Raw genomic sequence first — 57,671 nt, forward strand, 5'->3', positions numbered from 1 at the left:
GCTCGGCGACGACCTCGTCGATCCGGATCGCGAGCTCCGCCTCGGCGTCGAGCGAGGCGACGGCCGCGGCCTGCGCCAGATCGGTCACGCCGAACGGCACCGCGACCTTGCGCTGCGCGTCGGCGATCTCGGCCGGGGCGATGGCGTACCCGATACGCAGGCCGGCGAGCCCGTAGGCCTTCGAGAAGGTGTGCAGCACCGCGACGTGCGGGTAGCGCCGGTGCAGTTCGAGGCCGGCGCCGCGGTCGGGTCCGTCGAAGTACTCCGAACGGTCGAAGTGCACGTAGGCCTCGTCGATCACGACGAGCACGTCGCGGGGCACGGCGTCGACGAAGCGCTCGAGCTCCGCGGCCCCGACGACGGTGCCGGTCGGGTTGTTCGGGTTGCAGACGAAGACGAGCCGGGTGCGCGGCGTGATCGCGGCGAGCATGGCGTCGAGGTCGTGCCGGTGGTCGGCGTCGAGCGGCACCTCGACGGGGGTCGCCCCGGCGATCCGGACGAGCGAGGGGTACGCCTCGAACGAGCGCCACGCGAACATCACCTCGTCGCCCGCGCCCGCGACCGCTCCGATGAGCTGGGCGGCGAGCTCGACCGATCCGGCGCCGACGGTCACGAGCGCCGGATCCACTCCGTACCGCTCGGCGAGCCGGCCGATCACCTCGGGGGCGCTCATGCGCGGGTAGCGGTGGATGGATCCGAGCTGCTGCTGCACGGCCGCGACGACGGAGGGCAGCGGCGGGTGCGGGGATTCGTTGGAGGAGAGCTTCGATGCACCGGCCGGAGCCGGTCGGCCCTGCCGGTAGGCGGGGACCGCATCGAGGTCGGATCGGGTGGGAAGAGTCATCGTCTGTGCGTCCTTGCGTGAGGTGTCGTCTTCGACAGTGCCGCAACTGTACTGAGCCGAAGCGCTGCTGGACAAATGGTTCATGGATCGCTGGTCAACACGTCCAACTCTGCGCCCGGGTGCCGCCTCCGGCTGGGCAGGATGATCAGCTGAAACGCACGAGCGCCCGCAACCGATCGGTTGCGGGCGCTCGTGTCGCTGCGGCGCTCGGGATCAGAGCATCCCGGCGACCTTGTTGCTGAACACCGACAGCGCCGAGCCGATGGCCATGTGCATGTCGAGGTACTGGTAGGTGCCGAGGCGTCCGCCGAAGACCACGCCGTTCTGCTGCTCGGCGAGCTCGCGGTACTTGAGCAGGCGCTCGCGGTCGGCGGGCGTGTTCACCGGGTAGTAGGGCTCGTCGTCGCGGTTCGCGAAGCGCGAGTACTCGCGCATGATGACGGTCTTGTCGGTCGGGTAGTCGCGCTCCGGGTGGAAGTGGCGGAACTCGTGGATGCGCGTGTAGGGCACATCGGATCCGGCGTAATTCATGACGCTGGTGCCCTGGAAGTCGCCCACCTCGAGCACCTCCTGCTCGAAGTCGAGCGTGCGCCAGCCGAGCTCGCCCTCTGCGTAGTCGAAGTAGCGGTCGACGGGACCCGTGTAGACGATGGGCACCTGGCCGACCATGGCCTGCTTGTTGAGCGGCTGCGACTCGTCGAAGAAGTCGGTGTTCAGCCGCACCTCGATGTTGGGGTGGTCGGCCATGCGCTCGAGCCACGCGGTGTAGCCGTCGGTCGGCAGGCCCTCGTGGGTGTCGTTGAAGTAGCGGTTGTCGTAGGTGTAGCGCACCGGGAGGCGACTGATCACCTCGGCGGGCAGCTCGGTGGTGGGCGTCTGCCACTGCTTCGCGGTGTAGTCGCGGATGAACGCCTCGTAGAGCGGGCGCCCGATGAGCGAGATGCCCTTCTCCTCGAGGTTCTTGGCGCTCTTGGTATCGAATTCCCCGGCCTGCTCGGCGATGACCTCGCGCGCCTCGCCCGGGCCGTAGGCCGAGCGGAAGAACTGGTTGATGGTGCCGAGGTTGATGGGGAGGGGGTACACCTCGCCCTGATAGTTCGAGTAGACCTTGTGCACGTAGTTCGTGAAGGTCGTGAAGCGGTTCACGTACTCCCACACGGTCTCGTTGGAGGTGTGGAAGAGGTGGGCGCCGTACCGGTGCACCTCGATGCCCGTCTCGGGCTCCGCCTCCGAGTAGGCGTTGCCGCCGATGTGGGAACGCCGGTCGATGACGACGACCTTCTTCCCGAGTTCGTTCGCGGCGCGTTCCGCGATGGTGAGGCCGAAGAAACCGGAACCGACTACCAGGAGATCCATGCAGTCAAGCATATCTGCGGGATCGTGCGGACTCCTTCGCCGGACCGGCTCGGCTCGGACGCAAGCCGACGAAGCGCGTAAACTCATCGGAAGCGCCTGCCGAACGGCGCGGAAACGACTGCTCTCGAGAACATGCCCTTCACTGCGACGCCCCGCGGCCTGACTCTTCCGGATCTGACCGACGACGTGCGATCCGTCGACGTCTGCTTCGGCGAGCAGCGCGTCTGGTCCATCGATCTCCTCGACCGCGAGGAGGCTCCGACGCAGGCCCTGCCTTGGCCCGCCGTGCTGCGCCCGCACCTCGCGGGCCAAACCGAGGTCGTGCTCCGGCGTTCCGGCGACGGCGGCGAACTCGGCCGCGCGACGGTGTCGTTCAGCGAGGACCCGCACGAGACGCGAGTCGTCGACGCCGAAGGCATCCCCCTCGCGATCAACAAGTGGGGCCGGCTGGGCAAGACCCTCGAGGCCGGCAACGTCGGCGTGCAGGAGCGGATCCTCGACCGCACCGAGGAGGTCGTCGCGCACCTCGTCGACATGGGCCTGCGCCCCTTCGTCGTCGGCGGTACGCTGCTCGGCGGCGTCCGCGAGGGCGCGCTGCTCCCGCACGACGACGACGCCGACGTCGCCTACCTCTCGGAGTTCACCAACCCGGCCGACGTCGCCCGCGAGGGCTTCGCCGTCGGGCACCGGCTGCAGCGCCTGGGCTACGAGCTCGTGCGGCACAGCGCCACACACATGCAGCTGTACTTCCGCAGCGACTCGGGTTCCGTCGACCACTACGTCGACGTGTTCACGGCATTCTTCACCGACGACGGCAACATCAACCAGCCGTTCCACGTCCGCGGTCCGCTGCGCGAGGATCAGATGCTGCCGTTCGGAACGGTCTCGATCGCGGGCCGCGACTTCCCGGCCCCGGCCGACCCCGATGCCTGGCTCGTCATCAACTACGACGAGAACTGGCGCACGCCGATCCCCGGCTACCACCTGGGCACCCCGCGCAGCACCTCCCGGCGCTTCCAGAGCTGGTTCGGCTCGTACCACTTCAAGCGCGACTTCTGGAACGAGTTCTACGAGGGCACGGCGGAGGCCGGCGACCCCGACGCCCGCTGGGCCGCCCACGGCGAGTGGATCCTCCGGCAGAACGAGTCGCTGACCGCGCCCGTGCTGCTCGAACTGGGCGCCGGGAGCGGCGCGCTGAGCGCCCGGCTCCGAGCGCAGCGCCCCGCGACCGGGCGGGAGCCCGGCCGGCGGGTCATCGCGAGCGACTACTCGACCTACGCGCTCGCGGTCGAGCGGGCGCGCGCCGAGCAGACCGCCGAAGCGGATCGGTTCGAGGTCGCTCATCTCAACCTGTCCCGGACCCTCTCGCTCGACGTGTTCCGCAGGCTCGGGGTGACCGGACCGGTCGACATCGTCGCCAATCACCTGCTCGAGCAGGTCAGCCACCTCGCGCGTGCGAACGCGCTGCGCCTGATCCGCATGGCGCTCCGCTCCGGCGGTTCCGCCGTGGTCACCGTCCACGGCCAGCACGCGCCGGACGTCTCGTTCGACGATCCGACCACCTGGCATCTGAGCACTTTCGACCTCGCACGAGAGGCGAAAGCGCTCGGACTCGGCGTCGAGTTCGAACCGCTCGGCATCGCGCCGGGCGAACCGGACCGCCGGTCCTACGGAGCACGATTCACCCTCGCGGAAACCCCACTCCCGCAGAAAGAGATCTCCATGAAGCAACGTCTGAAGCGTCTCGCGATGCGCGCCCGGCCCAGCGGAACCCGCGCCGAGCTGGAAGCGCTCACCGCCCGCGTGCGCGAGCTCGAGAGCGAACTCGACGAGTACCGGCGCGATAGTCTCCGCGTCGCCGAGCTCCTCGACCTGGCCGAGCAGCGCCTCACCCCGGGCGACGCTCAGGCGAGCAGTGCAGGATCGGTTCCGGCCGCCGACCGCGGCCACGAGCCGAAAGCAGGAGAATGAGCGAGTCCGAGTCCGAGTTCCACCCGGGAACCCACCCCATTCCCGTCGTCGGCGCCCCGATCTCCGCCGCGGGTGAGCACGCCCGGGTCGCGGCGGTCATCGTCACCTTCAACCGTCTCGCGAAGCTCCCGAAGACGCTCGAGACGGTGCGCGCGCAGACGCACGGTTGCGAGTGGGTCGTCGTCGTGAACAACGCCTCGACCGACGGCACGCGGGAGTACCTCGACGGGCTCGACGACGCACGACTCATCGTGCTGCACCTCGACGAGAACCTGGGCGGCGCCGGCGGCTTCGAGCACGGCATGGCGCACGGGGTCAATCTCGGGGCCGATTACGTCTGGATCATGGACGACGACTGCTATCCGGATCCGAACGCGCTCGAGATCCTGCTGGAGCAGCGCGACACCGCCTCGCAGAAGCTCGGGCGTGAGGTGCCGTTCGCGTGCTCGCTCGTCAAGTACATCGACGGCTCCCTCTGCGAGATGAACAACCCCATCACCACCTGGGATTGGCCGCGGGTCTACCTCACGGGGGTCAAGTCGCTCCTGATCGTAGAGTGCACGTTCGTCTCGGTGCTCGTGCCCCGCTGGGCGATCGAGGAGCAGGGCCTGCCCCTCGGCGAGTACTTCATCTGGTTCGACGACAAGGAGTACACGAAGCGGCTCGAGCGCGAGTACGGTCCCGGGATCATCGCGCTCGACAGCGAGGTCGTGCACGACATGGGCGTGAACGCCGGCGTGAACTACCGCGAGGTCGACGAGGGCAACATCTGGAAGTTCGAGAAGGGCACCCGGAACCAGGCATCCTTCCGGCTGCGCAACGAGGGCCGCCTGTCATACGGCCTCTACTACCTCAGGGTCTTCCGCGAGATGCGCGAGGGCGGCGTGCCGAAGCCCGTGCGCAAGCGCATGTTCCGCGCGCTCAAGGCCGCCCGCAAGTTCGATCCGAAGCCGCGCTTCCCGAACGACGCGCGCTACCGCCGGTAGCGCCGTCCACGCTGGAACGAACCACCGGTCACCGAGAGTATCGAGAGGGCTCATGCCGCTCAACGTCGCCATCTTCGGCTCGTGCGTCTCCCGCGATGCCGTCGGTCTGGTCCCGGAAGACCTGACTCCCGCGCACTACACCGCGCGTCAGGCCTGGGTCAGCGCGGCCAGCCCGCGCATGTGGATCCCACCCATCGACCGATTGAACTCGCCGTTCCAACGCCGCATGCTCGAGGGGGATTTCCGGTCGACCCTCTTCGCGGAGATCGCGGCTCACGCACCGGGCGCCGACATCGTGCTCCTCGACATCGTCGACGACCGCTTCGGCGTGATCGAGATGCTCCCGGGCCGCTATGCCACTCTCAGCGCAGAACTCTCGGGCTCCGGCTTCCTGCTCGGCGACCGGCTGCTGCGGCGACGGCGGCTCATGCTGGGGGATCCGGAGCATCTCCGTCGGTTCCGCACTGCGGCGGAGCTGGTGAAGCGGGCGCTCATCGAGGCGGGGGCCTGGGAACGGACGATCCTGATCCGGGCGCCCTATGCGACGGAATCGGTCGAGGGCGACTCGCTGGTGGGCGACTACGCCACGGGCTCCGACGTCTGGAACGAGCGATACGCGGAGTACTACACGGCGCTCGAGGAACTCGGGTTCCGGATGATCTCCCCCGCGTCCGACCTCGTCTATTCGACGCGGACCCACCAGTGGGGCCCGCACCCGATCCACTACCAGGAGGCGGCCTCCCGCGACATCGTGGCGCAGGTCCTGAAGCACTATCGCGATGCGGGCGGCGAGTCCGCCGACCGCGGGGTTTGAAGAACCGTATCGAGATCACGTAGAATTCTCCGTGCACGTCAACGCCTGGGCACCGGGCCCGCGTGACCGCTTCTGGAGTCTTCGTGATCGCTTCCCGTTCCCTGTTCGCGCGCCTGTCGACCGGGGTCGCCGCGATCGCGGTCACGATCGCTCTCGCGCTCTCCGGCGCTCCGGCGGTCGCCGTCGACGGCGGCGAGCCCCCGACGGATCCCGCCCGGCCGACGCAGACGCCCGATGCGGCCCCTGCCGATGCGGGCACTGATCCGGGCGACCCCGGCACGGAAGCACCCACCGGCGACCCCCTGCTCGAGGGGATGACGGTGCCCGACGACCAGGCTCCGCTCGCCACCGACGCGCGGCTCGCGCTGCCCGGCGCCCCCGTGCGGACGGACGCGATCACGTCGGCGCTCGTGGACCCCGACTCCGGCCGCACCTACATCGGCACCCGCTCGGCGTCGCCCGCTCGGCTCTACGTCGCACCCTCGTCCACGTCGGCGAAGACCGTGGTCCGCGATCTGCCGTTCGGCACGGGCTCCTGGGACCTCGCGCTGAGCGGCACGACGCTCGCGATCGGCACGAACGCACCCACCGACCAGACCTCGACCCGACTGCTCGGCTACGACACGGTGAGCAACGAGTTCTCCGGTTCCGTCACGCTCCCGAAGTCCTCGATCGTGATGAGCGTGGTCGAGGACACCGTGCTCTCCACTCCCGGCAACGAGCAGTACTTCTGGGTGGGCACCTACGATGCGGGCGGAGCCCGGCTGTTCCGCGTCGACCTGGCGCGCGAGGTCGCGACGGACTACACCCCGACGAACGGCGCGTGGAAGTCGTTCCGCTACGTGCGCTCGCTCGCCGTCGATCCCGCCGGCCTGACCATCGGCCTCGGCAACCCGGCCGCGGTCTGGCGGCTCGACCGGCAGTCCAAGCAGTTGAGCGACTGGTCCGAGGCGACGACGCAGCTGCAGGGGCGCTCGATCGCCTACGCGGCCGCGGCCACCGCCCCGACCGACGGTTCGGCCCCGACCGTCGTGATCGGCTCCGAGGCGGGGGCCTCAGTGCTCGTGGCCTCGCCCCCGAACTCGGGCACCGCCCCGACCCAGACCCGAGTACTCCAGCTGCCCGGCGGCAACACCGTGGAGCAGATCACGGTCGACCCGGCCGGGCGCCTGGCCTGGTTCACCGTGCGCCCCAGCGCCACGCTCTACTCCCTCGACCTCACCGATCCGAACGCGCAGCCGCAGGACCACGGCGTCCCCGAGCCGGGCAGCGAGACCCGCACCCTCGCGGTGATCGACGGGAAGGTCCGCGGCGTCACCGGCACCAGCGAGGCCTGGTCCCTCGACCCCGCGACCGGGACGCTGGCGCCGCGGCGCGACCTCATCCCGGCGGGCCAGGAACTGCGCGATACTCTGCCGCAGGGGGTCGTGCAGTTCGGCGACCGCCTGCTCGTCGGCGGGCACTGGCGGTACCAGGTGCACGGCGACCCCGCGGTCGAGCGAGTCCGGGTCCCCGGCGAGCCCAAGGCCCAGGTCGTGGTCGGCGACAAGCTCTACTCGGCCATCTACCCCTCCGCCTCGGTCTACGAACTCGACTCCTCGCTCGCGGTGCGCAAGGTCGCCTCGCTCGAGAACGGGCAGATGCGCCCGGCCGCCATCGCCTACAACGCGAGCCGCGACAAGCTCGTCGTCGCGACCGGGCCCGCGTACGGCAAGTACGGCGGCGGCCTGAGCCTCGTCTCCCCGGCCCCCGATTCCGCCCCCGAGGTCTACACCAAGCCGGTCGGGCAGCACCAGGTCTCGGCGATCGAGTCCCTCGGCAGCGACCTGCTGCTCGGCACCTCGACGATCGGCGAAGCCCAGCCCGGCCTTCCCGGCCAGGTGGCCAAGGTCGTTCGCTGGCGCGCCGACGGGGACACGCAACGCGGCACCGGCAGCGCGGTCTGGAGCTTCACGGTGCCCGTGCAGGCGAAGCGGATCAGCGGGCTCGCGCTCGTCGACGACGAGATCGGACAGCAGCTCGTCGTCGCCGCGGACCCGGCGACGACGGCGCCGGGCTGGCTGTTCGGGCTGAACCCCGACACCGGGGCCCTGCTCTGGAAGCAGCAGCTCGGCGGACCCGTGCGCTGGCTGCACAGCGAGCGGGGCTACCTCGTCGCCCAGATCGGTTCTTCTGCTCTGCGCCAGGTCGGTGTCAGCCGCACGGGTGCGACGCTCACGGCCATCCGCGACTACGGCACGAGCGTCTCACCGCAGTTCTTCTCGCTCGCCGACCTGCCCGGTTCGCAGCAGCGGGTCTCCTACGTCTCCTCCGGCGCGAACGGCGTCGTCGGCGTGGCCGAGCAGCAGACGCCTCGCGTTCCGTCCCGTCTCGCGGGCGCGGATCGCTATGCCACGGCGGTCGCGGTGTCCCAGCAGTCCTTCTCCCGCGCCGGCACGGTCGTGCTGGCCCGCGGCGACGACTTCGCCGACGCGCTCTCCGCCGGGCCGCTCGCCGCGGCGCTCGATGCCCCGATCCTGCTCGTGCAGCCGGGTGGCAGGCTCTCCCCCGGCACGGTCGCCGAGATCCGCAGGCTCGGCGCGACCAGGGCGCTCCCGATCGGAGGCACCGGCGCGATCCCCGACTCGGTGCGCACGCAGCTGCCGGCCGGCGTCTCTCTGGACCCGAACCGCCCGCAGGGCGCGAACCGCTACGAGACCTCGGTCGCGGTCGCGAAGCAGCTCGAAGCGCGACTCGGCGGCAAGAAGCTCGAGGTCTTCGCCGCGACGGGGCTCGACTTCGCTGACGCGATCGCGGCGGTTCCCGCCGCGATCGCGAAGAAGCGCGCGATCGTGCTCTACGACGACGCACCCGCGGCGCGGTCCGCACGGTCGTTCCTGTCGAGCCGCTCGGTCGACGCCCTCGGCGGGCCCGCGTCGAAGGCTGTCCGTGCCGCAGGGCTCGCTCCGAAGCGGACGATCATCGGGGCCGACCGCTTCGATACCGCGAAGCTGATCGGGGCGAGCTACTTCGGCAAGACGCCCCACGCGTACGTCGCGCCCGGATTCAACTTCCCCGATGGGCTCGCGGCCGGCGTGCTCGCCGGCCGCTCCGGCTCACCGCTGCTGCTCTCGCGGCCCGCAGCGCTCCCCGCGCAGACGACGAGCTCCCTGCAGAGCGGCAGGGGCTCGCAGCGGGTCACCCTGGTCGGCGGGGTCGGAGTGCTCGAGCCCCGTCTCGAGCAGACCATCGCCGGCCTCCGCTAGCCGAGAGACGGGAGAGGCCCGGGATCCGAACGGATCCCGGGCCTCTCCCGTCTCTCGGTTGCCGGCGGAGCTCCACCGGCGCCCGACCCTACGCCCCGATGACGATGCGCGGGACGCCCGTCCACTTCGCTGCGTCGGTGGCGTTGCGTCCGTCGGCGAAGAGCTTGATGCCGGGGAAGTCCGACGGGCCGAGCTCCAGGTAGTCGGCGTGGTCGGCCTGCAGGATCGCCACGTCGACCGGGTCGCCGATGGAGTGCGCGGTGAACCCGTAGCCCGCGAGCTCCTCGTCGCTGAACAGCGGATCGTGCACGGTCACGATCGCGCCGCGCGCCGTGAGCTCCTCGACCGTCGGGAAGACGCCCGAGACCGCGGTCTCCTTGACGCCGCCGCGGTACGCCGCGCCGAGCACGACGACGCGCTGCCCGGCGAGGTCGCCGATGGTCTGCTGCACGCGATCCACGACGTAGGCGGGCATCGTCGCGTTGTAGTTGCGCGCGGTGCGCACGATGTCGGCGTCGGGGTCGGTCGACAGGTAGAGGCGCGGGTAGACCGGGATGCAGTGACCGCCCACGGCGATGCCGGGCCGGTGGATGTGGCTGAACGGCTGCGAGTTGCAGGCCTCGATGACCTTGTAGACGTCGATGCCCGCGGTGTCCGCGAAGCGTGCGAACTGGTTCGCGAGACCGATGTTCACGTCGCGGTAGGTGGTCTCCGCGAGCTTCGCCATCTCGGCGGCCTCGGCGGTGCCCATGTCCCAGACGCCGTTCGGGCGGGGCAGGTCGCTGCGCTCGTCGAAGGTGAGCACGGCCTCGTAGAACTCGATGGCCCGCTTCGTGCCGGCCTCGTTCAGACCGCCGACGAGCTTCGGGTACTTCTTGAGGTCGGCGTAGACCCGGCCCGTGAGCACGCGCTCCGGCGAGAACACGAGGTGGAAGTCGGTGCCCTCGCGCAGGCCGGAGACCTGCTCGATGAGCGGCTTCCAGCGGGTCCGGGTGGTGCCGACGGGCAGCGTGGTCTCGTACGAGACGAGCGTGCCCGGGGTCAGGTGCTCGGCGAGCGACCGGGTCGCCGCGTCCATCCATTTGAAGTCGGGCTGCCAGGTCTCCTCGTCGACGAGCAGCGGCACCACGAGCACGACGGCGTCGGCGCCCGGGATGGCGTCGGCGTACTCGGTCGTGGCGCGGAGCTTGCCCGCCGGGACGAGCTCGGCGAGCTTCTCGGCGAGACCCGCCTCGCCGGGGAACGGCTCCTCACCGCGGTTGATGCACTCGACGAGTGCCTGGTTGACGTCGACGCCGACCACGTCGTGCCCCATCGAGGCGTACTGCGTGGCGAGCGGGAGGCCGATCTTGCCGGTTGCGACTACTGCGATCTTCACAGTGCTCAACTGTAGTCGAGGTTCCCGAGGACGGGCCCGGGTCAGCGGACCATGCGCGGCGCGAAGCGCCGATCCCCCCAGCGGCGCATGCGCAGCTCCACCGGGTGCTCGACGAGGCGGTAGAGCAGCCAGGCCGCGAGCAGCGAGAGCACGAACACCACGGGGTACCAGACGAGGTTGCCCCAGGACGCGGTACGGGCGCCGACGAAGGTCGCGACGCCGTACATGACCGTGGAGTGCACCAGGTAGAACGCGAACGACCAGGTCCCGAGGTCCACCATCCACTTCGCGCGGAACGCGGAGGGCCGGCCCTCGAGGTCGCGGATCGCGAGCGCGATGATCAGCAGGGTGAAGATCACGATGACGGTCAGCGCCTGGAAGCTCCCGAGCAGCTGCACGATCGTCGGCACGGCGCCCGAGAACTTGAGGCCGACGTAGAGCACGGCGTTGGCGACGAAGAGGATGCAGAGCGGCAGCGCCGGAATGCGCGGTCGCCAACCGTTCCGGACGAGGGTCGCGACGCTCATGCCGAGGAAGAACTCGCCGACGCGCAGGACCGGGAGCGGGATCGACGCCCACCATCCCTGCTTGTCGATGAGCATGAGGGTCGGGTAGGCGATCTCCCAGGCGAGCACGATCGCGATGAGCAGGATCGCCCGCCCCTGGCGCCCCCGCCCGAGGAACCGGTTCACGAACGGGTGGAGCGCGTAGAAGAACGCCTCGAGCGTGAGGGTCCAGGAGACCGGGCTGCCGCCGAACAGGATCGCCGGGTTCGAGGACCAGGCTTGGACGAGCAGCAGCGCCGCGAGGATCCCGACGACGGAGACGGGCTTGATCCACCACTGGCTCGGGTCGATCTCCTGCAGGCCCACCCGATAGAACACGGGAAGCCCCAGGGCGACCGCGACGAGCAGCGCCGGGTAGATCCGGGCGAATCGTCTCCAGTAGAAATTACGGATCGAGGTGCCGGGTCTGGCCGACCAGGTCAGGACGAACCCGCTCAGGATGAAGAAGAACGCGACGCCGTAGTTGCCGAACTTCGAGAACGGTCCGAGCAACGGCAGGGGCGCGAACGAGTTCATGTGGAAGATGAAGACGCCGAACGCGGCCCACCAGCGCGCTCCCGTGAGCGAGTCGAGACGGACCTTCGTCGGCGGTGCATCGACCGCGGCGCCCGCGCCGCCCGCGGGGCTCACCGGGTGCCTCCCGGCGTGACGAGGGCGGGCTGGCGTTCGATCTCCATGGTCACGGGATTCAAGAATAGTCGCCGCGCACTGCTCGCTCGGCCGCTGCGTAGACCTCGGTGTACGCGGAGGCCCTGGCCTCCTCGGAGAAGCGCTCCCGCGCCAGGTCCACGGTGGCGCGCCGGCGGTCCTCATCGTCTCCGTCCAGGACCGCGAGCACCGCATCGGCGAGCTCGCGCGCGTCGCGCCCGACGACCCGGGCGGCCTCGAACCCGTCGAGCATCGCCACGTGGCCGCCCACACCGGACGCGACGACGGGGAGCCCGCAGGCCAGGGCCTCCGCGAGCGCGACGCCGAAGGTCTCCCCTTCGGTCGGGAGCAGGAACGCGCTCGCCCCGAGCAGCTCGTCCTCGAGCGCGCGCCGCTCGAGCTGGCCGAGCAGCCGCACCCGCGCGCCGAGCGACAGCGCGGCGACGCGCGCTTCGACCTCCGCCCGCTGCGCGCCCTCGCCGATCCAGCGCAGTTCGACGTCGACGCCCCGACGCAGCAGCTCGGCGACCGTCTCCACCGCGAGCAGCGGCCCCTTGTGCGCGGCGATCCCGCCGACCGCGACGAGACGCAGCGGGGCCCCGGCCGTGACCGACCGCGAGATCCGTCCGTCCGCGGGGAACGGCACCGCGTTGCCGATGACGTGCGGCGCCCGGCGTGCGCGCGGCGCGATCGCCGCGGCCAGCGCCTCGCTCACCGCCACCACCTCGTCGGGAGCGCCCAGGCGGGAGCGCAGCGCGCGACCGGCCAGGCCCATCGATCCGGACGCGGCGTCGCCGACCCCCGACCAGTGCTCGGTGTGCACCCACGGCTGCCGCACCCGCAGACCGGCGAACGGCAGCAGCGCCGGGAACGCCATGGTGTGCAGCAGCTCGGCGTCCCGCAGCGCGCCCCGGATCGCGCGCCGCGCACCGGGCCAGGTGCGAGGATCGCCGGCGGAGAACGGCACCCGCGTCACCGGAATGCCCTCGACCTCGGCCTCGCTTTCGGCCTCGGCGACCCAGTCGGGCCGGATCAGGTGCAGCACCCGGACCTCGTCGCGGCGTGCCAGCAGCTGCGCGTCACGGAGGTTGAAGATGCCGGATCCGGAATGCCCGGGCGACGGGAACCAGGGAGTGGCGATGAGCACGCGCATGGATCCATCGTATGCGGGCCGACGGGCGGCTCCGGCAGCCCCGGTACACTTGCGGCGTGAAGATCATGAGTGTCGTCGGCGCCCGCCCGCAGTTCGTCAAGCTCGCCCCGATCGCCCACGCGATCACCGCCGCGGGGCACGAGCACGTGATCGTGCACACCGGCCAGCACTACGATCCGATGCTCTCCGACGTCTTCTTCCGCGACCTCGGGATCCCGGAACCGGACGCGCACCTGGGCGTCGGATCCGGCTCGCACGGCGTGCAGACCGGTGCGATGCTCGCCCAGATGGACGAGGTGCTGGAGCGCTTCGCCCCCGACTGCGTCCTGGTCTACGGCGACACGAACTCGACGCTCGCCGCGGCCGTCAGCGCGGTGAAGCTCCACTTCCCCGTCGCGCACCTCGAGGCCGGCCTCCGATCCTTCAACCGCGCGATGCCCGAGGAGCACAATCGCGTGCTCACCGACCACGCCGCCGATCTCTGCCTCGCTCCGACCGAGGTCGCGATGCGGCACCTCGCGACCGAGGGCCTCGCCGACCGCTCGGTGCTCGTCGGCGACGTCATGACGGACGTGCTGTTCCAGGTGCGCGACCGTGTGCTCGCCGCGGGCGATGCGAACCCGCTCGCCGAGGAGTTCGGTCCGGAGGGGTACTACGTCGCGACGATCCACCGGGCCGAGAACACCAACGAGCCCGCTCGTCTGCGCGAGGTCGTGGACGCGCTCTCCCAGGTCGACAAGCCGGTGGTCCTGCTCGCGCACCCCCGCGTCCGCGCGAAGGCGGCCGAGCACGGCATCTCGCTCGACGCGGGATCCCTCACCACCCGCGACCCGCTGGCCTACCCCGAACTGATCGCGGCGGTGCTCGCGAGCGCCGGCGTCATCACCGACTCGGGCGGCCTGCAGAAGGAGGCGTTCCTGCTGCGCGTCCCGTGCACCACCGTGCGTCACGAGACCGAGTGGGTCGAGACCGTCGCGCTCGGCTGGAACGTGCTCGCGAACACTCCGGACGAGATCGTCGCGGCGGTCACCCGCCCGGCACCCGAGCCGACCGAGGACGCCCCCTACGGCGACGGTCGAGCCGCCGGTGCCGCGGTCGCCGCGATCGTGGAGCGCATCGGCGCCTGAGCCCCGTTCCCCCGTGGCTACGCGGCCGGGAGCGTCGCCCCCAGCGCGGTCGCAGCCTGGCGCGCCCGCGCCTCCCAGGTGTGCTCCTCGCGCACGTCGAGCACCCGGTCGCGCACCGCGGCGTACTCCCCCGGCTGCTCCCGGAGCCGCTCGAGCAGCGCACCGAGCGCTTCGGCCCGGTAGGGCAGCACCCAGCCGATACCGTGCTCGGCGACGAACTCCGCCGCGAGCGAGCCCTCGGTCGCCACGATCGGACGACCGTGCCCCAGGTACTCGTAGAGCTTCATGGGCGCCGCGAACTCGCGGTAGGCGATGGGCTCCATGAACAGGCTGCCCAGCGCGGATTCGGCGTAGTAGGGCTCGAGCTCCGGGCCCGACGCGTGCACGATCCGGGTGCGCTCCGCATCGAGCAGCGGCTCGTACCCGGCGCGCTCGGCCTCCCAGAGCGGTGCGCGGGTGCAGATGGTGAGCAGGGATCCCGGGGTCCCGGCGAACGCTCGGACCGCCTCGTGCAGGCGGTAGTAGCTGCCGAGGGCGCCGACGTAGAACATCGTCGCGCGGTTCCCGGGCTCAGGGGTCTCGACGATGTCGGAACCCGGCGGGAGCGGAACGCACTGCTCGATCCGCGTGTGGGGCATCACCCCGGCCATCGTCATCGACGGCACGAAGATGCGCTGGACCGCCGAGCGGTAGCGCAGCAGATCCCAGCGGTAGAGGGACCGGGTCGCGACGGCGACGATCCGGTTCACCCGTTCGAGGTAGGCGGCTTCGTTCCAGTAGATGTCGCGGTAGAAGACGCCGACGGGAATGTCCCGCTTCGTGCAGAAGCTCAGGAAGTTCAGATCGAGGAACGGGTGCGTGGGCAGGCTGTGGGCCTCGGTCATCGCCGTCGGCTTGGTCGAGGCCTCCGAGTAGACCAGTTCGAAGCGCTCGCCGGCACGGATCCGCCGCTTCACATCGCGGATCGCGCGCCGACGCCGCTGCGCCGTGCCCGAGACCTCGACGACCTCGTATCCGATCTCCTCGAAGGCGCGGCGCATCCGCACGGGACGGATCCCGCTCGCGGACGTGGACGTCGGATCGAGCGGATAGGGGACGTGGAAGATCATCCGGGGCTTCATGCCTGATCAGGGCCCTTCCCGCCGATCGCGTCGGCGTAGAGTTCGTGGGACCTGCGGACGAACGATCGCTCGCCGCAGGTGGCGAGGCTGAGCTCGCGGAGCGCATCCGGCCGGTACTCGGAGTGACGATGCCGCATCTCTCCGAGCGCACCCGCAAGAGCCGCCTCATCGCCGATCGGCACCAGCAGTCCCGTCTCGGGGCGGATCGCCCGGGTGCCGCCCCAGGTCGCGGTCGCGATGAGCGGGACGCCCAGCGCGAGCGCTTCCCAGAAGACCGTTCCGAACGATTCGGCGTCGCTGGGGAGAACGAATACGTGCATGCGCGCGAATTCCTCGGCGATCCGATCGCGTGGGACCGGACCGACGAAATCGACGTTGGACAGGCCGAAGGATCCGGCGAGCGCACGGAGCCCCGGCAGGTGCTCCGACCCTCCGATGATCCGGAGCCGGACATCCGGGTCGTCGCCGAACGTCGCTGCGAAGGCCGAGATGAGCATGTCGACCCGCTTCCCCGGGTCGAGGTGGGAGACGTGACCGAACACCACGGGGCCGTCCGGCGGGATTCGCGCCTCGGATCGTTCGAAGCCGGGGGCGAGCAGGCCCGCCTCGGCGCCCCAGTCGGTCCGGCCGTAGGCCTCGTTCAACGCCTCGGCGAACCCTGGCGATACGGCGACGAGGCGCGCAGCGGTATCGGCGCTCGAACGCGCCATGCGGCCGTCGACCCCGGACCGAGCGCGATCCGCGAAGCTCGGCCGGTGCTCCGTGATCACGAGCGGGATGCCGGTTCGGCGCGAGAGCCGCGCGGCCACGACGCCCGCTGGGAACATCGAGTGCGCATGCAGCACGTCCGGTCGTCCGTGCTGCGCCGTGTACCGTTCGAAGGCTCGCGTCCACGCGCGTTCGAGGGCGCGCATGTTCGTCCCGTGCAGTTTCGGCACGGGGAGCAGCGCGTCTCCGCGCACGACCGCCACGCCCGATTCGTCCGACTCCCGGAGCCCCGACGGGCGGGCGGCGAACGCTCGCGCCTGATAAATGGGGAACCCTCGGATGGCGAGCACGCCGACACGATCGCCCGCGCGCGCCAGGGCCTCGGCCTGCTCGCGGAAGAAGCTCCCCTGGAATCCCTCCGGCTGCTCCGGGTACCAGGAGGGGAGCATCAGGATGTGCAAGCGGCGCTCCTCGGACGGCGGGTTCGGACGGCCGCCCCAGTCTACCGTTCGGGGTCGGAGACCCGGGGCGGGTCGCACGGCCCGCGGTAGAGCAGAATAGAAGCCATGCACGGACTCGACGTACGCCTCACCAAGTACGACTGGCGGGCCCGGGACCTCGCCTCCGGGGGGCGGCTGCGCTGGACCGGCCATCCGTCGTCCCCCGAGGAGCTCTGCGCGGCGGTGGAGTCCGGCGACGGCGACGCCATCTCGCGGATCGGCGGGCACTGGGCCGCGATCCACGAGCGCGACGGCGACATCGTGCTGATCCAGGATTCCGTGCGCAGCTTCCCCGTGTTCTACTCGTTCGACGGCACGCCGACCATCTCGGACGACATCGAGGTGGCGCGCGCCGCGGCCGGTCACCCGGACCGTTCGAGCGGAGCCGTCGACGAGTTCCTCCACCTCGGCTACGTGACCGGCGCCGACACACTGTTCACCGGCATCTCGCAGGTGCAGATGGGCGAGCGGGTGACGCTCGACTCGAACGCCGTGCGGGAGCGCGCCTTCGCCCGCACGATCGCCCACGACTCCCCCGGCATCACCGACGAGGCGCTCCTGGACGAACGCTTCGACGCCGCGCTCGGCACCGCCCTGGACCGCGCGTTCGAGTGGATCGGCGATCGCCAGGTCGTGCTCCCCCTGAGCGGCGGGCTCGACTCCCGGCTGCTGGCGGTGCTGCTGGCGCAGCGCGGCGTCGGCAACGTCCTGAACTTCACCTACGGCGTCGGCGAGACCCGCGAGGTCGGCATCAGCCGCACGGTCTCCGAATCGCTGGGGCAGCGCTGGGAGTTCGTGGGCTACACCCCGGACGAGCTGCGTCGCGCGTGGGCCTCGCCCGAAGCTGCGGAGTTCATCCGCGACTCCTACGCGGGCGCCTCGCTCCCCCACGTGCAGGACTGGTACGCGATCACCCGGCTCCGCGAGCGGGGCCTGCTCTCCGACGACGCGGTGTTCCTGCCCGGCCACACCATCGTCGGCAACATGCACGACGAGCGGGTCCTCGACGAACCCGGCACGGTGAGCCGGGAACGGCTCCTCGATCTGCTCGTGCACCACCACTCGTCCATCCGCCCGCGCTCGGAGGCGCTGCTGAAGAACGCCGGGTTCCTCGAGAAGGCCGCCGGGTTCCTCGACCGCGTGGGCTACGACGGGTCGCCGGTCTCGCGGCTCGACGCGCTCGAGGGGTGGAACCTGATGGAGCGCCAGACCAAATACATCAACCACTCCATGCGCGGCTACGAGCACTTCGGCTACGCGTGGGCGCTCCCGATGCTCGACGTCGAGCTGTACGACGTCTGGGACGCCTTCGATCTGTCGGTCGCGAAGGATCGGGCCTGGTACGCGCGCTACGTCGCCCGACGCTACGCCGCCGCGGTGGGCGCCGAGCTCGACACCTTCCAGGGTTTCGCCGCGGCCAACGTCAGCCAGTCGAACCGCGATCTGGCGAAGTCGGTGCTCCGGGCCGTCGGCCTCCTGAACCGGGCCGAGCGCGAGGTCGTCGCGCGCTCCGTGGCGAACCACCCGATGGGGTTCCAGGCACTCGTCGGCCCCACCACACCGGCCGAGCTGCGACGCTACGTGCTCAAGGGGGGAACGCCGATGGGCGTCTGGGCCGAGCGGTTCCTCGACGACACCTGGAACCCCGGCACGGGGATCTTCCGGGCGCCCGCCGCCTCGGACTAGCGGCGTCCCCGACGCAGCAGGAGCGCGCCCGCCGCGTGATAGCGGAGCGGAGCCTGCGAGTGCAGTGCGTAGGCGATGCGCCGCGGCAGCAGCGCGCCGATGCTGCGGAGCCGGTTCCGCGCGTCGAGCATGCGCCCGATCTCGGCCGCGTCGGTCCCGCCCGCGAGGATCGCACGGAGCAGGCGTTCATCGGCCTTCGCGAGAACCCGAGCAGCGCGCGGCTCCCAGGCCAGGATCCTGCGCGCCGCCTCGGCGAGCTCGACGCGGGTCTCCTCGCTCCAGTCTCCGCCGAGCCGATTGCGCACGGCGTCGAAGAAGTGGACCCGCAGCAGCTTCGCGGCGAGCGACAGACGCGCGCGCGGATCCCGCGACCATGGCGTCCCCGGTGCGAGCGTGACATCGAGCGAGCGGAACTCCTCGCGGACCGGCCTCGGCTCCCCGGTGACGCGGTCGGTCTGATCGTCATGCTCCCGGTATCGCGGCGCGAGGATCGGGAACACCACCCTGCTGCCCGGCGTGAACCAGAGCTCAGCCGTGACCGGCTGGTCCTCGCCCGTCGGAATCCCCTCGGCGAACCGGAGGTGCGCGAAGCGCGCCCGCCCGATGAGGCCGAGCGGGGAGGCGCGGTAGGCCAGACGGTCCCGGATCGGGTCGAGCACCGGAACCGAGGCGGACGCCATGCGCGCGCGGATCGGCGGCGACGGCTGCAGCGCCCCGCCCGCGGTCGAGGTCGGTGCGATCACCGCGTCCGCGAGACCGTCGGGCAGCCGCGCCGCTTCGAGCCAGGCATCGAGCGCCCCCGGCTCGAGCGAGTCGTCGGAATCGAGCATCGCCGCGAACGCTCCCGTAGCGAGCTCGAGTCCGAGGTTCTTCGGGCCGGCGGGGGTGCGGAAGCCGTCCCGGTGCTCGAGCACGCGCACCCGCGGGTCGTTCGCGAAGGCCCCCAGCCTGGCCCGGATCGGGGCGGGATCGGTGTTGTGCACGACCACTGTCACGCGCACCGCCGCGCAGGTGTGCTCGAGCACGGAGGCCACGGCCCGCTCGACCGGTCGCGTCGGTGTGTGCACCGCGACGATCACATCGACTTCGGGGTCACCCATTCGGGCGGCTCACCAGCCCGTCGACGGCGGTCTTCCAGACCGGGAGCTCCCGTTCGGCGTAGAGCTCGTCGGCCGCCCGATCCGCGTTGGCTTTCCAGGCCCGCACCCGCTCGGGCGTGAGCGCGTCGAGCACCTCCCGCACCGAGTCCTCGTCGAACCCGGTGGTCACCGCGCCGAGGTCGTACTCGTGCACCAGCGCGGACATGTCCGGCAGCGGACTGATCACGAGACCGAGTCTGGCCTGCACGTAGTCGAAGAACTTGTTGGGGAGCGCCAGCGAGTAGTTCGTCGTCGTCGGCGGCAGCACGAAGATGCCGACGTCGTACTGGTTGAGCGCCGGGATCAGCTCCTCGTAGGGCTTCGGCGGCAGGATCCGGATCCGGTCGCCGAGCTCGTCCGCGAGCGCGTGCAGGCTCTGCGCGTAGGCCGTGTGCTGCCCGGTCATGAACATGTCCATGACCACCGGGGCCGAACTCTGCGCGACCGCGCGCATCATCACCTCGGGCTTGCGGTTGGGCTGCGTGCTTCCCGAGTGCACGATCCGGATCGGATCATGCACCGGAGTGGGGTCGAGGTCGTGCTTCGGGGTCGCGTTGCGCACGACGCCGCACGCGAAGCCGAACTCGGCCGTGTACCGATCTGCGATCGCCTGCGAGACGGTCGTCGCCGCCCCGGCCTTCGCGGCGTGCTCGCGCATCATCCACTGGTAGTACGGGCGCCGGATCTTCACCCAGGCCTCGCTCTGATCCTGGACGCCCGGCCAGTACTCGTGCAGGTCCGCGAGCGTGTGCTCCGGGCCGGCGAATCGGCTCGCGACCGCGATGCTCTCGGCGTCGTTCGCGATCGCGACGTCGAAGCGACGTCCTCGGAGCAGCCGCATCGCCTGCCGCTTCTCGGCCTCGAACGCAAAGGCCGCCCGCCAGGCGCGCGATCGCAGGCAGATCGCCTGTCCGATGGCGCCCGCCCGGCTCTGGCCCGCGGTGAGCCGCACGTGCTCGACGTCATCGCGGACGGGCTCGCCGCGCCCGCACACCGTCACCCGGTAGTCCTCGGCGAAGAGCTGCACCTGCTTCTTGACCCGCGCATCGCTCGCGATGTCGGAGAAGGAGACGATCAGCAGAGAGGGACGTCGATCGGTCATAGGAGTCCCGCCAGTTCCGCCTGCCGTTTGAAGGCCGGCACCTGAGCGACCAGTTCGTCGAAGGTGCCCTTGCCCAGAATATTGCCCTGATCAAGGTAGCAGACCTGGTCGTACTGGCGGATGGTCGCGAGGCGGTGCGCGACGGTCACGAAGGTGACCTCGCCCTGCAGCTCGCGCATCGACCCGGTGACCAGGTTCTCGGTGCCGGTGTCGAGCGCGCTCGTGGCCTCGTCCATCACCAGCACGAAGGGGTCCGAGTAGAGCGCCCGGGCGATGCCGAGACGCTGCTGCTGCCCGCCCGAGATCGACGCGCCGCGCTCGCCGACGCGCCCCTCGATGCCGGCGCCCCGCGTCGCCAGCTCGCCGAGGTGCGCGCGGTTCAGCGCCGCGACGACGCGCTCGGCCTCGTAGCCGTCCTCCCACGTGAGCGCGACGTTCTGCGCGATCGACGCGTCGAACACCGCGACCCGCTGCGGGACGTAACCCACCCGGCTGCGCCACTGCCGCAGGACGTCCTGCAGCGGCAGGCCGTCGATCAGGATCTCGCCGGCCGTCGGGCTGCTCAGGCCGAGCAGCAGATCGATGAGCGTCGATTTTCCCGACCCCGACGGCCCGACGATGGCGACGCTCGATCCGAACGGGATCGACAGCGAGACGTCGGTCAGCACATCGTGCTCGGCGCCCGGGTAGCGGAACGAGACGTTCCTGAGTTCGAGCGCCTGCGGCAGCTCGGGCAGTTCGCGGGAGTCGTCGGACAGGGCGCGCCTCGCCTCGACGCTCTGGGCGTCCCGCATCTCCCGGATCACGTCGTTCGCGTAGACCTCGGCGCTCGACGCCGTGGTCAGGCTGCTCTGCACCGCGTTCAGCGCCGGGATCATGCGGAAGCCGGTCGCCGCGAAGAGCGTGACCGCCACGAGGACGTCGGAGGGGCCGCCGGCGAGGTAGGCCGTGCCGCCGACGATCAGGAATCCGCCGATGAGCACGGCTTCGTACGCGTACTTCGGCACGACCCCGAGGAAGGCCATGTTGGCTCGCGCGCGGGTGGCGACGCGGCGGTTCTTCGTGATCACCGCGCCGATCTCGTCGAGCTTGCCCCGCAGCACGACCTCCTTCAGCGCATCGACCATCTCCGTCATGATCGTCGCGACGCGGTAGGCGTACTCCCGATTGTGCCGACCGGCCAGCCGCGAGCGCTTGGTGACGACGAGCGTGATGACCGTGAGCGCCGCCGCGAGGTAGAGGAAGGCGGTGAGCGCGGTGAACGGCTGGGCGACGACGAGCACGGTCAGCACGGAGACGAAGGTCAGCGCGTTACCGGGGATCTGGGACAGCGGCAGGATGAACTGCAGGTTGGTGTTCGCCATCGAGCTGTCGACGATGCGCGTCACCTCGGCGGTGCTGAGCTGCGATCGTTTCTCCCAGCTCGCGTGGGTGTAGGCGCGGAACAGCTCGTCGCCGACCTCGAGCTCGTAGCGCGCGAATCGACGGGTGGCGTACCAGTGCAGCGCCGTCGCGAGGACCCCCTTCAGGATGAAGAGCGCCGCGATGACCGCGACGAGCCAGGGGGTCGCCGACTCCGGCATCTCGCCGAGCAGCGGCAGGGTGATCGGCTTGCCGCTGGCGAGCGGAGTCACGACGGAGACGATCAGCGCGAGCGCCGCCGTGTCGAGGATCGCGAGGGCCCCGGTGACGATCGAGTACCACAGGTAGAAGGGCTTGGCCCCCTGCGGCAGCACCTCGAACAGCGCCGTCAGCGTTCTCCAGAGACTCTTCATGCCTGCCATTCTCCCAGGCGGAACCTGTCAGGTTCGCGCCGTCGGGTCATTCCCCGCCGTCCAGCCACTCCGCGAGCACCCGTCCGCTGCGCGCGCCGCTGTGCAGCTCCTCCACGTACCCCGGTCCGGCCGCGGCCGCCGCGAGGGCGGGTCCCGGGTCCCGGACGATGCCCTGCAGCACGTCCTCGAGCGAGTCCGGCACCGCGTCGATGATCGGCAGTTCGAGCCCGGTGAGCCGGGACACCCGATCGCGCAGCGTGCGCGGGACGTAGGAGACCACGATGCGGCCCGCGGCCATCGCCTCGCAGGCGGCCACGCCGTACGGACCGCCCCGGAACTGGTCCAGCACGACGTCCGCGTCGCGGGTGATCTCGGGCATCCGGTCGTGCGGGACGCCGGTGATCCGGCGGTACTCGATCCGACCGGCGTCGTGCATCCGCTGGAGGGTCCCGTCGATCAGGTCGGATCCCTTGACGTGCGACTTCGACGGCGCGTGCACGACGCGCATCGGCCCCTCGTGCGCGAGCGGCGCCCGTGCGGCGGCCCACTTCGCGGCGTCGACGACCACAGGCGTCCAGACGGCCCCCTCGATCTCCGAGAGCAGATCGGGCGTCGAGACGTGGACCGGCAGACCGGTCTCCGCGATCACCTCACGGCTGCGCCGGGTGGCCGCGCGCATGGCCTCCGTGAACTGCGGATCGGGCCCGAAGTACGACAGCGGCTCGGCCGCGAGGTGCGCATCGGGGTCCCGCAGATCGCTGCCGTGGAACAGCAGCCCGAGGCGCACTCCGCTGTCGTGGAGCACCGCGAGCTGGCGGACGAGATCACCGCCGTGGAGCGCGCCGAACAGCGGCCGCGCGGACTCCGCGAGCACTCCGCGATAGCCGCGCAGCGCCGCCAGCTGGTCGCGCTGCCACCGCTTCGAGTGCGCGCCGTAGCCGCTCAATACCCGCTGATCGACGGGGTACGCGAAGCCGTCGACCTCGTGCACGAACTGCATGCTCGTCACGCGGGTGCCCGGTCGAGCGTGTTCGAGGGCGCGCGCCCAGGCGAAGCCCTGCCCCGCGCTGTTCGCGGGTCCGATGAACACCCGGTCGCCGGATCCGCCCGACGGCGCCGCCGCGGGTGGACGATGGCCGTCCCGTCGGAGCCTGAGCACCGAGAGCGTGCTCCACGCGCGGTCCTTCACGGACCGTCGGGATCCGCCGGTCACCGGGAGTTCCGATCGGCCGCGAGACGTTCCCGGGTGAATCGGACGGCGCGGTCCGCGACGCCCGCCAACGAGACGTTCGCCCGCGCCCAGGTCGAGATGCGCTCCCGCGATGGTTCTTCGAGGAACGCGATGCGGTGCAGTGCGTCGGCGACCGCGGACGCATCGAAGTCGACACCGCACCCGAGATCCGGGTGCTCAGCGAGCACGGATCTCGCCGGCCCCGGGCCCGCGTAGACCACCGGCGTCCCGCAGCCCCACGCCGCGAAGATCTTCGTGGGGTACGCGAAATCGTATCCGGCACCGGGGCGGATGCTGGCGACGCTCACCGCGGCGCCCCGCTGCCAGGCCGCGGCCTGCTCGGGCGGCACGGGCCCGTGGAACTCCACGCGCGCGCCGAGCTCGGTCGCGAGTCGTTCCAGCTCGGGCAGCGCGGTGCCCTGGCCGAGGAAGATGAGACGGAGCGGAACGCCCCGGCGCTGGAGCTCCGAGACGGCGCGCACGAAGATCTCGGCTCCCTGCCACTCCGACGCCGTGCCGGTGTAGATGGCGTAGGCTTCGCCGCCGGCGCGCTCGAGGGCTTCGGGAGCGACGGGGCCCTCGGACGAGAACACCTCGGTGTCGATGCCGTTGCCCACCGTCTCGATGTTCGCGCGCGGAGCGATCTCGCGCACCCGAGCGCTGACTCCGTCGTTCACCGAGTACACGCCCCGGGCACGGGTCCAGGCGAACCGCTCCATCCACCGCACGAGGCCAACGACCGGCCTCGGCGCGCCGGTGCTCTCGCTGGCGTCCGACCAGACGTCCGCGGCATATGCGAAAACGGGAATGCGCCGGATCCCCGCAGCGAGCGTCGCGGAGAACGCGGTGGTGGGCGGGGGCTCGACCACGATCGCGTCCTGCTTCGGGCCGCAGAGGATCCGGAAGAAGAGCGGGACGTCGAAGCTCAGGTACTGCAGATAGCCGCGCACGTAGCCGCTGCGGTCCCGCAGGACCGGGAACCGGGTGACGCGGTACGGGCGGTGGTCGTCGCCCGCCGCGCCGCGGCCGGCGCGCAGCGCCGGGACGGGGCGCACCGTCAGCACGCGCACCTCGGCGCCGGTTCCGGCGAAACCGGAGGCCAGCGCGCCGAGCCGGAACGAGGCCGCGCTCGGTTCGGGCTCGAAGATCCGGCTCGCGATGGCGACGCGCATGATCCCCTTACGCACCGGCGCGCACGACCGCGGAGACCGCGGCCACGATGCGCTCGAGGTCTCCCTCGGAGAGCGACGGGTGCACGGGCAGCGAGAGCACCTCGCAGGCGGCGCGCTCGGTCTCGGGCAGGTCGAGGCCCGGAGCGAAGTGCGCGAGCGAGGGCAGGCGATGGTTCGGGATCGGGTAGTAGACGCCGGAGCCCACGCCGTGCTCCTCCTTCAGCGCGGTGTGGATGCGATCGCGCTCACCGGCGTCGAGTCGGACCGTGTACTGGTGGTAGACGTGCACGGCGTTCTCGTGCACCTTCGGCGTCCGTACACCGTCGATCTCGGCGAGCCCGGCGTTCAGCGCAGCGGCGTTGCGCTGGCGCTGGGCGGTCCAGCCGTCGACCTTGGTCAGCTGCACGCGGCCGATCGCCGCGTGGATGTCGGTCATGCGGGTGTTGAAGCCGATGACCTCGTTCGCGTACTGCGTCTCCATGCCCTGGTTGCGCAGCAGGCGCATCTGCCGGGCGATCTCCTCGGTGGAGCAGGTCACCATGCCGCCCTCGCCCGAGGTCATGTTCTTGGTCGGGTAGAGGCTGAACATGGCGAACGCGCCGAGGGTGCCGACCGGGCGGCCGCTCCAGCTCGCCCCGTGGGCCTGCGCCGCGTCCTCGTAGATGTCGAGACCGTGCTCCTTCGCGATGGCCTCGATCTGGTCGACCAGGAACGGGTGCCCGTAGAGGTGCACGGGCATGATCCCCTTGGTGCGCGGCGTGATCGCAGCGCGCACCGCCTCGGGATCGAGCGTGAAGAAATCGGGCTCGATGTCGACGAACACCGGGGTCGCCCCGGTGAGCGCGACCGAGTTGCCCGTCGCGGCGAAGGTGAACGACGGCACGATGACCTCGTCGCCCGGGCCGACTCCCGCTGCGAGGAGCCCGAGATGCTGTCCGCTGGTGCCCGAGTTGACGGCGACCGTGGTGCGTCCCTGCACGAAGTGCTCGGCGAACTCCTGCTCGAAGGTCTTCACCTCGGGGCCCTGGGCGATCATGCCGGAGCGCAGCACCCGGTCGACGGCCGCGCGCTCCTCGTCGCCGATGATGGGCTTCGCTGCGGGGATGAACTCGGGTGCCATGGGTATGCGACCTTTCTGGAACGGGCGCGCCTGGTCAGCGCACCCACGAGAATACCGCGATCGTACGAACGCCCCGTGAGACGGCACCGGGCCGGGAGCGACGCTCCCGGCCCGGCACGGTCGCTCCGGCCGTCAGACCCCGGAGTTCTCCGTCACCATGAAGTACATCGACGCGTAGGCGAAGCTCTTCGTGTTGTAGTAGCCGACGCTGAGGGAGAATCGGATGTCGCCCTGCGGCTCGAGCAGCCAGCTCTTGACCTCGGCATCGCCGATCCACATGTCCCAGGTCTTCTGCAGACGGTTCGGGTAGTTGTTGTAGGACGTCGACTGCGCGACCGTCCCGTACGGCGGATTCGGGTTCTCGAGCTGGGACCCGACGCGGATGCCCGCCTTCGAGCGGTTGACCGCCCAGCTGTACGCCGCAGTGCCGATCCACTGCTTGCGCTCGATCGTGCGCTGGCCGTCCGCGATGCGGTAGCCCGACTCTCCGTTGCTGTAGCGGAGCGCGTTCACCTTCGTGTACAGCCACTGCATGCCGCTGAAGTTCGCGGCGCTCGCGCCCGCCGGCTTCTTCATGCACTCGTTGCCGTAGAGCACCGTGTTGCCGAGCGCACCGGTGCCGCCGAGCAGGAACGTATCGTTCCCCGCGACGCGGTCGTTCGCCGTGTAGATGCTCGTCGGCACGCAACTCGGCAGCGAGAGCAGCAGCGGGGAACCCTTGGCGCCCGAGACGGCGCCGCCGGCGAGCGCATCGGCGAAGCCCTCGCCGCTGGCCCAGTAGGTGTTCACCCGGTTCGCCGCTGGGAAGATGCCGTTGTCCTTCGCGATGCTCGCCGAGGTGTCGTAGCGGTTGGCTCCTGCGTAGCGCTTGACCGTGCGCCCGGCCGAAATCGAGTTCTGGATCCCGGTCGAGACCGCGCCGGTGCCGCCGGCGATCCGCACGGTGCTGACGCCCAGCCGCGTGAGCTCGGACTTCACCCCTGCGGGAGCGGTGCGCTGCGTGCCGGGGACGAGCAGCACCGGGGCCTTGAGCTTGCCCGCTGCCGCACCCGCGGAGAGTGCGTCGGCGAAGTTCGCGCCGGTCGCCAGGAACGCGTTGCTCGCGCTGCCGTTCGGCCAGCCCTCCTTCGCGATCGCGATCGAGGTGGCGTAGCGGTCCGCACCGGAGATCCGCTTGACGGTTCCGGCGAGGCTTCCGAGCTTCGAGGCGACGCCGCCGCTGACCGCGCCGGTGCCGCCGACCACGAGGATGCGACTGGGCTTCAGGCGCTTGATCTCGGCGAGCGTGGAGGCCGGAAGGCTCTTCGGCTCGCTCAGGAGCAGCGGTGCCTTCAGCTTCGCGCCGAGCGCGCCCGCGCTCAGCGCGTCGGGATAGTTGCGACCGTTGGCGACGATGACGGTGGAAGCCGTCGAGGGGTAGCCGTGCTTCGACACCGCGACCGCCGTCGCAAAGCGGTCCGCACCGCTGATCCGCTTGCTGGGGGAGCCGTTCATGTAGCCCGCCGGACCGAACTGGTCCTGCTCGACTTTCGACTCGCTGACCGCGACGGGCGCGTCGGAGGTCGGGGCGCTCGCGGCCGGCGCATCGCTCATCGGAGCGTCGGCCGCGGGCGCCTGGTCAGCGGGCGCCTCTGCGGCCGGCGTCTCGTCAGCGGGGGCCGAGGGTGCCGGCGTCTCCTCGGGGGCCGGCTCCACGACGGGGTCTCCGGCGGGCGCGGTCGGTGTCGGATCGACGGGCTGCGGTGCCGCGTCCTCCGCCCAGGCGGGCGTCGCGAGCCCGGCGACCAGTGCACCGGTGGCGATCGCGGCGAGCGCGATCGACCGTTTCCTCTTCATCATCTGTGATTCTCTTCTCGATTCGGGGGGATAGGTCTCCGCATTTCCTATCACGAGAATTTCATAGATGAAAATATGATCAAAGTTTCAACTGAAATGCGGAAATTCCGTATTCCCGAAAAGATCGCCGAAATCGGATCCCCGAGAGGATCCGTCCGACGAGGAGGCGCCCGTCAGGCCGCGCACTTGCGGCCGCCGAGGACCGCGTCGCTCAACGCGCCGGATCCGCCGAGCAGGAAGACCCCGCCACCGACGACCCGATCGTTCGCGGCGATGATTCCCGGCGGGACGCAGGTCGGCCGGGACAGCAGCAGCGGGGAGCCCTGAGCGCCGGCCACCGCGCCGCCGGCCAGCGCGTCGGCGAAGCCCTGCCCGCTGGCCCAGTAGGTCGGCACGCTCGCACCGCTCGGGAAGACTCCGTTGGCGATGCGCGCCGAGGTGTCATAGCGGTCGGCGCCCGCGTAGCGGTCGACGGTCCGCCCGCCCGCGAGCGAGCTCTGGATGCCGCTCGAGACCGCACCGGTCCCTCCGGCGATCCGCACCCGATTCGCACCGAGCCGCTGCAGCTCCGCGGCCACGGGCGCCGGAGCCGCCTTCGCGGTTCCCGGGACGAGGAGCACCGGTGCCCCGAGCCGCCCCGCAGCGGCACCGGCCGAGAGCGCATCGGCGAAATCAGCACCCGTCGCGACGAACGCCTCGCCGGACGTGCCATCCGGCCATCCCGCACGCGAGATGGCGATGGACGTCGCGTACCGGTCGATGCCGGACACGCGATCCACCCGCCCCGCGAGCCGCCTCAGATCCGAGACGACCCCATCGCTCACGGCGCCGGAGCCGCCGACCACGACGATACGGCCGGGCTTGAGTCGGGCGATCTCAGCGCGCGTGGCCTCGGGCAGGGCGGTCGGACGCGTGAGCAGCAGCGGCGCCTCCCACTTGGCACCGAGCGCACCGGCGCTGAGCGCGTCCGGATAGTCGAGCCCGTTCGCGACGATCACGGTTCCGGCGGTCCCCGGGTAGCCCTGCTTCGACACCGCCACCGCGGTCTCGAAACGGTCCACGCCGCTCAGCCGCTCCTTGGGCAGGTTCTGGGGGTTCGCGGTGAAGCTCAGTCCCCCGGCCCGCGTCCAGGTCGCGGTTCCGCCGGTGAACGACATGGTGCACTTCGACCCGTCGGCCGCGCAGTTCTGGGTCCCCCGCGGCCATCCCCACGCCTTCGTCGGGCCGCCCGCGGCGAGGTATCCGTCGCGGATGGGGCCCTTCGCGAGGGGGAACGCTCCCGCGTTCGACGCGTACAGGTCGCCGTTGTCGAACGACTGCACCGATCCCGCGGCGGCACCCGATCCGACCGGGGTCGCCACGCCCTTGGGGTAGCCGAGCGTCGCGGCGACCGGCTTCCACGCGGCGTAGGCGGCCGGGGTGAGCTTCGTCATGCCGGTCTTCGCCGACCACACGCCGACCCCGTTCTGGAACGGCATGGCGCAGCCGCCCGACGGGAGCCCGCAGAACGCCGCACCGGTCGGCCAGCCGTACGAGCCCCGCTCGCCGCCGGCGGCACGGTAGGCGTCCCGATAGGCGCCGTTCCCGATCGAGAAGACCCCGGCCTTCGATCGGTAGAAGGTGCCGCCCTGCATCGCGTAGGTCTGCCCGCCGCCGTTCTCGGACACCGAGACCGGCGCGGCGATCGGCACGCCGAGCGAGCTCGTAGCGCCGCCGAGCGCCCGCCACGCGGCGAGGAAGTTCGGATCGACGCGGAGCGCACCGCCCGCGCTCGACTGCACGAGCGCACCGCCCTTGAAGTCCTGCGCGATTGCACCGCTCGCGGTCGTCTTCGCCGCCGCGGTCGGGTAGCCGACCGCTCCGGTGAACCCGCCGATCGCCTTGCTCTCCCACAGGCCCCGAAGCTTCTCGGGCACCAGGAAGACCCCGACCCCCTTCGCCTCGGAAGCCGTTCCGCCCTGGAACCGCATGGTGGTGTTGCCCGAGCTGCCCTGGTTGACCGCGGCCCCGATCGGCCAGCCCCAGCTTCCACCGATGCCGCCCGCCTTGGTGAAGGCCGCGAGCAACGGACTCGTCTTCGTCATGCCCGATGCCACGGCGGACTTCGGTTCGAACACGGTACCGCCCACGAACTGCTGGGTCCGTCCGCCGCCGCCGGCCGTGTTCGGCACCGCGGGCGCTGTCGGCGCACCGAGCCACGCGTTGTTCACCTGCCAGTAGGCGAGGATCTTCCCGTCGACCGGATACGGCGTCTGCGTACTGCCCTGACCGAACCAGGTCGTGTAGAAGAGGTAGAAGTTCCGATTGCCGTACGAGGAGCACGCGTCGCCCTCGCCCCAGCCCGCGTCGAGCGCGGCCTGGTTCGGGCGGTACGGAGTGTAGATGTAGAGGGCCGCTGTCGCGCTGTTCTGGATGTACACCTGCGAGGTGCCGCAGCCTGCATTGGGATGCCACTGGATCCTGTTCGTAGCGCCCGGCAGGTAGTTGTAGTCTTTCGGATTCGCCTTGTAGACCTTGAGCTGCCATGCCGCCCGGTAGAGCTGCTGGAAGAAGCCGGTCTGGCTCGGGTCGCAGTTGGCCGAGTTGTTCGGCCCGGAGTCCGGGCACGCGTAGCCCATCGCGACGGCGTACTGCCGGACGGTCGGCCAGGTGTCGGTGACGAGGCTCTGCTCCTTCTCGAGCATCACCAGGAGCACCCGAGGATTGATCCCGCAGGCCTTTCCGACCTTCGCGATCATCTGCGCGGCCGTCTCATTCTTGGCGCCGGCGTATCCGGCGCAGAACGCGTTCGCTCCACGAGAGGACGTCGTCGCCGTCGAGTCCTTGAGGCAGCGGGACGCGATCTTCGTGCTGCCCCAGACCTTGCCGGCCTCGCGCCCGGGATCACCGATCGTGCAGCGCGTCACCCTGCTGTTCAAGAACGTCTGCACCTGCGCGGCGCTCATCGCGTTGCCGTCGTAGAAGATGGAGTCCGCGATGATGTTGCCCGCGTTGAACCCGGTGACGGCCGCGGCCTGAGCGGGCGCGACCGCGGCAAGGGGGCTGGCGAGCAGACCGACCCCGACCGCGAGCGCGAGCAGGGCGCGCAGACGCACGAACGGTCGTTTCGGCGCCATCCCGCGCTTCCTTCCTGTTGCCCTCAAACATTCAAGTGATGCTTGAAGGTTCTCGTCCACGCTAGCTCCTGTCCCAGCCGGGCACAACCCGGAGCACCGCGCGCGGCTTCTCCGCATAGGTCCTCGGCCCTCAGCGTGCATCTGTCAGAATAAGTGACATGACTGACCCTTCGCCCGCGAGCGCGACCGCAGCTCCCGGCAACGCCGACACCTGGGTCGTGATCCCCCTCTATAACGAGGCCACGGTGATCGGCGAGGTGATCCGCGGCCTGCGGCCCGACTTCGCCAACGTCGTCTGCATCGACGACGGGTCGAACGACGGTTCCGGCCGGATCGCAGCGGAGGCGGGTGCACGTCTCGTCACCCACCCCATCAACCTGGGGCAGGGGGCGGCGCTGCAGACCGGATTCGAGTACGCGCTCGAACGCGGCGCGAAGTACGTCGTCACGTTCGATGCGGACGGCCAGCACCGCGTCGTGGACGCCGTGGCAATGCTCGAGCGCTCCCGCGCCGAAGACCTCGCGATCGTGTTCGGATCCCGGTTCCTCGACGATCGCACGAAGCCCGGGTTCCTCAAGAAGATCGTGCTGAAGACCGCGGTCGCCGTCACCAACTGGACGACGCGGACCCGGCTCACCGACGCGCACAACGGCCTGCGGGTGATCCGCGAGGACGCGCTGAGCCGGATCCGCCTCCGCCAGGACCGCATGGCGCACGGCACCGAGATCGTGGTGCAGCTCGGCCGGACGGGACTCCCCTACGCCGAGCAGCCCGTCGAGGTCATCTACAGCGACTACTCGAAGGCCAAGGGCCAGTCGCTGCTCAATTCGGTCAACATCCTCATCGACCTCATCATCCGGTAGGCGCACATGTCGATCTTCCAACTCCTCCTCATCCTCGGCATCGTGCTCATCGCAGCGCTCGCCGTCCGTTTCCTCCCCGGCGAACGTTCGCTCGCCCTCAAGCGGATCTTCGCGATCCTCTTCGTGATCGCGGCCGTGCTCGCGATCCTGTTCCCCAACGTGCTCACCACCATCGCGCACGCGTTCGGAATCGGTCGCGGCACCGACCTCCTGCTCTACGTCTTCATCGTCGCCGTCCTGGCCTTCGCAGTCGCCACCATTCGGGCCAAGGCCCGGAGCGACGCGCGCGTCACCCAGCTGGCCCGGGCCGTCGCGCTCCTGGACGCCCGCAACCGCGAACAAGCGGAGCGCGGCGGCGAGAGCGACCGGACCTCGTGAACGCCTGGATCCCGCTGGCGCTGCCGCTCCTCGTCGCGATCGGGATCATCGCGGTCCTCGGCCTCCCCGCTGCGCTCGCGCTCCGGCTCCGGGGCTTCGCGATCGCGATCGTCGCGATCCCGGCGGGTTTCGCGGTCCTCGCTCTCGCGCCGCTCATCGCGGGCTTCGCCCATGTCCGCTGGAGCCTCCTCCCGGCGCTCGCCCTCGCCGCAGCGCTCGCACTCGTGCTCCTCCTGCTCCGGCGCTGGCTCGGCGCGCCCCGGCTCGAACGGGGCACGCGCCCGAATCGCCCGCATCGCCTCTGGATCCCGATCGGCGCCGCCGCGATCGGCGGGGCCGCGATCGCGACATCGCTCGTTCTGAGCCTCAAGACGGCCGACGCGGTCTCGCAGACCTACGACGCGATCTTCCACCTGAACGCGGTCCGCCGGATCCTCGAGACGGGCAACGCGTCCCCGCTCGGCATGGACCTCGTCAATCCGGGTCACCCGACGTTCTACCCCACGCTCTGGCACGGATTCGTCGCCCTCGTTGCACAGCTCTCGGGCGCCTCGATCCCGCTCGCCACCAACGCGGTACTGTTCACCGTCAGCGCGATCGTCTGGCCGATCGGCGCCGTGGCCCTCGGCCGCGCGGTCGCCGGTCCGAGCGTGCGCGCCACCGTCGTCTCAGGGATCATCGCGGCCGCGTTCCCCAACTTCCCGCTCTCCCTCGCCGGCTTCGGGGTCCTCTACCCCAACCTGCTCTCGCTGACGCTGCTCCCCTTCGTGCTCGTCGCGGCGCTGCAACTGCTCGACCTCGGGCAGGCCCGTCGTGCCGATCCGCTCAGCGAGGGCAGCCGGTGGCTCCTCCTCCTCGGGTCGGTCGGCGCCGCGGTGCTGGCGCACCCCAACGCCGTCCATGTGCTCCTGCTGTGGCTCGCCGCACCGGTCGCCGCCACCGCCATCCGCGCGTTCCGGAACGGTCCCGTCGCATCGACGACCGGCCTGCTCCGCCCCGCCCGCCTCGGACGTGCTCCCAGGATCGCGCTCGCCGTGCTCGGTGCGGTCGCGTTCGTCGTGCTCGTCGTCGTCGCCTGGTATCTCGGGCGGACCAGCGATCACCCCTGGGGCGGCTCGCATTCCTCGCCTCTCGGTGCGGTACTGGACGCGATCGGGTCCACCCCACGGCTCGAGGGCCACAACTGGCCCGTCACGATCCTCGTGCTGCTCGGAGCGCTGATCGCCGTGGTCGGGTTCGGCAGGCGCTGGCTCCTCGGCGTCTCCCTGGTCCTCATCGCCTTCTACGTCGTCGCCGACGGATTCCCCCCGGCCGATTGGCGCACCTTCTTCCTGTCTCCCTGGTACAACGACCCCTGGCGGCTCGCCGCTCTGGTCCCGCTGGGCGCGCTGCCGCTCGCCGTCATCGGCGCGTCCGCCGCCGCGGCTATCGCGGGCACGGCGCTCCGCCGCACCGCCCGCATGTTCGGCGGTACCCGCGTCGTGCGGCATCGGGCGCTCTGGTTCGCGTTCGGCACGGCGTTCCTGCTCGCGTCGACGCAGGGGGCCGGAGCATTCGCGGCCGTGAACTACGTCAGCTCCAAGTACGAGTTCGATCAGCGCTCCGCCCTGCTCAGCCCGGATGAGCGCGCCCTGCTCGAGCGGCTGCCCGGCAAGGTCCCGGCGAACGCCGTGATCGCCGACAACCCGTGGAACGGCAGCGGGCTCGCGTACGCGCTCGCGGACCGCCGCGTGCTCGCCCCGCACACCGGAGGGGCCTACTCCCCCGAGGTGACCGCGATCACCTCGGGCATCGATCGCGGCACTGTCGAGGCGTGCACCGCGGCGCAGAAGCTCGGGGTCGAGTACGTGCTCGATTTCGGCCGCGACTACGTGTTCCCCGGCACCCCTCGGGCTCAGCCGTACATCGGCGTCTCCGGGGTCGAGCGGTCCGACGTGCTCACCGAGATCGACCGCCAGGGGAACGCTGTGCTCTACAAGATCACCGGATGCAGAATCTGATTCCCTACACTGGGGACGCTCGACTACCGAAACTGTTGGGAGAAGAAGTGACGATCAAGTACGGTCTGATCGGCCTCGGCATGATGGGGCGCCACCACGCCCGAGTGATCCGCGAGGTCGAGGGCATCGACCTCGTCGCGGTCGCCGATGCCATGGGCGACCCCCACGGCGTCGCCGGCGAGACCCCGCTGTTCGACTCCGTGCAGGGCCTCATCGATGCCGGTGTCGATGCGGCCGTCGTCGCGGTCCCCACCAAGTTCCACGAGGAGGTCGGCCTGGCGCTCGCCGAGGCCGGCGTGCACGCGCTCATCGAGAAGCCCGTCGCGCACGAGCTCCCCGCGGCCGAGCGCCTCGTCTCCGCCTTCGACGCGGCCGGCAAGGTCGCGGCAGTCGGTCACGTCGAGCGGTTCAATCCCGCCCTCATCAGCCTGCGCGAGCGCATCGCGAACGGCGACCTCGGCGAGGTGTACCAGATCCAGACCCGACGGCAGGGGCCGTTCCCCGCACGAATCGCCGACGTGGGCGTCGTGAAGGACCTCGGCAGCCACGACATCGACCTCACGGCCTGGCTCGCGCAGTCGCACTACGCGACGCTCGCCGCTCAGACCACCCACCGCTCGGGACGCGCTCACGAGGACATGGTCTCGATCACCGGCAAGCTCGCCAACGGGATCATGGTCAACCACATCGTCAACTGGTTGACCCCGTTCAAGGAGCGGCTCACCCTCGTCACCGGCGAGCGCGGCGCATTCGTCGCCGACACGCTGACGGCCGACCTCACCTTCTACGAGAACGGCACGCACGCCGGGTCGTGGGACGCCGTAGCGGCGTTCCGGGGGGTGAGCGAGGGCACCGTGACGCGGTTCGCCCTCGAGAAGCGCGAGCCGCTCCGCTCCGAGCACGAAGCCTTCCGCGACGCGATCCTCGGCGTCCGCTCCGACGCCGTCACCCTGCGCGAAGGCACCGAGACCCTGCGCGTCGCCGAGGCCGCCATCGAGTCGGCCAAGACCGGCACCGCACTGGACCTCTCGGCGCGCGCATGAGCGACGCGAGCAGCGCGATCAGCCCCGCCGCGTTCATCGGCGAGGGAGTCGAGATCGGCGAGGGCGTATCGATCGGTCCGGGCGCGGTGCTCCTCGGCCCCTGCGTGATCGAGGACGGCGCCTGGATCGGCGCCGGCGCCATGATCGGCGCACCCCCTGAGATGAGCAGCCTGCCGCAGAACACCGCCTGGACGGGCGACCTGCAGCACGCCGGTGTGCGCATCGGTGCCGGAGCGGTGATCCGCGAGAGCGCGGTGATCCACCAGGGCAGCTACCGCGAGACCACGGTCGGCGCGCGCAGCTGGGTGCTGAACCGCGCCTACCTCGCGCACGATGTCCTGCTCGGCGCCGACTCCACGGTCTCGGCCGGCGTGAGCATCGGCGGCCACTGCGCCATCGGCGACCGGGTCAACATCGGCATGAACGCCGTCGTGCACCAGCGCCGCATCATCGCGCACGGCGCGATGGTGGGCATGGGCACGCCCGTGACCCGCGACGTACCGCCCTTCGCGAAGGTCTACGGCACGCCGCCGCGCGTCGCGGGCGTCAACGCCGTCGGACTCGACCGCGCCGGCTATCCGGCGGAGCTCGCGGACGCCCTGCTGGCTGCCTACCGCGGCGGGAACCTGCTCACCGAGGGGTGGGTCGTGCCGGAACTCGAAGAGCTCTCGGAGACCATCACGTGGTGGCGCTCGCACGGTGACCTCAAGCCCTCAGTTCTCGCGGATAGAATCTGAGACCGTGAGCGACACTTCCGTTCTGAACGATCCGGACTTCAAGACGCCCGGCGCGAGCCGCGGCCTCTTCGACGTATTCCGGCACCGGTACCTGCTGTCCCTGCTCGTCAGGAAGGGCGTTGCCACCCGATACCACGGCTCGGTGCTCGGCTGGGTCTGGTCGTACGTGCGCCCCGGCGCCCAGTTCCTCATGTACTACCTCGTCATCGGGGTCATCATGGGCGGGCACAAGAACACGCCCTACTTCCCCGTCTACCTGTTCGCGGGCATCGTCGCGGTCAATCTGTTCAGCGAGGCGCTGCGCAACACCACCGGCGCGGTCGTCGACAACCGATCGCTCATCAAGAAGATCTATCTGCCGCGCGAGCTGTTCCCTGCTGCCGCCCTCGGCGTCGCACTCATCCATTTCCTTCCGCAGGCGGCTCTCCTGCTCGTCGTCGCCCTCATCTGCGGGCTGACGATCTCATGGCTCCAGATCGTGTTCTTCCTGGTCGGCGTCCTCATCATCCTGATGTTCGCACTCGGCCTCGGACTGTTCTTCGGCGCCGTCAACGTCGCATACCGAGATGCCAAGAACTTCGTCGACCTGATCCTCATGTTCGCGACCTGGGCGTCGCCGGTGCTCTACTCGTGGACAATGGTGCACGAGCGCGCACCCGAGTGGTTGTTCCGCATCTACATGTCGAACCCCATGACGGGGGCGGTGGAGCTGTTCCACAGCACGTTCTGGCTGCCGCTCGCTCCGAAGGCCGAGCAGCTCCCGACGCTGTCCACCTATGTCGGAATCGGCTTCGCCCTCGCGCTCATCACGCTGCTCATCGGGCAGCTCGTCTTCCGCAAGCTGGAGGGGTCTTTTGCCCAGAACCTCTGACCTCGCTCCTCGGCCCGCCATCGTGCTGGACGATGTGCGCAAGACCTTCAAGATCAAGCACACCCACTCGTTCAAAGAGACGTTCATCGCCTCCCTGCGGCGAAAGCCTCTATCGAGCAATTTCAACGCCCTCGACGGCATCACGTTCTCCGTGCCCGAGGGACAGTCGGTCGCGCTGCTCGGCCGCAACGGCTCGGGCAAGTCGACCACGCTCAAGCTCCTCTCGGGGGTCATGTCCCCCGATCAGGGCTGGGTGCGCACCCGTGGCCGCATCGCCGGCCTGCTGGAGGTCGGTGCGGGATTCCACCCCGACCTCACCGGTCGCGAGAACGTGTATCTGAACGCCGCGATCCTCGGCATGACGAAGGAGGAGACAGACGATCGCTTCGATTCGATCCTCGCGTTCTCCGAGATCGGCGACTTCATCGACACCGAGGTGAAGCATTACTCCTCGGGCATGTACTCCAGGCTCGGCTTCTCGGTGGCCATTCATACCGAACTCGACGTACTGCTGGTCGACGAGATCCTCTCGGTCGGTGACGCGCAGTTCCGGCAGAAGTGCACGACCAAGATGCTCGAACTGCAGGACCAGGGCAAGACCATGTTCGTGGTCAGCCACAACGCCAGCCAGGTGCAGCAGCTCTGCGAGCGCGGGATCGTGCTCGAGAAGGGGCGGATGCTCTTCGACGGCCCGATCGACGAGGCCGTCGAATTCGTGAAGCCCCGAGGCGACGATCAGGAGAACCACTTCCCCATCGTCGGTGCGATCTACGAGCTCTATCGCAAGGACCCGGGCCGCTGGGGTCGTCCGCTCGCTCCCCAGCGCGAGATCAACGAGAACGGCGGCGGGTTTACCCAGGACTTCGACAAAGGCATCATCACTTCATCCGCGGCGCTCGAGCCTCAGCTCGGTGATGCGGCGACGGTCGGCCTCGGCAAGGGCATCGTGCTCGCGGCCTACCGACGATCCGGCGGCCCCGCTGGACCCTGGGGGTTCATGGTCGGCTCTCCGCGAGGCCTGCTCGAGAAGTTCGAAGACCGGAGCATGGAGTTCCAGAACGGCACCTTCGTCTACAACATCGACAGCGGCCTTCGCTTCGACCGGCGCGACTGATCGCGCGCGGCGAGGCCCGCTACCGCTGCGGTTCTTCCTCGGCCCTCGTCCCCGCGAGAACCGCGAGCAGCGGCAGCATCGCCAGCATGGGAATGGCGTATCTCGCCTCGGCGAAGACGGGTGAGATCAGGCAGCTCACCCAGACGAAGGCTTCCAGGACCAGGACAGGGATCGCGATCACCCGGCGTCGGACGAAGGCGATCGCAGCGCAGATCAGCACTGCCCACGTCCAGGCCCCCAGCTTGAGCGTCCACCCGATCACGGGGATATCGGGCAGGCGGTTATCGACCTCGGCGCTCAGCACACGACGATACCCTTCGTTCGTGGTGCGGTCCGAAGGAATCTGCGATAGGAACTCCTCCGACATTCCCGGACCATGAGAGGGATCTTTCAGCTCGTTCGCGTGGAACTGATTCGCCTTCGCCACCCAGTCCGCAGAATTTACCTTCCAGTACGAGACGTTCGGATACCAATAGCCGACCGTCCCTTCGAGGAAGGACTCCAGGTAGGCCTTGGGGTGTTCAGCGCCGAGCTTCGCCCAGAGCAGGAGATACCCGCTGAGATCGGAGTTCAACGCCTCCGTGTCGAGAGCGTTCTTCACCGGATCCGCGAGATGAGGATCGTACAACGCTCCCAGGTTCTTGCCCGAGTAGAAACGAGCGATGCTCTCCCGTTGTTCCGCGCTCAACGACTTCGGGTCGTCTCGCACCACACGACTGATCTGCTGCGAGGGCACGGAGAACATCTCCCGTGTCGAACCCGGGGCGGCGTTCGTCAGGTCCAGGAGCAGGGGCTGCGCCAGAAGATAGAGCACCACCGGCAGCAGGCCGATGGCGAGCCACTTGGCGCGTGCCTTCCACGCGTGGGCGCCGAGGAAGCACACGACGACCAGCACCATCGGGACCATCAGATAGATACCGGTCTTCTTCGAGAACATGACGCCGAGCGCCACGATCATGAAGGTCGTCCAGAGAACTGCTCCCGGCCGTGCACCGGCTCTGAGCCGCTGCACGATGACCGCTCCCGCCGATGCGAGCGCGAGGACGAATGCCGTGAGCCAGACGTCCTTCCAGATGGTGACGGAGTACCACCCGAACAACGGGCTGAGCGCGAAGAAGGCGATGATGATGTTGAGCAGACCCCGCGGTGGTGAAAACCCGCGAAGCGCGTTGATGCTGGCTGCGTAGATACCGGCGAGCACCACCAGCTGCACCGCCGTCACCGCGGAGATCGCCACGGAATAGTTCCCGACAAGCCCGTAGACCGGAACCAGAATGGCTTTGATGATGAGCGTATTCAGCAAGGGATGATGGTCGGAAAGCCAACGCTGGCCCATCGCCTGTTCCAGCTGGTTGAAACTGTCGTTCGTTACCGTTCCCGGCCAGAGCACGAACCAGTACACCGACCAGCAGACAACCAGGATTCCGGCGATAACCAGTATTCGCTTCGCAGGGGACGCGTTCCACAGTCCGCGCGGAGCAGTCGTACCCGTCCACCCCTCCCACCGGCCCGCGGCCGACAGCACGGGCACGAAGAGCAGCGCGAAGCAGGCGGACGCCAGCAGGATCTCCGCACAGAGGATCGCCGCGTGTCCGGCGGTCGATACGCCGAGGGAACCATCCGCCGCGATACGGCTTCCGATCATCTGAGCGGAGCCGAGCATCAGGGAGAGCAGGACCGCCGCCCATCGCGCTCGGGCCGAGGCCCGCTTCCAGGTTCCCGTCCAGACGGCCACGGGCGCTTCCAGGAAGCTGTTCACGCTCGGAAAGAAGCTCATTACGTCCCTCTGCTTTGGGAAGCTTCCGAAGGGCCAGCTATCCGCGCACGTCGAATTCGGTCCCCGCCCCGAGGCCTCGCCGATACTGCGGCAGATCGCCGCCAAATCGTATCCATCTTAATTGAAGCTCCGGTGAAGTCCCGCACGCATCTCAACATGGCCGTCGCCGACTCCAGCATTAGATAAGATACGCAAATGCCCAACACTGAAAGTCGCTCGGGAGAGAACCCCGCGCACGGGGCGACCCGCATCGCAGCGATCGTCCCCTGCTACAACGAGGAACTCACCATCCGCCAGGTGGTAGAGGACCTTCGCGCCTCCCTTCCCACGGCGACGATCTACGTCTACGACAACAATTCGTCCGACGAGACCTCACGAGTCGCGGCGGAGGCCGGCGCGGTCGTCAGACTCGAAAGGCGCAAGGGCAAGGGAAACGTCGTCAGGCGGGCCTTCGCCGACATCGACGCGGATGTGTACCTCCTCATCGACGGCGACGATACCTACGATGCCTCAGCGGCACCCGAGATGGTCGAAACGCTTCTCGCGGGCCCCTACGATCACATTCTCGGCTGCAGGAAGGACGATCCCGCTTCGACGGCGTACCGACCGGGGCACGCTCAGGGGAACCGCATGTTCAACTCGGTAGTGGGCCGCCTGTTCGGGGAGCGAGTCACGGATATGCTCTCCGGCTACCGCGTTTTCTCCCGCCGCTTCGTCAAGTCCTTCCCCGCTCTTTCCCAGGGGTTCGAGATCGAGACCGAACTGACCGTGCATTCCATGGCTCTCCGAGTCCCGCAATGCGAGATTCCGGTCGGGTTCAAGGAACGCCCCGAAGGGTCCGAATCCAAACTCAACACCGTCTCGGACGGTTTGAAGATCTCGAGCCTCATCCTGCGACTCACCGCTCACGAACGCCCCTTCGCCTTCCACGGTTCGCTCGCGCTGCTGTTCTACGTCCTGGCCGTAGTCTTCGGCCTGCCCGTCATCATCGAGTTCTTCGAGACCGGTCTCGTCCCTCGCCTCCCCACCTTCATGCTCGTGGCGGCGTTCGGAACGATCGGCACGCTCATCCTGGCGGTGGGTGCAGTGACTTCCAGCGTCCTGAAAGCCCGGCGCGAGGCGATGCGACTCGCGTATCTGAAGCTTCCCGCGCCGCTCGTCCGCCGCTGAACATGGCGCGGTTTCGCCTGCTCAGCGGCTCCCTGCCCCGCTACCTGATTACAGGCGCGGGGATGAGCGCACTGGACTTCGGTCTCTTCATGCTGTGCTCCGCGGCGTTCGGTGCACCGCCCGCCCTTGCGAACACGATCTCGACCATCATCACCGTTGTGACGAGCTACCAGCTCAATCGGCGCTTCGTGTTCCGAGGGGGCCAAGGCGGCTTCATGCGGTTCCTCTCGTTCGCCGGGGTCACGCTGTTCACTGGTTTGATCGTGCAGACCGGTATCGTGCTGCTGCTCACCGCGCTGCTCTCGACGACTCTTCCCGCACTCCCGGAGTATCTTGTGCACGGTGCCGCCAAGGTCGTCGCGATGGCGGTTGGTGCCCTGTGCAACTACTTTTGCTACAAGATCATCCTCACCCGGAAGTGAAAAAGCGCGAAGACGGGGCCATCGGGCCAGTCGGCCCGCATCTCGCTGTTAGCCTGGCTCAGCGCCCGGCCGAAACGGTGGACCGACCAACCCCGCCCGCTGGACACGCAAACGTTTCCTGAGACGAAAGGGCCCCGGTGCCGAGTTCTCCCCAACGTCCCTCCGCTCGTACGAGGCTTCCCGAAGCGATCCTGCTCCGGCAGGTCACCGCCCCCTTCGATCGGGAACGACCTTGGCGTCGAGATTTCCTCTTCCTGCGACTCACCGAGCGCATCTCCATGCTCTCGAAAGTCTCCGGGAGCATTCACCGACGGTTCGCTAGTCGGCTTCTCAGCCACCCGGATTCGATCGGCCCGTATCTCAGCTATACCGCGCAGAAACAGGGTCGCGGCATCGCCCAGCGGGCCGCACGCGAACTCTCCCAGTCCTCATCGCTTGCACCGGCTCACCTCATCGCGCTCGCCCAATTCTGGAAGTCCGTGGATGCACCCGGTCAGGCGCGTACCTGCGTCCTGCGCGCGATCGAACTCGACCCCCAATACCTCCCGGCCTTCGAGCTCGAGGCATTCCTGCAACGAGACCGGGGGAATCTCCACCAAGAGATTCAGGCGATTGAACAATGCATCCGGCTCTCACCCGATGCCGACACTCTGCAGGAATGGCGGATCCGGCTCGGCGAGGCCTATCTGCGCCAGTCGGCACCCGACCGCGCGTGGCCTTTGCTTCAGGATTTCTCAACGCTCGCCATCGGCGATCCGCGTGCCTTCCACGCAGCCTTTTGCGCCGTCCTTCTCGGGCGGAGCCTGGAGGCGGAAGAGGCGTACGCTCATGCGGCGCCAGTTGCTTCGAACTCGTCGAGCCCGTTCGACATCGTCGCCGCCGCCGTGTTCCAGCTGGATGCGCGCCGTGACGAAGAAGTGCTCCGGCTTCTCGACGGTGTCACCGGTGAACGGGTCCACGAACTCAGATACGCCGCAATGCTCAGGCTCGCGAGAGTCGAGGAGGCTACTGCCGAACTCGACCTCGCTCTCCGCGCCGTTTCGCCCTCCAACTGGGTCGGGCCGACGGCCGCACTGCTCGCAGACCTCCGTCAAGACGCCGACGCGCGCGAACGGTACCTCGCGGTCCCGCCTGCTGCGGAAACTCAACTGACCAGATTCCGCTATGCCGCTCTGGAGCACGATCATGCGGGCGCGGAGAGCGGGGTTCAAGCGCTATTGCGCCGGTCGCCCCGCATCACGGACATCGAGTCGCGGATGACCGTGCAAGACCTCGACCCGGCGATCCCAGCGCTCCTCGATACGCTGAGGGTCCGCACCGATCCCGCCCAGCGAGCATCGGTGCTCGAAGAGCTCGCGCTCCGGGCGAGCTCCCAGGAGTTCCTCACCGCCACGAACCTCGAGCTCGCCCGAGCCCTCGCGTCCTGCGGAGAGTGGGAGCGCGCCTGGGTTGCGATCTGCCGGGCGCAGAGCCAGCTCCTTCCCGCGGTTTCCCTCACCACGGATCCAGGCGCCGAAGTCCAGACGGACACGTACACCAGGTTCTCCGAATTCTGCAAGATGCTGCCCGTCGTTAGGAACCACGTCGTCTACGAGTCCTTCCACGGCGCATCGGTTTCCTGCAACCCCTATGCGATCTGCCGCGATCTTCTCGAGTCGGAGGAGCATCGCGATCTGCGGCACATCTGGATCGTCCGCCCGGATGCTCATCTCCCGGCCGATCTCGTAGGCCACCCGAATGTCGCGTTTATCCGGAAGGGGTCACCCGCTCAGGCTCAGGCGCTCGCGACTGCCGGATACCTCATCAACAATTCCACGTTCGAGTGGTACTTCACGCGCCGACCCGAACAGCGCTACCTCAATACCTGGCACGGAATCCCGTGGAAGACCCTCGGAAAGGACAACCGGGCGGAGCCGTTCGCCTATGGCAATGTCGCGAGGAACCTCCTGCAGGCGACCCATATCGTCGCCCCGGATCCGCACACCATGCGCGTGCTGACCGAGGGAATGGACATCGACATGATCGTCCCGGCCCGACTCGCGCTCATCGGCGCGGCTCGCAACGATCTCTCGACGCGCACGGCTGATCGGATCCGGATCAGAAAGCAGCTCGGACTCCTCGCCGATGAACCGCTCGTCCTCTTCATGCCCACCTGGAAGGGGCTCATGGAGGAACGCAGCGCCGAGACCGATGAAGTACTCCGCGATGCCCGGGAGATGAGCGGGAACGGGTATCGTGTCGTCGTCCGTGCCCACCATTTCGTCCGAGCGGCATTCCTCGCGGAAACTGACGGAGGCGCGCCTGACGTCTTCTTCGCCCCGGAGGACATCGAAACAAATCTCCTCCTTGCAGCAGCAGATGTTCTCGTGACCGATTTCTCGAGTGTGCTGTTCGACGCGGCGGCGGTCGGCCTCCCCGTCATCAAGCTACTGCACGACCAGGCCGCCTACGAGCATGCCCGGGGCCTGTACTTCTCCGCCGATGAGGTCCCCGGAGAAAGCGCGTCCTCGGCTGCCGCGGCCAAGGATCTGATCCGAGACGCCATCTCTGATCCGGTCGGATTCGCTAAGCGCTCGCTCCCGGCGGTCACCCGGTTCGGCGGACGGGCCGACGGTCATCACGCGGAACGGACACGCCGGTTCTTCTTCGAAGACGCGACGCCCGAGCACGCAGTCGAGCTGGAGCAGCATGAACAGCTGCTGCTGTCCGTCGGCGGGCTCTCCCCGAACGGCATCACCCGCGCTCTGCGCAGCCTGCTCGGGACGCTGGACGGCTCTCCCCAGACCACACTGCTCGTCTCCCCGGACCCGCTGAACAATGCGACTCCCGACACCGTTCAGGACGTTCGGCAATACGCGAAGTTGAATCTCGCGGTCGGAGGACGTGCGGGGACCCGGATGGAACGAGAGGTGCTCAGGTACTTCTCCACACGGAACTACCGCCGCCATCCCCTGTTCGATTCGCTCATCGCGTCATCGCGGCGAGGCGAGGCCCGTCGCCAGTTCTCCGATGTCGAGTTCGGGGCCGCGGTGGACTTCGATGGGTACGATTCCCTTCGGGCGGCGCTCATCGGCATGGGGGTCCGGAGCGCACGAAAACGAGGCATCATCCTCCACAGCGAGATCTGGAAAGAGATCATCACTCGATTCCCACGGGTGCAATCGGGCCTGCGGCATCTCGATTCGTTCGATTTCGCGGGCTCGGTCAGCGATGGTGTTCGGCAAGCGAACCAGGAATCGCTCGCGACGAACCTCGGAGTGCCCGCTGCGCTCCACCGGACCGTCGAGAACACGATCAATGTTCCCGAGATCCTGGCGATGAGCCATGCGGAACTCGATGAGAGCGATCGTCAGTGGTACGCCGGACCAGGTGTGCATGTCGTCCTGGTCGGTCGGCTCTCACCCGAGAAGAATCATGAGTCCCTGCTTCGCGCGCTGGCCGACAGCCGCGACCGTCTGTCTCAAAGGCTCACGCTGACTTTCCTGGGCGACGGTCCGTTGCGGCTCAAGATCGAACAGCTGGTCGCGGAGCTTGAGCTCCAGGACATCGTCCGGCTCCGCGGTCTGGTCGCCAACCCCTATTCCCATCTGCGAGCTGCTGGGGCGCTCTTCCTCCCCTCGCTCCATGAAGGACAGCCGCTGGTGATCCTCGAGGCGTTGACCACTCGCACTCCGGTCGTCGCGTCCGATATCCCGGGCTCCCGATCCGTGCTGAAAGACGGCCAGTACGGAGTGCTCGTTCCGCTGTCTCACGATGGCCTCATCGAGGGGCTGGAACGGATCGCTTCAGGCGATCTGGTCCCAGCGACCGCGTTCGACCCGGCCGCGTTCACGGAGGAATCGCGAGGGATGTTCCTGGACGCGATCGGGTGGAAGCCGACCAGCTGACCGGAGCGCTTTCCGGCGGTTCCCACGAACGTCCATCTCGTGGGAACCGCTCAATCCGTTGCCTTCGCGACGGGAGCCGCATCCTCCGCCACCCGGCGCAGCCGCCTCGATGCCAGCGTCGTCGCGCCGATCGTGATCATCGCGCCGAGCAGGATCGCGGCCCCCTCGCCCGAGGCGAGGATCCCGAGCGTCTCGCCCATCGAGACGGCGGCGATCGGGACGCCGAGCTGCGCGGCCGTCACGATGGCCGCCGGCCACGGCTGCCGCAGCAGCACCGGGATGCAGTGGACGAGGAGCGCGCCGAGGCCGAGCACGACTCCGAGGAGGATCGCCTGCGGGTGCGTCACGAGGTGGCGCAGATCGATGGACGCTCCCAGCCAGACGAAGAAGATCGGGGCGAACAGCCCCTCCGTGATGGCGAACAGCTGTTTGCCGAGCCGTTCGGGCTCGCCCGCGGCCGCGAGCGCGATCCCGCACGCGAAGCCCGCGAGCATGACCGAGACGTGCAGCGCGGTCGCGACTGCGGCGACCGCGAACACCACCACCAGCCAGAAGCGCAGCTCGATCGCGAGCGAGTGCTCTCGGGACACCGCGCGGATCCGCGCCTCGAATCCGCGGGTGACGAGCAGTCGCGCGACCCAGGCGGCGACCAGCGCGGCGGCGATGACCACGAGCGCGCCCAGACCGGCGCCGAGCGCGTTCTTCGGTTCGATGGCGAGCGGCAGCAGCACGATGCAGACGGCATCGGCGACGGCGAGCTGGGGCAGCAGCTGCTCGAGCACGGGCACGTCGGTGCGCACCCCGGCGAGGGCGGGGAGCACCAGGCTCGCCGACGACGAGGCGAGCAGCACCGCGTACAGCCACCCGTGATCGGTGCCGAACAGCTGCGCGATCCCGAACCCCAGCGGCACCGAGGCAGCCCCCACGACCGCCGCGCGCAACAGGCCGGTGCGCATGCCGCTGCGCAGCGCCGGATCGCGGATCGGCACGTGGGAACCGGCGACGACCATCACCAGGGCGAAACCGATCTGGCCGAGGAACGCGAACGTCGGCTCCGTGGGGTCCGCGATGCGGAATCCGCTCTGCCCGAGGATCAGACCGACGGCGAGCTCGCCGATGACCACGGGCAGGCGCAGCCGGTCGGGCAGCGCGAGCAGGGGTCCGAGCAGCGCGACCGCGCAGATGAGGGCCAGCAGCGCGAATCCCATGTCGACCTCCTCGCTCTGAGCCGACAGTACCGCGAGCCGCCCGCGGTCGGCTACCGGGCGCGATCGCCGGGGAGCCCCCCGCCCACGAAGCGGCGGAACAGCACCTTCTTGACGCCCGCGGGGAGCAGGCGGTACGCGCCCTTCACGACCACGTTGCGCAGGTATTGGCCGCGCGAGACGAACCCCATGCGCAGCATCGCCCGCTGCAGCCGCGCCTCCGTCTTCGCCTCCGTCCAGCCGCCGCGGCGCTGGAACGAGCCGGCGCCGACGCGATACTTGAGCAGGGGCTCGGCGAGGTTCTCGACCTTCGCGCCGGAGGCGATGAGCCGGATGCCCAGCCAGTAGTCCTCCATCTTGCCGAACGGCTCGTAGCCGCCGATCTTCGCGATGGCGTCCGCCCGGTACATCATCGTCGGGTGGTTGAAGGGGTTGTGCGTGCGCGCGTGCTCGCGGATCCGCTCCGGCCCGGTCGGCGGGACCCTCAGCGCACCGGTCGTCTCCGGGTCGTGCTCGAACTCGACCATGCCCGTGCCGACCAGGTCGTACCCCTGCTCGATGAGCGCCCACTGGCGCGCGAACCGCTCGGGCACTGAGACATCGTCGGCGTCCATGCGCGCGATCACCGGATGCGTCGCCCGCGCCAGGCCGGCGTTCAGCGCCTCGGTGAGACCCCGGTTCTGCTCGAGACGCACTACCGAGACCGGGATCGGGCTCTCGCGCTCGATCCGGGTGATCTCCTGCGCGAGCGCGTCGGGCACGGGGCCGTCCTGCACGAGCACCGCCTCGGCCGGGCGCAGGGTCTGCCGGTCGACGCTGCTCTCGAAGGCGAGGCGCAGGAACCCGGCGTCGTCCCCCGCGTAGACGGGCAGCAGCAGCGAGAAGTCGGCCTGGGTCATGTTTCTACTGTAGGGCGGTGGGGTGGTGTTGGTGGGTGCCGTTGGCTTCGGAAGGAGATCCGGGTTCAGAAGGATGTTTCACGTGGAATCCTCCTTCTGAACCCGAATCTCCTTCGGGAAGAGATGATCGAGATCTGAGGACGCCTGGAAGAACAGGGAACGCCGGACCGACGCAGGCGCTCCTACCGCTCGAGCAGCCGGACCTGGTCCATGACGTCGTCGGGCACGCCCGCGGTCGCGAGGACCTCGGTGGACGCGCGGGGGCAGGTGCGCCAGCCGTCGCGCCAGCCGCGGCGGAGGCCGTCGCGCAGCACGGATCGGTCCTGCGAGGCGCGGAACGTGCGCACCCAGCGCCGGGCGGTGGCCGCGATGTAGAGCGCGTTCTCCCAGCAGTAGAGCGCCTTCGAGAGCCGGAACACCCAGAGCTTGTTGCGCACCTCGAAGAAGAAGCGGGGGCCGGGATCCGCGTCGCTCGACCCGCGCTTCGCCGTCTTGTGGGTGACCACGGAGTCGGGCACGAACAGACCTCGCGCCCCGCGCAGCAGGCGGGCCGAGTACTCGAAGTCGTCGTTCCACAGGAAGTAGTCGGCGATGGGCAGTCCCAGCTCGCGCACCCGCGCGGCGCGCAGGAACGCCGACACGAACGAGATCGACCGGATCTCCATCGCACCGACGGAGGCCGCCCGCTCGCGCTCCGCGCGCGACGCACGGATCTTTGCCTTCGGCGTGTTCATCGGGTGGTCCGCGCCGTCGGTCCAGACCACACGCGAGCCCATCACTGCGAGATCGTCCTGCCCGCTCGCGCGATAGCGCTCGAACGTCGCGAGCGCACCCGAGAGCGCGTCGGGGCCGGGCACCGTGTCATCGTCCATGACCCACACCCAGTCGGTCGCGGGATCGGCGACCGCCGCCGCGATCCCCACCGCGAAGCCACCGGCGCCGCCCGTGTTCTCGGTCAGCCGGATCAGGCGGGCCCGATCCCCCCACGCGGCCAGCAGTTCGGCCGCGACCGCGTCGGAACCGTCGTCCGAAGCGTTGTCGACCACCACGAGACGATCGACCGGACGGGTCTGCGCCGCGAGCGCTTCCAGCGCCTCGCGCAGCAGCTCCCGGCGATTCCACGCGACGAGCACCGCGGTCACCCGCAGCGCGCCGGAGGCGCCCGCCGAGCCCGCGCCAGTTCCCGAGCCGGCAGAAGGCCCCGTGGCGGCTCCCCCGCTCACTACTTGCCTTCTTTCTTCGGAGTCGCCTTGACGATGCCCTGATCCACCAGCTGCTGGATCGTGGCGAAGTCCGGGTTCTCGGGATCCACCGCGGGCGGCACGAGCTCGACGTTGACGGGCGGGAACTCCCGGGACTTGCCCGCAAGGTCCACGAACCGGCCCAGCATCGAGCTCGGGATGTCGGTCTCGACGAGCTGCTTGCCCGCGGTCGCGATGTCCTGGAACCGCGCCAGCACGTTGGTCGGATTCATCTGCGCGAGGATCGCGGCCTGCAGCTCGCGCTGCCGCTCCATGCGCGAGTAGTCGCCCGCCGCAGATCCGTAGCGCGAACGCGCGTACCACTGGGCCGTGTAGCCGTTCATGTGCTGCTTGCCCGGCTCGATCCAGCCGTCGACACCGTTCTGGTATTGATCGCCGCCGATGGGCAGCCGCTCCTTCACATCGATCTCGATGCCGCCGAGCGCATCGATCAGCTGCGAGAACGCGTCCATGTTGACGAGCACGTAGAACTGGATATCGAGGCCGGTCGCGCCCTCGACGGCCTCCTTGGTCGCTTCGATGCCGGGCGAGGAGTGCTGTTTCTTCGCGTTCGGGTAGAGCTCCGGATAGAACAGCTCCGCCTCGGCGTAGACGCCGTTCAAGATGCAGCGGCCCACCTGGCAGCCGCCCCACTCGCCGAACTCGTTGGGGCCGACGCCGAAGCCGTTCGGGTGCATCTTCGCCATCGGCGAGCCCTTCGAGAAGGGCACGTTCGCAAGCTCGCGCGGCACGCCGATGATGGTCGACTGGCCGGTCTTCGCGTCCACGCTCACGACCGAGATGCTGTCGGGGCGCAGCCCCTCGCGGTCGGCGCCGGCATCGGTGCCGAGCAGCAGGAAGTTGTAGCGGCCCTTGACGGGCTCGACCGCGGGCGCCCCCGCGAAGAGGTCGTCGAGCAGGCCGCGGGTCGAGGCGACGGTGGTCGCCGCCCAGGCCGCGCCGAAGGCCGGCACGATGGTCAGCAGCACCGAGATCACCGCGATGGGCACGCGCCAGTTCGGCTTCACCCGCACCAGCTTGGTGAGCCGCAGCGTGTCGAAGCCGAGCACGAGCCAGAGGATCGCGTAGAGGACGAGCAGCCAGGTCAGGACGAAGAGGAACCAGCTGTTCGTGAACAGCGTGAGCGTGTCGGCGCGCGCCGCGAGCAGGCCGACCACGGTGAGGACGCCGGCGAGGATCAGCACGACCGTCGCGGTGATTCCGAAGCGGCCGAGCTTGCGGTTGCCCGCGAGCAGCTGCGCGCTGCCGGGCAGGACGAAGCCGAGCAGCACGAGCCACCTCGCCCGCTTGGTCATCAGCGGGGGCGAATCGAGATCGGGGTTGCGGATCGGCCGCTCGAGCTCGATCGAGCTCATCCGGAGTACCCGCCGGGGTTGCTCGACTGCCAGGCCCACGCGTCGCGGCAGGCCTCCGCGAGGGAGCGGGTGGTGCGCCAGCCGAGCTCGGTGTTCGCCTTCGCGGGGTCGGCGACCACTTCGGCGACGTCCCCGGAGCGCGCCGGGACCAGGTCGTAGGGCACGGGGCGGCCGGAGGCTTCCTCGAAGGCGCGGACGACCTCGAGCACGCTGGATCCGGTGCCGGAGCCGAGGTTGTACGCGGTGACCCCGGCGGCGATGTGCTCGAGCGCGGAGACGTGGCCCTCGGCCAGGTCCATCACGTGGATGTAGTCGCGCACGCCGGTGCCGTCGGGAGTCGGGTAGTCGCCGCCGAACACGCTGAGCCGCTCGCGCTTGCCCACCGCCACCTGCGCGATGAACGGCATGAGGTTGTTGGGGATCCCGCTGGGGTCCTCGCCGATGCGGCCGGAGGGATGCGCGCCGACGGGGTTGAAGTAGCGCAGCAGCACGGCCTCGAGCTCGGGCCAGGCGACCTGGGTGTCGCGGACGATCTGCTCGATCATCGCCTTCGTCCAGCCGTAGGGGTTGGTCACGCCGACCCCGGCGGGGTGCGCCTCATCGATCGGCACGCGCTGGGGCTCGCCGTAGACCGTCGCCGACGAGCTGAACACGAACTTGGCCACTCCGCGCTCGCGCATGAGGTCGAGCACGGTGAGCGTCGAGTCGAGGTTCACCCGGTAGTAGCGGGTGGGCTGCGCGACCGACTCGCCGACCGCCTTCAGCCCGGCGAAGTGGATGACGGCGTCGAACTCGACGCCGTCGAGCGCGGCACGGGCGGCCTCGCGCTCGGCGAGGTCGACCTCGATCACGGGGATGCTCCGCCCGCTCAGCGCCTCGACCCGACGCACCGCCTCGGGGCTGCTGTTCGAGAAGTCGTCGACCACGATGACCTCGTGCCCGCGCTCGAGGAGCACGAGCGCGGTGTGCGAGCCGATGTAGCCGGCACCGCCGGTGAGAAGTACACGCATAGCGTCTAGGGTAGGGCCGCTGCCGGGAGAGAACCTGCGACGCGCTCCGGAACCTCCGAAAGGAGCTCCTCCGCCGTCGGCCGCGCCTCCCGAAGGGCGGTGACACCGCAGGGTTACGATTCGGTGACGCTTCAGCGCGCTCCGGGCCTGCGCACAGCAACCGATTCCGTAGAATCAAACCTGTCGGGCGATTCACAGCTTGGCGGGGACGGAGGGGTTAGGTGGGGACGCTCACGCTGATCGGCGAGCCCTTTCCCGGGTGGGACAGCGCACTGCAGGCCGCAGCCGCGCAGGACCTCACGGAAGCGGTCGCCGTCGCGGCTCCCCGCGGGTGCAGCGCCCGGCTGCTGATCGCCAAGGGCACGGAGACACCCGCTCTGGAATCGCCGCGCGCCCGCGTCGAGACCCTGCCCCTGAAGGCGGGCATGCTGCCCGTGCTGTGGCAGTCTGGCGCCTCGGCCCGGCCCCTCGACGGCGAGTTCGTGCACGCCCTGACCCCGATGGTCCCGCTGCGCAGCCGCGACGACGGCGACGGCACCCAGACCTCGGTCGCGATCCCCCACGGCATCGCCTGGCAGGCTCCCGAGCTGATGGGCACGACCCAGGCCCGCCTCTTCCGCTCCTTCGTGCGCCGCGCGGTGCGCCTCGCCGACGTGATCGTCACCTCGACCCACGCGACCGCGAGCGCGCTGCAGGAGCACTTCGGGCCCGAACTGGCGGTCCAGGTGCTGCCGCTCGCAGCCCCCACCCGGATCATGCGCCCCTCCGACGCCGCCGAACGCCGCGTCGAGCTGGAGCTCCCCTCGACCTACGTGGTCACGACCGCGGCGCCCGGCGAATTCGGTCGGCTCGACTGGATCCTCGACGCGATGCGCGCCGACCCGTCGATCCCGGCGCTCGTCGTGCTCAGCGGCAGCTTCCCCGCGCCCGGCGATCCGCAGAACGCCGAGGGTGCGGACCCGAAGCTCACTGCCGCGATCCCGACCGAGCTGCAACACCGCGTCACGGTGGTCCGCCCCCGCGAGCTCGAAGACATCGGAGCCGTGCTCTCGGGCGCCGAGCTGCTCGCGCTGCCCCAGGCGGGCATCGGCACCGGCTACGAGCTGCTCGCCGCACTGTCCGCGGGGGTTCCCGCGCTGCACGGCGGCAGCGCCGTCGCGGCGGAGCTCGCCTTCGAGGGCGGGATCGGCGCGGAGGATGCCACGGCATTCGCCGGTGAGCTCTCCCGGATCATGCGCGACGACGCCGAGCGCTCCCGGCTCTCGGTGCTCGCCGAGGATCAGTCCCGTTCGTACTCGTGGGCCAGCACCGCCTGGCACCTGTGGGAGATCCACGCCAACATCTGACCCGGCGCGTCACCGTCAGCGGTGCGCGCTCCGCGCGTGCCCGACGGCGGCGGCCGCCGCGGTGAGCGCGGAGACCGCGACCAGCGCGACGGCGGCGCCCCAGCCCCAGTGCGCGAACACGAGGCCGCCGAGGCCGCCGAGCAGTGCCGAGCCGATGTAGTAGCCGAGGTTGTAGAGCGACGGCGCGAGACTGCGCCCGGTGTCGGCACGTCGACCGATCAGACCGCTCGCGATGGTGTGGGCGCCGAAGAACGCTCCGGTGAACAGCACGAGTCCGAGGACCACGGCGGGGAGCCACAGGAGCAGCATGAGGCCGAGTCCGAGGAGCATGAGCGCGATGCACCCGAGCTGCACTCGCACGGGTGATTCGAGGCCGGCGAGCGGCCCCCGGCTCCGCCCGCGGTGCGTTCGCGCGATGACCGCCCACACCTGGCGCGAGGCGACCGCACCGGCCAGGTAGGCCAGGAAGAGCCAGGACACCTGGGCCGTGCTCAGCCCGAACGGGGCCTCCTGCAATCGGAAGCCGAGGACGTTGTAGACGGCGACGAAGCCGCCCATCAGGAGGAAGCCCTGCGCGATGAGGACCCGGACGCCCGGGTTGCGGAGATTGGCGAGGAACGCGCGGCCGAGCGGCAGCGGGGGCCCAGGCGGGATGCGGGTCGCCGGGATCAGCGCGAGGAACAGCGCCGCTGAGGCGACCGAGCAGAGGGCGACCGCGGCGACGCCCCACCCCCAGCCGAAGGCGTCGCCGACGAGACCCGAGATGACGCGACCGGCGAGCCCGCCGATGGTGGTGCCGGCGACGTAGCTGCCGACGGCGGCGCCGAGCGCCGCGGGCGTCACGATCTCGGCCAGCGCGGTGACGGCCAGCGCGGGCAGTCCCGCGAGCGCGAGCCCCTCGAGGAAGCGGACCGCGACGAGCGCGGGGAGCGTCGGCATGAACGGGACCAGCAGGCCGATTCCGAGCGCGACGAGCAGCGACCAGCGCATCGCGGCCACGCGACCGATCCGGTCGGAGATCCTCGCCCAGGGAACGACCCCCACCGCGACGCCGAGCGTGGCGGCGCCGATCACCCACGAGACGGCGCCCGTGTCGCTGCGGAACTCGTGCGCCAGCTCGGTCAGCACGCCCTGCGGGGCGTACAGCTGCGCGAAGGTCGCGAAGCCCGCGCCGAACAGCGCGACGAGGGCGCGCTTCGCGACCCGGCTGTCGCCCGGAACCCGGGGGTCCGACGCGGTCACGCGCCGAGACCGCTACTCGGCGGCCGGAGCCGCGGCTTCGGCGGCGACGCGCGCCCGCAGCGCGGTGTTCTTCTGCTCCACCTGCGCTTCGAGGTCCGCCGCATAGGCGTCGAGCCGCGCCGCCACCGCGGGATCGCTCGCGCCGAGGATGCGCGCGGCGAGCAGGCCCGCGTTCTTGGCGCCGCCGATGCTGACGGTGGCGACCGGGATCCCGCCGGGCATCTGCACGATCGAGAGCAGCGAGTCGAGCCCGTCGAGCTTGGCGAGCGGCACAGGGACGCCGATCACGGGCAGCGTGGTCATCGAGGCCACCATGCCGGGCAGGTGCGCGGCACCGCCGGCGCCCGCGATGATGGCGCGCAGACCGCGCCCCGCGGCGGATCGAGCGTACTCGACCATCTTGTCGGGCGTGCGATGCGCGCTGACCACCTCGACCTCGTGCGCGATGCCGAACTCGCGCAGCACGGCCACGGCGTCCGCCATCACGGAGTAGTCGGAGTCGGAGCCCATGATGACGCCGACCAGGGGCTGCACGCGCTCACCAGTCATGTCGCCTATCGTAGCGATCACCGAGAGGGAAGCCGGCCGTCGGGGCCGGCGGAGAGGGGGTGCCGTGGCCGACCGACCGCCGCTGCTCTACGTCGAGGACGATTCCGAGATCGCCGAGATGACCGTCGAGGTGCTCTCGGAGGTCTACGACGTCGACCTCGCCGCCGACGGCACCGCGGCGCGCGACCGCGCGCTCGGACGCCGCTACGAGGTCATGGTGATCGACCGCCGGCTGCCCGGCCTCGACGGCGTCGAGCTCGTCGAGGCGATCCGCACCGCCCACATCGCCACGCCGATCCTCATGCTCACCGCTGCGGGGAGCACCGCCGAACGGGTCTCCGGGCTCGACGCCGGAGCCAACGACTACCTCGTCAAACCGTTCGACTTCGAGGAACTCCTCGCCCGCCTGCGCGCGCTGCGCCGCGGCTTCCACCCGAGCGGACAGCGGCGCGACATCGGCGAGTGGGGCTTCACCCCCGGATCCCGCGCGCTCTACTCGCCGACCGGGCTCCGCATCGCGCTCACCGAGACCGAGAACGCCCTGCTCGACCTGCTGTCCGAGAGCCCCGACCACGTGTTCTCCCGCGCCGAGATCCTCGACGCGGTGTTCTCCCCCAACGAGACGCCGGGCTCCGTCGACACCTACGTGTCCTACCTGCGACGCAAGTCGACCCCGGGCATCGTCGAGACCGTGCGCGGCGCGGGCTACCGGGTGGGGGCTCCGTGACCGGCCGCGAGCGGACGGCCGAACGGCGGGCCGCGCTCCGGATCGGGCTCTGGGTCGGCGCCGCCTCGATCCTCGCGCTCGCCGCGGGCACCGCGATCCTGGTCGTACTGATCGTCTCGCGATCGCAGCGCCTCGACGACCTCGCCGGGCGGGGTCCCGGCGAGCCCGCCGGCTCGGGCGGCCCGGCCGGGATCCCGAACGGGGATCACGTCGTCGTCGACGTCGACTTCGTCCTGCCCTGGCTGCTCGCGCTCAGCGCGATCGGCGTGCTGCTGCTCGCACTCATCGCCTGGTTCGCCGCACGCGCCGCGCTGCGGCCGATGGCGGAGGCGATCGAGCTCCAGCGCCGCTTCGTCTCGGACGCCGGGCACGAGCTGCGCACCCCGCTCACCGCGCTGTCGAGCCGGGTGCAGATCCTCGAACGGCGCCACGACCGCGGCGAACCGCTCGGCCCCACGATGGATCGGCTCCGCAGCGACGCGGCCGTGCTGAGCGACACGCTAAACGACCTGCTGCTTCTCGCCGAGACCAGCTCCGCCCCGCCCGGCACCTGCGATCCGGGCGCCGCCGCGACGTCCGCCTGCGAGCTCCTGGCCCCGCTCGCCGCCGAGGCGGGGATCGCGCTGCGCGCCCCGCACGACGGCGTGCTCCGCGTGCCCCTCGCCGAGGCCACGCTCGCCCGGCTCTGCGTGGCGCTCGTCGACAACGCGATCCAGCACGCCCCGAGCGGAAGCACCGTCACCGTCACCGTCGCCGCCGAGCAGGACCGCTCAGGGCGCCGCACGGCCGTGCTCCGGGTCGCCGACACCGGGCCCGGCATCGATCCGGCGACCCGCGACCGCGTCTTCGAGCGCTTCTCGCGCGGCTCGGAGACCGGTCGGAGGCGCGGGTTCGGGCTCGGCCTCGCCCTCGTGCGCGAGGCCGCGGAGCGGCTGGGCGGGCGCGTGGGCGTCGAACGCACCGGCCCCGACGGCACGGTGATGCGCCTCGACCTGCCCGCCGTTCCGGAATGACCCGGCTGGCCGTCGGTTCCGGCGAGCTCGCCATGCCGCGGGTCAGCGGCGATCAGGATGCGCGCGCCCGGTCCCGATGAGCGCGAGCGCATCCGCGTCCGAGGCACCGATCTCGACGCCCGCCGACCAGCGGCGCACCCGCCCGTCGGCCCCGACGACGAGTCCGTTCGTCTCGGGCGCGGCACCGATCCAGCTCAGGTCCGCGCAGCCCGACACCGCGGCGACCGTCGCCCAGGCATCGGCGACGGCAAGGTCCGCGGCCACGACCGAGGCCCCGACCGCCTCGGCGGTGCGCCCGCTGCGCGGATCGACGAGGTGCCCGCCGCGCTCGGCCCGCCCCGATGAGGCCACCGCGCCATTGCGCAGGCCGACCCGGGCGAGCACCGCTCCCCGGTCGAGCGGATCGGCGATCCCGATGCTCCAGACCCAGTCGGAACGCTCCGCGGTGAACACGCGCACGTCGCCGCCCGCGTTCACCGCGACCGCGTCGACGTCCGCGTCGAGCAGCGGGGCCAGGCAGGCCGCCGCCGCGCGCTCGACCGACCAGCCCTTCACGTATCCGGTCGGATCGAAGCCGCCCCGCCACTGCGCCGAGAACCGCCCGCCGCTGCGCGACCCGATCCGCGCGCACGCGGCCGCGACCTCGGCGACCTCGGCGTCGGCGTCGATGAGGAGCTCCCCGCGCCGAATCCGGGAGACCGTCGAGTCGGCGATGAAGGTCGAGAACTTCCGCTCGTCGGCGCGCACCCGCTCGAGGAACGCCGCGCAGGCCCGGGAGACCGCGGCATCCGCGCCCGCGTGCGTGCGCGGCAGCACGTGCACGCTCAGCACCGTGCCCATGGCCTCGGCCGTCATCGCGGTGCGCGGGCGCCGCGTCCCCGTGGGCTCCGGCGCCCGCGCCCGCGCCCGCGCCCCGGCCGCTCCGCTCATGCGCGCGCCCGATCGATCGCGGACTGCAGGGACTGCTCGTACCCGTCGCTCGTGTACGTCGCGCCCGACACCAGGTCGACGTTCGCGGTGGTCTTGCCGATCGTCTCCGAGACGAGCTGGGGGATCGCCTGCGAGTTGATCATCTGGTCCCGGCCGCCGCCATTCGGGTACTGCGGCACGTCGACCGCCGAGATCACGCCGCCCGACACGGTGATCCGCACCTGCACATCGCCGTAGCGGGTCGACACCGCGTCACCGAGGTACGTGCCGGTCGCGAGGCCGCTCGCGGCCGTGCTCGGCACCGGGCTCGTCGTCGCCGGGGCACTCGATCCCGAAGCCGAACCCGAGGTCGATCCCGAAGCGGATCCGCTCGTCGTGCTCGAGGGCTTCGGCTGCACCGCAGCCGAAGCCGATACAGCCTCGCCGAGCGAGGTCCGGTAGCTGAACAGCAGCACCAGTCCGCTGACGGTGGCCATCAGGGCGATCCAGATCTTCTTCATGAGCGGGCCTCCTCAGGCTCCTCCGGTCGAGAACGATTCGCGGTGCAGGCGTTCACGGCGCACGCCCACGGCGCGCAGGTCGTCGGCGACGGCGTCGGCCCACGCATCCGGTCCGCACAGGTAGACGTCGGTGCGGTCCAGATCCTCCGCGATGTAGCGGAGCAGCTCCGGTCCGTTCCAGGCCGCGTGCGTGGCCGGCAGCCAGGTCGACCCGACACGGGTGCGCGCGCCGTTCATCTCGATGTGGCGCACCCCGCGGCGGCGGACCAGCTCGGCGATCGCGGCCCGCGAGGAGGCGGCCCCCGGTTCGTGGTCGCGGGTCACGAGCGTGGCCTCGCCCGGCGCGTACCGCTCGGACTGCAGCAGCGCAACGAGGGGCGCGACCCCGAAACCAGCTCCGAGCATCAGCAGGTGCTGGCCGCGGCGCTGCTCGCCGGTCATGGCGCCGAATGGGCCTTCGAACAGGACCGGCACGCCCGGGGCGAGGCGGGTGAGGCGCGCGGTACCGTCGCCGACGAGCTGGGCCGAGATCACGAGACGGTCCGCGGTCGGCGCCTCCGCCAGCGAGAACGGATGCCCCCGGGTCCAGCCCGGTCCGTCGAGGAACCGCCACACCAGGAACTGCCCCGCGGCCGCCCCCAGCCGGTCGAGACGCCGGCCGCGCATCACGACCCGTACGCCGCGCAGCCCGTCGGCCTCGACGCGATCGACTGCGACGCGGTGCCGGAGGGATCGCGCGAGCGGACGCAGCGCCCGGAACCAGAGCACCGCGGCCGC

45 protein-coding genes (1 of these 45 running past the window's edge) are annotated in these 57,671 nt (G+C 70.1%); 19 read left to right on the forward strand and 26 right to left on the reverse strand.

Features of this window, described 5'->3' with window-relative positions:
- Nucleotides 1–844, reverse strand: an 844-nt coding sequence (locus tag XM48_RS08905; RefSeq protein WP_046455461.1) for a histidinol-phosphate transaminase, incomplete at its 3' end; no start/stop codon positions are given.
- A 213-nt stretch (nt 845–1,057) separates the two neighbouring features.
- Complete coding sequence (gene glf / locus XM48_RS08910; RefSeq protein WP_046455462.1) at nt 1,058–2,200, reverse strand: UDP-galactopyranose mutase; 1,143 nt, start codon at nt 2,198–2,200, stop codon at nt 1,058–1,060.
- A gap of 132 nt (nt 2,201–2,332) precedes the next feature.
- On the opposite strand from glf, the gene XM48_RS16950 reads away from it, so the two are divergent.
- The 4 genes from XM48_RS16950 to XM48_RS08930 all read left to right on the forward strand — a co-directional run bounded on the left by XM48_RS16950 (nt 2,333) and on the right by XM48_RS08930 (nt 9,216).
- Complete coding sequence (locus tag XM48_RS16950; protein WP_052961402.1) at nt 2,333–4,171, forward strand: class I SAM-dependent methyltransferase; 1,839 nt, start codon at nt 2,333–2,335, stop codon at nt 4,169–4,171.
- Nucleotides 4,168–5,157 (forward strand): glycosyltransferase family 2 protein, encoded by a 990-nt coding sequence (locus XM48_RS08920; RefSeq protein WP_084821077.1) that lies wholly within the window; start codon nt 4,168–4,170, stop codon nt 5,155–5,157. The genes XM48_RS16950 and XM48_RS08920 overlap by 4 nt, the downstream gene beginning before the upstream one ends.
- Nucleotides 5,158–5,209: 52 nt before the next feature.
- Nucleotides 5,210–5,971, forward strand: coding sequence for a DUF6270 domain-containing protein (locus XM48_RS08925; protein WP_046455463.1), 762 nt, complete (start codon nt 5,210–5,212; stop codon nt 5,969–5,971).
- Nucleotides 5,972–6,033: 62 nt separating this feature from the next.
- Entirely contained in the window at nt 6,034–9,216 is a 3,183-nt protein-coding gene (locus tag XM48_RS08930; protein ID WP_197074176.1) for a cell wall-binding repeat-containing protein, read from the forward strand.
- Nucleotides 9,217–9,304: 88 nt separating this feature from the next.
- Here the strand turns inward: XM48_RS08930 and XM48_RS08935 are convergent, their stop codons facing one another.
- From XM48_RS08935 to XM48_RS08945, 3 genes are read right to left on the reverse strand one after another with little or no spacing between them, the layout of a single operon-like run.
- Nucleotides 9,305–10,594 (reverse strand): nucleotide sugar dehydrogenase, encoded by a 1,290-nt coding sequence (locus XM48_RS08935; protein WP_046455465.1) that lies wholly within the window; start codon nt 10,592–10,594, stop codon nt 9,305–9,307.
- A gap of 41 nt (nt 10,595–10,635) precedes the next feature.
- Nucleotides 10,636–11,790 carry an acyltransferase gene (locus XM48_RS08940; RefSeq protein WP_046455466.1) on the reverse strand — a complete coding sequence of 385 codons (1,155 nt, stop codon included), beginning with the start codon at nt 11,788–11,790 and terminating at the stop codon, nt 10,636–10,638.
- A 58-nt stretch (nt 11,791–11,848) separates the two neighbouring features.
- The gene (locus tag XM48_RS08945) at nt 11,849–12,961 is read right to left on the reverse strand and encodes a glycosyltransferase family 4 protein (protein ID WP_052961403.1); all 1,113 of its coding nucleotides are present in this window, start codon (nt 12,959–12,961) and stop codon (nt 11,849–11,851) included.
- Between the two features lie 56 nt (nt 12,962–13,017).
- Here XM48_RS08945 and wecB point away from each other — a divergent pair, with 56 nt between their 5' ends.
- Entirely contained in the window at nt 13,018–14,088 is a 1,071-nt protein-coding gene (wecB, locus tag XM48_RS08950) for a non-hydrolyzing UDP-N-acetylglucosamine 2-epimerase (protein WP_046455496.1), read from the forward strand.
- Between the two features lie 17 nt (nt 14,089–14,105).
- Here the strand turns inward: wecB and XM48_RS08955 are convergent, their stop codons facing one another.
- Both XM48_RS08955 and XM48_RS08960 read right to left on the reverse strand, forming a co-directional pair.
- Nucleotides 14,106–15,197, reverse strand: a complete 1,092-nt coding sequence (locus tag XM48_RS08955; RefSeq protein ID WP_052961404.1) for a glycosyltransferase — start codon at nt 15,195–15,197, stop codon at nt 14,106–14,108.
- An 8-nt stretch (nt 15,198–15,205) separates the two neighbouring features.
- Entirely contained in the window at nt 15,206–16,378 is a 1,173-nt protein-coding gene (locus XM48_RS08960) for a glycosyltransferase (protein ID WP_046455468.1), read from the reverse strand.
- 105 nt (nt 16,379–16,483) lie between these two features.
- On the opposite strand from XM48_RS08960, the gene XM48_RS08965 reads away from it, so the two are divergent.
- The gene (locus XM48_RS08965; RefSeq protein ID WP_052961405.1) at nt 16,484–18,103 is read left to right on the forward strand and encodes an asparagine synthase-related protein; all 1,620 of its coding nucleotides are present in this window, start codon (nt 16,484–16,486) and stop codon (nt 18,101–18,103) included.
- Here XM48_RS08965 and XM48_RS08970 read toward each other — a convergent pair.
- From XM48_RS08970 to XM48_RS16960, 8 genes are all read right to left on the reverse strand, one after another.
- On the reverse strand, nt 18,100–19,203 hold the full coding sequence (locus XM48_RS08970; RefSeq protein WP_046455469.1) for a glycosyltransferase family A protein: 1,104 nt from the start codon (nt 19,201–19,203) through the stop codon (nt 18,100–18,102). The genes XM48_RS08965 and XM48_RS08970 overlap by 4 nt on opposite strands.
- Complete coding sequence (locus XM48_RS08975; protein ID WP_046455470.1) at nt 19,196–20,344, reverse strand: hypothetical protein; 1,149 nt, start codon at nt 20,342–20,344, stop codon at nt 19,196–19,198. Before XM48_RS08975 ends, XM48_RS08970 begins: the two co-directional genes overlap by 8 nt.
- Nucleotides 20,341–22,119 (reverse strand): ABC transporter ATP-binding protein, encoded by a 1,779-nt coding sequence (locus tag XM48_RS08980; RefSeq protein WP_046455471.1) that lies wholly within the window; start codon nt 22,117–22,119, stop codon nt 20,341–20,343. Before XM48_RS08980 ends, XM48_RS08975 begins: the two co-directional genes overlap by 4 nt.
- A 46-nt stretch (nt 22,120–22,165) precedes the next feature.
- Nucleotides 22,166–23,332 (reverse strand): glycosyltransferase family 1 protein, encoded by a 1,167-nt coding sequence (locus XM48_RS08985; RefSeq protein WP_052961406.1) that lies wholly within the window; start codon nt 23,330–23,332, stop codon nt 22,166–22,168.
- The gene (locus tag XM48_RS08990) at nt 23,329–24,522 is read right to left on the reverse strand and encodes a glycosyltransferase family 4 protein (RefSeq protein WP_052961407.1); all 1,194 of its coding nucleotides are present in this window, start codon (nt 24,520–24,522) and stop codon (nt 23,329–23,331) included. Before XM48_RS08990 ends, XM48_RS08985 begins: the two co-directional genes overlap by 4 nt.
- Nucleotides 24,523–24,529: 7 nt before the next feature.
- Nucleotides 24,530–25,642, reverse strand: a complete 1,113-nt coding sequence (locus tag XM48_RS08995; protein WP_046455472.1) for a DegT/DnrJ/EryC1/StrS aminotransferase family protein — start codon at nt 25,640–25,642, stop codon at nt 24,530–24,532.
- A gap of 132 nt (nt 25,643–25,774) precedes the next feature.
- The gene (locus tag XM48_RS16955) at nt 25,775–27,481 is read right to left on the reverse strand and encodes a cell wall-binding repeat-containing protein (protein ID WP_052961408.1); all 1,707 of its coding nucleotides are present in this window, start codon (nt 27,479–27,481) and stop codon (nt 25,775–25,777) included.
- A 170-nt stretch (nt 27,482–27,651) separates the two neighbouring features.
- Nucleotides 27,652–30,594 (reverse strand): cell wall-binding repeat-containing protein, encoded by a 2,943-nt coding sequence (locus XM48_RS16960; protein ID WP_052961409.1) that lies wholly within the window; start codon nt 30,592–30,594, stop codon nt 27,652–27,654.
- A gap of 158 nt (nt 30,595–30,752) precedes the next feature.
- On the opposite strand from XM48_RS16960, the gene XM48_RS09010 reads away from it, so the two are divergent.
- The 7 genes from XM48_RS09010 to XM48_RS18495 are packed head-to-tail and all read left to right on the forward strand — an operon-like array spanning nt 30,753 to nt 37,600.
- The gene (locus XM48_RS09010) at nt 30,753–31,457 is read left to right on the forward strand and encodes a glycosyltransferase family 2 protein (RefSeq protein ID WP_046455473.1); all 705 of its coding nucleotides are present in this window, start codon (nt 30,753–30,755) and stop codon (nt 31,455–31,457) included.
- Between the two features lie 6 nt (nt 31,458–31,463).
- A complete protein-coding gene (locus tag XM48_RS09015) occupies nt 31,464–31,835 on the forward strand; it encodes a DUF2304 domain-containing protein (protein WP_046455474.1) in 372 nt (123 codons plus the stop codon).
- Complete coding sequence (locus tag XM48_RS09020; RefSeq protein WP_046455475.1) at nt 31,832–33,835, forward strand: DUF6541 family protein; 2,004 nt, start codon at nt 31,832–31,834, stop codon at nt 33,833–33,835. The genes XM48_RS09015 and XM48_RS09020 overlap by 4 nt, the downstream gene beginning before the upstream one ends.
- A 47-nt stretch (nt 33,836–33,882) precedes the next feature.
- The gene (locus XM48_RS09025; RefSeq protein ID WP_197074178.1) at nt 33,883–34,878 is read left to right on the forward strand and encodes a Gfo/Idh/MocA family protein; all 996 of its coding nucleotides are present in this window, start codon (nt 33,883–33,885) and stop codon (nt 34,876–34,878) included.
- Nucleotides 34,875–35,615 (forward strand): DapH/DapD/GlmU-related protein, encoded by a 741-nt coding sequence (locus XM48_RS09030; protein ID WP_046455476.1) that lies wholly within the window; start codon nt 34,875–34,877, stop codon nt 35,613–35,615. Before XM48_RS09025 ends, XM48_RS09030 begins: the two co-directional genes overlap by 4 nt.
- Nucleotides 35,616–35,619: 4 nt before the next feature.
- Nucleotides 35,620–36,486 carry an ABC transporter permease gene (locus XM48_RS09035; protein ID WP_052961410.1) on the forward strand — a complete coding sequence of 289 codons (867 nt, stop codon included), beginning with the start codon at nt 35,620–35,622 and terminating at the stop codon, nt 36,484–36,486.
- Complete coding sequence (locus XM48_RS18495; RefSeq protein WP_046455477.1) at nt 36,470–37,600, forward strand: ABC transporter ATP-binding protein; 1,131 nt, start codon at nt 36,470–36,472, stop codon at nt 37,598–37,600. Before XM48_RS09035 ends, XM48_RS18495 begins: the two co-directional genes overlap by 17 nt.
- A 19-nt stretch (nt 37,601–37,619) precedes the next feature.
- On the opposite strand, the gene XM48_RS09045 is transcribed toward XM48_RS18495, so the two are convergent.
- Nucleotides 37,620–39,359: a DUF6020 family protein gene (locus tag XM48_RS09045; RefSeq protein WP_156174991.1), complete on the reverse strand. Its 1,740-nt coding sequence runs from the start codon at nt 39,357–39,359 to the stop codon at nt 37,620–37,622.
- Between the two features lie 213 nt (nt 39,360–39,572).
- On the opposite strand from XM48_RS09045, the gene XM48_RS09050 reads away from it, so the two are divergent.
- The 3 genes from XM48_RS09050 (at nt 39,573) to XM48_RS09060 (ending at nt 44,856) form a co-directional block, all read left to right on the forward strand.
- Entirely contained in the window at nt 39,573–40,547 is a 975-nt protein-coding gene (locus XM48_RS09050) for a glycosyltransferase family 2 protein (protein WP_046455479.1), read from the forward strand.
- 2 nt (nt 40,548–40,549) lie between these two features.
- Entirely contained in the window at nt 40,550–40,969 is a 420-nt protein-coding gene (locus tag XM48_RS09055) for a GtrA family protein (protein ID WP_052961411.1), read from the forward strand.
- Between the two features lie 278 nt (nt 40,970–41,247).
- A complete protein-coding gene (locus XM48_RS09060; RefSeq protein ID WP_046455480.1) occupies nt 41,248–44,856 on the forward strand; it encodes a glycosyltransferase in 3,609 nt (1,202 codons plus the stop codon).
- 50 nt (nt 44,857–44,906) lie between these two features.
- On the opposite strand, the gene XM48_RS09065 is transcribed toward XM48_RS09060, so the two are convergent.
- The 5 genes from XM48_RS09065 to galE form a co-directional block, all read right to left on the reverse strand.
- The gene (locus XM48_RS09065) at nt 44,907–46,064 is read right to left on the reverse strand and encodes a cation:proton antiporter (RefSeq protein ID WP_046455481.1); all 1,158 of its coding nucleotides are present in this window, start codon (nt 46,062–46,064) and stop codon (nt 44,907–44,909) included.
- A 50-nt stretch (nt 46,065–46,114) separates the two neighbouring features.
- Nucleotides 46,115–46,960 carry a glycosyltransferase gene (locus tag XM48_RS09070; RefSeq protein WP_046455482.1) on the reverse strand — a complete coding sequence of 282 codons (846 nt, stop codon included), beginning with the start codon at nt 46,958–46,960 and terminating at the stop codon, nt 46,115–46,117.
- A 182-nt stretch (nt 46,961–47,142) separates the two neighbouring features.
- Entirely contained in the window at nt 47,143–48,108 is a 966-nt protein-coding gene (locus tag XM48_RS09075; protein WP_046455505.1) for a glycosyltransferase, read from the reverse strand.
- A gap of 74 nt (nt 48,109–48,182) precedes the next feature.
- Nucleotides 48,183–49,577 (reverse strand): LCP family protein, encoded by a 1,395-nt coding sequence (locus XM48_RS09080; RefSeq protein WP_197074180.1) that lies wholly within the window; start codon nt 49,575–49,577, stop codon nt 48,183–48,185.
- Nucleotides 49,574–50,587 carry a UDP-glucose 4-epimerase GalE gene (gene galE, locus XM48_RS09085; protein ID WP_046455483.1) on the reverse strand — a complete coding sequence of 338 codons (1,014 nt, stop codon included), beginning with the start codon at nt 50,585–50,587 and terminating at the stop codon, nt 49,574–49,576. The genes XM48_RS09080 and galE overlap by 4 nt, the downstream gene beginning before the upstream one ends.
- A gap of 221 nt (nt 50,588–50,808) precedes the next feature.
- On the opposite strand from galE, the gene XM48_RS09090 reads away from it, so the two are divergent.
- Nucleotides 50,809–51,933, forward strand: a complete 1,125-nt coding sequence (locus tag XM48_RS09090; protein ID WP_046455484.1) for a glycosyltransferase — start codon at nt 50,809–50,811, stop codon at nt 51,931–51,933.
- A gap of 15 nt (nt 51,934–51,948) precedes the next feature.
- Here XM48_RS09090 and XM48_RS09095 read toward each other — a convergent pair whose 3' ends face one another.
- Together XM48_RS09095 and purE are read right to left on the reverse strand one after the other, a co-directional pair.
- Entirely contained in the window at nt 51,949–53,175 is a 1,227-nt protein-coding gene (locus tag XM48_RS09095; protein WP_046455485.1) for an MFS transporter, read from the reverse strand.
- A gap of 12 nt (nt 53,176–53,187) precedes the next feature.
- The gene (purE, locus tag XM48_RS09100) at nt 53,188–53,724 is read right to left on the reverse strand and encodes a 5-(carboxyamino)imidazole ribonucleotide mutase (protein ID WP_046455486.1); all 537 of its coding nucleotides are present in this window, start codon (nt 53,722–53,724) and stop codon (nt 53,188–53,190) included.
- A 64-nt stretch (nt 53,725–53,788) separates the two neighbouring features.
- On the opposite strand from purE, the gene XM48_RS09105 reads away from it, so the two are divergent.
- Together XM48_RS09105 and XM48_RS09110 are read left to right on the forward strand one after the other, a co-directional pair.
- Nucleotides 53,789–54,451, forward strand: a complete 663-nt coding sequence (locus XM48_RS09105) for a response regulator transcription factor (protein WP_046455487.1) — start codon at nt 53,789–53,791, stop codon at nt 54,449–54,451.
- The gene (locus tag XM48_RS09110; protein WP_046455488.1) at nt 54,448–55,464 is read left to right on the forward strand and encodes a HAMP domain-containing sensor histidine kinase; all 1,017 of its coding nucleotides are present in this window, start codon (nt 54,448–54,450) and stop codon (nt 55,462–55,464) included. Before XM48_RS09105 ends, XM48_RS09110 begins: the two co-directional genes overlap by 4 nt.
- A gap of 42 nt (nt 55,465–55,506) precedes the next feature.
- On the opposite strand, the gene XM48_RS09115 is transcribed toward XM48_RS09110, so the two are convergent.
- The 3 genes in view from XM48_RS09115 to XM48_RS09125 are tightly spaced (at most 12 nt apart) and all read right to left on the reverse strand, a layout consistent with a single transcriptional unit that may run on beyond the window.
- Complete coding sequence (locus XM48_RS09115; RefSeq protein ID WP_084821085.1) at nt 55,507–56,394, reverse strand: FAD:protein FMN transferase; 888 nt, start codon at nt 56,392–56,394, stop codon at nt 55,507–55,509.
- On the reverse strand, nt 56,391–56,894 hold the full coding sequence (locus XM48_RS09120) for an FMN-binding protein (RefSeq protein WP_046455490.1): 504 nt from the start codon (nt 56,892–56,894) through the stop codon (nt 56,391–56,393). Before XM48_RS09120 ends, XM48_RS09115 begins: the two co-directional genes overlap by 4 nt.
- 12 nt (nt 56,895–56,906) lie before the next feature.
- On the reverse strand, nt 56,907–57,671 hold the 3' portion of the coding sequence (locus XM48_RS09125; protein WP_046455491.1) for a ferric reductase-like transmembrane domain-containing protein. 687 nt of this gene lie beyond the right edge of the window; 765 of the gene's 1,452 nt are visible here — the last part of the coding sequence; the start codon falls outside the window, past its right edge; its stop codon occupies nt 56,907–56,909.

It is taken from the genome of Leucobacter sp. Ag1, assembly GCF_000980875.1.
GTDB classification, from domain to species: domain Bacteria; phylum Actinomycetota; class Actinomycetes; order Actinomycetales; family Microbacteriaceae; genus Leucobacter; species Leucobacter iarius.

Bases quoted from the DNA above. Each gene is read 5' to 3' on its own strand.
- XM48_RS08945 (WP_052961403.1), bottom strand. From the start codon at position 12,961: ATGCGCGTGCTCATCGCCACTCCCTGGTTCCCGTCGCCCGGGCATTCC.
- XM48_RS09065 (WP_046455481.1), bottom strand. From the start codon at position 46,064: ATGGGATTCGCGCTGCTGGCCCTCATCTGCGCGGTCGCGCTGCTCGGA.
- XM48_RS09030 (WP_046455476.1), top strand. From the start codon at position 34,875: ATGAGCGACGCGAGCAGCGCGATCAGCCCCGCCGCGTTCATCGGCGAG.
- XM48_RS16950 (WP_052961402.1), top strand. From the start codon at position 2,333: ATGCCCTTCACTGCGACGCCCCGCGGCCTGACTCTTCCGGATCTGACC.
- XM48_RS09070 (WP_046455482.1), bottom strand. From the start codon at position 46,960: ATGACCCAGGCCGACTTCTCGCTGCTGCTGCCCGTCTACGCGGGGGAC.
- XM48_RS09015 (WP_046455474.1), top strand. From the start codon at position 31,464: ATGTCGATCTTCCAACTCCTCCTCATCCTCGGCATCGTGCTCATCGCA.
- purE (WP_046455486.1), bottom strand. From the start codon at position 53,724: ATGACTGGTGAGCGCGTGCAGCCCCTGGTCGGCGTCATCATGGGCTCC.
- XM48_RS09080 (WP_197074180.1), bottom strand. From the start codon at position 49,577: ATGAGCTCGATCGAGCTCGAGCGGCCGATCCGCAACCCCGATCTCGAT.
- XM48_RS08955 (WP_052961404.1), bottom strand. From the start codon at position 15,197: ATGATCTTCCACGTCCCCTATCCGCTCGATCCGACGTCCACGTCCGCG.
- glf (WP_046455462.1), bottom strand. From the start codon at position 2,200: ATGGATCTCCTGGTAGTCGGTTCCGGTTTCTTCGGCCTCACCATCGCG.
- XM48_RS08980 (WP_046455471.1), bottom strand. From the start codon at position 22,119: ATGAAGAGTCTCTGGAGAACGCTGACGGCGCTGTTCGAGGTGCTGCCG.
- XM48_RS09050 (WP_046455479.1), top strand. From the start codon at position 39,573: ATGCCCAACACTGAAAGTCGCTCGGGAGAGAACCCCGCGCACGGGGCG.
- XM48_RS09060 (WP_046455480.1), top strand. From the start codon at position 41,248: ATGCTCTCGAAAGTCTCCGGGAGCATTCACCGACGGTTCGCTAGTCGG.
- XM48_RS08970 (WP_046455469.1), bottom strand. From the start codon at position 19,203: ATGGGTGACCCCGAAGTCGATGTGATCGTCGCGGTGCACACACCGACG.
- XM48_RS08975 (WP_046455470.1), bottom strand. From the start codon at position 20,344: ATGACCGATCGACGTCCCTCTCTGCTGATCGTCTCCTTCTCCGACATC.
- XM48_RS08920 (WP_084821077.1), top strand. From the start codon at position 4,168: ATGAGCGAGTCCGAGTCCGAGTTCCACCCGGGAACCCACCCCATTCCC.
- XM48_RS08965 (WP_052961405.1), top strand. From the start codon at position 16,484: ATGCACGGACTCGACGTACGCCTCACCAAGTACGACTGGCGGGCCCGG.
- galE (WP_046455483.1), bottom strand. From the start codon at position 50,587: ATGCGTGTACTTCTCACCGGCGGTGCCGGCTACATCGGCTCGCACACC.
- XM48_RS16955 (WP_052961408.1), bottom strand. From the start codon at position 27,481: ATGATGAAGAGGAAACGGTCGATCGCGCTCGCCGCGATCGCCACCGGT.
- XM48_RS09120 (WP_046455490.1), bottom strand. From the start codon at position 56,894: ATGAAGAAGATCTGGATCGCCCTGATGGCCACCGTCAGCGGACTGGTG.
- XM48_RS09115 (WP_084821085.1), bottom strand. From the start codon at position 56,394: ATGAGCGGAGCGGCCGGGGCGCGGGCGCGGGCGCGGGCGCCGGAGCCC.
- XM48_RS09055 (WP_052961411.1), top strand. From the start codon at position 40,550: ATGGCGCGGTTTCGCCTGCTCAGCGGCTCCCTGCCCCGCTACCTGATT.
- XM48_RS08995 (WP_046455472.1), bottom strand. From the start codon at position 25,642: ATGGCACCCGAGTTCATCCCCGCAGCGAAGCCCATCATCGGCGACGAG.
- XM48_RS09010 (WP_046455473.1), top strand. From the start codon at position 30,753: ATGACTGACCCTTCGCCCGCGAGCGCGACCGCAGCTCCCGGCAACGCC.
- XM48_RS08925 (WP_046455463.1), top strand. From the start codon at position 5,210: ATGCCGCTCAACGTCGCCATCTTCGGCTCGTGCGTCTCCCGCGATGCC.
- XM48_RS08990 (WP_052961407.1), bottom strand. From the start codon at position 24,522: ATGCGCGTCGCCATCGCGAGCCGGATCTTCGAGCCCGAACCGAGCGCG.
- XM48_RS16960 (WP_052961409.1), bottom strand. From the start codon at position 30,594: ATGGCGCCGAAACGACCGTTCGTGCGTCTGCGCGCCCTGCTCGCGCTC.